Annotated in this window: 51 protein-coding genes, 1 tRNA gene and 1 pseudogene (1 of these 53 running past the window's edge); 13 read left to right on the forward strand and 40 right to left on the reverse strand. The window is 39.3% G+C overall.

Features of this window, described 5'->3' with window-relative positions; genetic code table 11:
- Positions 1 to 158 precede the first annotated feature (158 nt).
- The 3 genes from AAEU30_RS16570 to AAEU30_RS16580 form a co-directional block, all read right to left on the reverse strand.
- Positions 159 to 419, reverse strand: coding sequence for a hypothetical protein (locus AAEU30_RS16570; protein ID WP_421961461.1), 261 nt, complete (start codon positions 417 to 419; stop codon positions 159 to 161).
- Between the two features lie 462 nt (positions 420 to 881).
- Positions 882 to 1,679, reverse strand: coding sequence for a GGDEF domain-containing protein (locus AAEU30_RS16575; protein ID WP_421961462.1), 798 nt, complete (start codon positions 1,677 to 1,679; stop codon positions 882 to 884).
- 559 nt (positions 1,680 to 2,238) lie between these two features.
- The gene (locus AAEU30_RS16580; protein ID WP_421961463.1) at positions 2,239 to 2,652 is read right to left on the reverse strand and encodes a YaeQ family protein; all 414 of its coding nucleotides are present in this window, start codon (positions 2,650 to 2,652) and stop codon (positions 2,239 to 2,241) included.
- Between the two features lie 153 nt (positions 2,653 to 2,805).
- Here AAEU30_RS16580 and AAEU30_RS16585 point away from each other — a divergent pair, with 153 nt between their 5' ends.
- Positions 2,806 to 5,220, forward strand: coding sequence for a TonB-dependent receptor (locus AAEU30_RS16585; RefSeq protein WP_421961464.1), 2,415 nt, complete (start codon positions 2,806 to 2,808; stop codon positions 5,218 to 5,220).
- Positions 5,221 to 5,337: 117 nt separating this feature from the next.
- On the opposite strand, the gene bamJ is transcribed toward AAEU30_RS16585, so the two are convergent.
- The 12 genes from bamJ to dkgB form a co-directional block, all read right to left on the reverse strand.
- Positions 5,338 to 5,955, reverse strand: a complete 618-nt coding sequence (gene bamJ / locus AAEU30_RS16590; RefSeq protein WP_256826058.1) for a BamJ family beta-barrel-assembly machinery protein — start codon at positions 5,953 to 5,955, stop codon at positions 5,338 to 5,340.
- A gap of 93 nt (positions 5,956 to 6,048) precedes the next feature.
- On the reverse strand, positions 6,049 to 6,435 hold the full coding sequence (locus tag AAEU30_RS16595; protein ID WP_421961465.1) for a hypothetical protein: 387 nt from the start codon (positions 6,433 to 6,435) through the stop codon (positions 6,049 to 6,051).
- 48 nt (positions 6,436 to 6,483) lie between these two features.
- A tRNA-Ser gene (locus AAEU30_RS16600) sits at positions 6,484 to 6,574 on the reverse strand.
- A 64-nt stretch (positions 6,575 to 6,638) separates the two neighbouring features.
- Positions 6,639 to 7,016, reverse strand: a complete 378-nt coding sequence (locus AAEU30_RS16605; protein ID WP_421961466.1) for a hypothetical protein — start codon at positions 7,014 to 7,016, stop codon at positions 6,639 to 6,641.
- Positions 7,017 to 7,210: 194 nt separating this feature from the next.
- Complete coding sequence (locus tag AAEU30_RS16610; RefSeq protein ID WP_421961467.1) at positions 7,211 to 7,759, reverse strand: NAD(P)H nitroreductase; 549 nt, start codon at positions 7,757 to 7,759, stop codon at positions 7,211 to 7,213.
- A gap of 233 nt (positions 7,760 to 7,992) precedes the next feature.
- The gene (locus tag AAEU30_RS16615; protein WP_421961468.1) at positions 7,993 to 8,286 is read right to left on the reverse strand and encodes a DUF3325 domain-containing protein; all 294 of its coding nucleotides are present in this window, start codon (positions 8,284 to 8,286) and stop codon (positions 7,993 to 7,995) included.
- Between the two features lie 2 nt (positions 8,287 to 8,288).
- The gene (locus AAEU30_RS16620) at positions 8,289 to 9,836 is read right to left on the reverse strand and encodes a PepSY-associated TM helix domain-containing protein (protein ID WP_421961469.1); all 1,548 of its coding nucleotides are present in this window, start codon (positions 9,834 to 9,836) and stop codon (positions 8,289 to 8,291) included.
- Positions 9,837 to 9,861: 25 nt separating this feature from the next.
- On the reverse strand, positions 9,862 to 10,152 hold the full coding sequence (locus AAEU30_RS16625) for a hypothetical protein (protein WP_421961470.1): 291 nt from the start codon (positions 10,150 to 10,152) through the stop codon (positions 9,862 to 9,864).
- 46 nt (positions 10,153 to 10,198) lie between these two features.
- Positions 10,199 to 12,334 carry a TonB-dependent receptor gene (locus tag AAEU30_RS16630; RefSeq protein ID WP_421961471.1) on the reverse strand — a complete coding sequence of 712 codons (2,136 nt, stop codon included), beginning with the start codon at positions 12,332 to 12,334 and terminating at the stop codon, positions 10,199 to 10,201.
- A gap of 89 nt (positions 12,335 to 12,423) precedes the next feature.
- Entirely contained in the window at positions 12,424 to 13,761 is a 1,338-nt protein-coding gene (locus tag AAEU30_RS16635) for a histidine kinase sensor domain-containing protein (protein WP_421961472.1), read from the reverse strand.
- A complete protein-coding gene (locus AAEU30_RS16640) occupies positions 13,758 to 14,444 on the reverse strand; it encodes a response regulator transcription factor (protein ID WP_421961473.1) in 687 nt (228 codons plus the stop codon). Before AAEU30_RS16640 ends, AAEU30_RS16635 begins: the two co-directional genes overlap by 4 nt.
- A gap of 145 nt (positions 14,445 to 14,589) precedes the next feature.
- Complete coding sequence (dkgB, locus tag AAEU30_RS16645) at positions 14,590 to 15,405, reverse strand: 2,5-didehydrogluconate reductase DkgB (RefSeq protein ID WP_421961474.1); 816 nt, start codon at positions 15,403 to 15,405, stop codon at positions 14,590 to 14,592.
- A gap of 576 nt (positions 15,406 to 15,981) precedes the next feature.
- Here dkgB and AAEU30_RS16650 point away from each other — a divergent pair.
- A pseudogene (locus tag AAEU30_RS16650) lies at positions 15,982 to 16,076 on the forward strand (LysR family transcriptional regulator); the annotation flags it as partial.
- A gap of 2 nt (positions 16,077 to 16,078) precedes the next feature.
- On the opposite strand, the gene AAEU30_RS16655 reads toward AAEU30_RS16650, so the two are convergent.
- The gene (locus AAEU30_RS16655; RefSeq protein ID WP_421961475.1) at positions 16,079 to 16,363 is read right to left on the reverse strand and encodes a hypothetical protein; all 285 of its coding nucleotides are present in this window, start codon (positions 16,361 to 16,363) and stop codon (positions 16,079 to 16,081) included.
- Positions 16,364 to 16,571: 208 nt separating this feature from the next.
- Between AAEU30_RS16655 and AAEU30_RS16660 the strand changes: the two genes are divergently transcribed.
- Both AAEU30_RS16660 and ykgO read left to right on the forward strand, forming a co-directional pair.
- The gene (locus AAEU30_RS16660; protein ID WP_421961476.1) at positions 16,572 to 16,823 is read left to right on the forward strand and encodes a type B 50S ribosomal protein L31; all 252 of its coding nucleotides are present in this window, start codon (positions 16,572 to 16,574) and stop codon (positions 16,821 to 16,823) included.
- 2 nt (positions 16,824 to 16,825) lie between these two features.
- Positions 16,826 to 16,966 (forward strand): type B 50S ribosomal protein L36, encoded by a 141-nt coding sequence (gene ykgO / locus AAEU30_RS16665; protein ID WP_054203874.1) that lies wholly within the window; start codon positions 16,826 to 16,828, stop codon positions 16,964 to 16,966.
- Between the two features lie 56 nt (positions 16,967 to 17,022).
- On the opposite strand, the gene AAEU30_RS16670 is transcribed toward ykgO, so the two are convergent.
- A complete protein-coding gene (locus tag AAEU30_RS16670) occupies positions 17,023 to 17,412 on the reverse strand; it encodes a cytochrome b562 (RefSeq protein ID WP_421961477.1) in 390 nt (129 codons plus the stop codon).
- A 133-nt stretch (positions 17,413 to 17,545) separates the two neighbouring features.
- Between AAEU30_RS16670 and AAEU30_RS16675 the strand changes: the two genes are divergently transcribed.
- Complete coding sequence (locus AAEU30_RS16675) at positions 17,546 to 18,622, forward strand: ABC transporter substrate-binding protein (RefSeq protein WP_421961478.1); 1,077 nt, start codon at positions 17,546 to 17,548, stop codon at positions 18,620 to 18,622.
- 37 nt (positions 18,623 to 18,659) lie between these two features.
- Here the strand turns inward: AAEU30_RS16675 and AAEU30_RS16680 are convergent, their stop codons facing one another.
- The 5 genes from AAEU30_RS16680 to upp form a co-directional block, all read right to left on the reverse strand.
- Positions 18,660 to 20,432: a sugar phosphorylase gene (locus AAEU30_RS16680; protein WP_421961479.1), complete on the reverse strand. Its 1,773-nt coding sequence runs from the start codon at positions 20,430 to 20,432 to the stop codon at positions 18,660 to 18,662.
- Between the two features lie 18 nt (positions 20,433 to 20,450).
- Complete coding sequence (locus AAEU30_RS16685; protein ID WP_421961480.1) at positions 20,451 to 21,671, reverse strand: glycosyltransferase family protein; 1,221 nt, start codon at positions 21,669 to 21,671, stop codon at positions 20,451 to 20,453.
- Positions 21,664 to 23,406 carry an HAD-IIB family hydrolase gene (locus AAEU30_RS16690; protein WP_421961481.1) on the reverse strand — a complete coding sequence of 581 codons (1,743 nt, stop codon included), beginning with the start codon at positions 23,404 to 23,406 and terminating at the stop codon, positions 21,664 to 21,666. The genes AAEU30_RS16685 and AAEU30_RS16690 overlap by 8 nt, the downstream gene beginning before the upstream one ends.
- A 144-nt stretch (positions 23,407 to 23,550) precedes the next feature.
- Entirely contained in the window at positions 23,551 to 24,801 is a 1,251-nt protein-coding gene (locus tag AAEU30_RS16695) for a uracil-xanthine permease family protein (RefSeq protein WP_421961482.1), read from the reverse strand.
- A gap of 9 nt (positions 24,802 to 24,810) precedes the next feature.
- A complete protein-coding gene (gene upp, locus AAEU30_RS16700) occupies positions 24,811 to 25,440 on the reverse strand; it encodes a uracil phosphoribosyltransferase (RefSeq protein ID WP_421961483.1) in 630 nt (209 codons plus the stop codon).
- Positions 25,441 to 25,651: 211 nt separating this feature from the next.
- Here upp and AAEU30_RS16705 point away from each other — a divergent pair, with 211 nt between their 5' ends.
- A complete protein-coding gene (locus AAEU30_RS16705) occupies positions 25,652 to 26,491 on the forward strand; it encodes a hypothetical protein (RefSeq protein ID WP_421961484.1) in 840 nt (279 codons plus the stop codon).
- A 2-nt stretch (positions 26,492 to 26,493) separates the two neighbouring features.
- On the opposite strand, the gene AAEU30_RS16710 is transcribed toward AAEU30_RS16705, so the two are convergent.
- The 4 genes from AAEU30_RS16710 to ybaK form a co-directional block, all read right to left on the reverse strand.
- Positions 26,494 to 27,468: a Gfo/Idh/MocA family protein gene (locus tag AAEU30_RS16710; RefSeq protein WP_421961485.1), complete on the reverse strand. Its 975-nt coding sequence runs from the start codon at positions 27,466 to 27,468 to the stop codon at positions 26,494 to 26,496.
- A gap of 1 nt (position 27,469) precedes the next feature.
- The gene (locus AAEU30_RS16715) at positions 27,470 to 28,426 is read right to left on the reverse strand and encodes a protein kinase family protein (RefSeq protein WP_421961486.1); all 957 of its coding nucleotides are present in this window, start codon (positions 28,424 to 28,426) and stop codon (positions 27,470 to 27,472) included.
- Between the two features lie 188 nt (positions 28,427 to 28,614).
- Positions 28,615 to 30,870, reverse strand: a complete 2,256-nt coding sequence (locus AAEU30_RS16720) for an acyl-CoA dehydrogenase (RefSeq protein ID WP_421961487.1) — start codon at positions 30,868 to 30,870, stop codon at positions 28,615 to 28,617.
- 221 nt (positions 30,871 to 31,091) lie between these two features.
- Complete coding sequence (gene ybaK, locus AAEU30_RS16725) at positions 31,092 to 31,553, reverse strand: Cys-tRNA(Pro) deacylase (protein WP_421961565.1); 462 nt, start codon at positions 31,551 to 31,553, stop codon at positions 31,092 to 31,094.
- A 79-nt stretch (positions 31,554 to 31,632) separates the two neighbouring features.
- Between ybaK and AAEU30_RS16730 the strand changes: the two genes are divergently transcribed.
- Positions 31,633 to 31,863 carry a hypothetical protein gene (locus AAEU30_RS16730; RefSeq protein WP_421961488.1) on the forward strand — a complete coding sequence of 77 codons (231 nt, stop codon included), beginning with the start codon at positions 31,633 to 31,635 and terminating at the stop codon, positions 31,861 to 31,863.
- A 107-nt stretch (positions 31,864 to 31,970) separates the two neighbouring features.
- Here AAEU30_RS16730 and dnaJ read toward each other — a convergent pair whose 3' ends face one another.
- Both dnaJ and dnaK read right to left on the reverse strand, forming a co-directional pair.
- Positions 31,971 to 33,116 (reverse strand): molecular chaperone DnaJ, encoded by a 1,146-nt coding sequence (gene dnaJ, locus AAEU30_RS16735; RefSeq protein ID WP_421961489.1) that lies wholly within the window; start codon positions 33,114 to 33,116, stop codon positions 31,971 to 31,973.
- Positions 33,117 to 33,328: 212 nt separating this feature from the next.
- Complete coding sequence (gene dnaK / locus AAEU30_RS16740) at positions 33,329 to 35,248, reverse strand: molecular chaperone DnaK (RefSeq protein WP_421961490.1); 1,920 nt, start codon at positions 35,246 to 35,248, stop codon at positions 33,329 to 33,331.
- 246 nt (positions 35,249 to 35,494) lie between these two features.
- Between dnaK and AAEU30_RS16745 the strand changes: the two genes are divergently transcribed.
- Positions 35,495 to 36,310 (forward strand): acyl-CoA thioesterase, encoded by an 816-nt coding sequence (locus AAEU30_RS16745; RefSeq protein WP_421961491.1) that lies wholly within the window; start codon positions 35,495 to 35,497, stop codon positions 36,308 to 36,310.
- On the opposite strand, the gene AAEU30_RS16750 is transcribed toward AAEU30_RS16745, so the two are convergent.
- A complete protein-coding gene (locus AAEU30_RS16750; protein ID WP_421961492.1) occupies positions 36,299 to 37,075 on the reverse strand; it encodes a substrate-binding periplasmic protein in 777 nt (258 codons plus the stop codon). The genes AAEU30_RS16745 and AAEU30_RS16750 overlap by 12 nt on opposite strands.
- 153 nt (positions 37,076 to 37,228) lie before the next feature.
- Between AAEU30_RS16750 and AAEU30_RS16755 the strand changes: the two genes are divergently transcribed.
- Genes AAEU30_RS16755 through AAEU30_RS16765 form a run of 3 tightly spaced genes read left to right on the forward strand, consistent with a single transcriptional unit; the run spans position 37,229 to position 40,731 of the window.
- On the forward strand, positions 37,229 to 38,452 hold the full coding sequence (locus AAEU30_RS16755) for a PqiA/YebS family transporter subunit (RefSeq protein WP_421961493.1): 1,224 nt from the start codon (positions 37,229 to 37,231) through the stop codon (positions 38,450 to 38,452).
- A 9-nt stretch (positions 38,453 to 38,461) separates the two neighbouring features.
- Positions 38,462 to 40,117, forward strand: coding sequence for an intermembrane transport protein PqiB (pqiB, locus tag AAEU30_RS16760; RefSeq protein ID WP_421961494.1), 1,656 nt, complete (start codon positions 38,462 to 38,464; stop codon positions 40,115 to 40,117).
- Positions 40,117 to 40,731: a PqiC family protein gene (locus AAEU30_RS16765; RefSeq protein WP_421961495.1), complete on the forward strand. Its 615-nt coding sequence runs from the start codon at positions 40,117 to 40,119 to the stop codon at positions 40,729 to 40,731. Before pqiB ends, AAEU30_RS16765 begins: the two co-directional genes overlap by 1 nt.
- Positions 40,732 to 40,736: 5 nt before the next feature.
- Here the strand turns inward: AAEU30_RS16765 and AAEU30_RS16770 are convergent, their stop codons facing one another.
- From AAEU30_RS16770 to AAEU30_RS16790, 5 genes are all read right to left on the reverse strand, one after another.
- Complete coding sequence (locus AAEU30_RS16770; RefSeq protein ID WP_421961496.1) at positions 40,737 to 41,234, reverse strand: GNAT family N-acetyltransferase; 498 nt, start codon at positions 41,232 to 41,234, stop codon at positions 40,737 to 40,739.
- Between the two features lie 63 nt (positions 41,235 to 41,297).
- Positions 41,298 to 42,317 carry a zinc-binding dehydrogenase gene (locus AAEU30_RS16775; RefSeq protein ID WP_421961497.1) on the reverse strand — a complete coding sequence of 340 codons (1,020 nt, stop codon included), beginning with the start codon at positions 42,315 to 42,317 and terminating at the stop codon, positions 41,298 to 41,300.
- Positions 42,318 to 42,339: 22 nt separating this feature from the next.
- Positions 42,340 to 43,716, reverse strand: a complete 1,377-nt coding sequence (locus tag AAEU30_RS16780; RefSeq protein ID WP_421961498.1) for a TolC family protein — start codon at positions 43,714 to 43,716, stop codon at positions 42,340 to 42,342.
- Entirely contained in the window at positions 43,709 to 46,864 is a 3,156-nt protein-coding gene (locus AAEU30_RS16785; RefSeq protein ID WP_421961499.1) for an efflux RND transporter permease subunit, read from the reverse strand. Before AAEU30_RS16785 ends, AAEU30_RS16780 begins: the two co-directional genes overlap by 8 nt.
- Before the next feature lie 8 nt (positions 46,865 to 46,872).
- Positions 46,873 to 48,042: an efflux RND transporter periplasmic adaptor subunit gene (locus AAEU30_RS16790; protein ID WP_421961500.1), complete on the reverse strand. Its 1,170-nt coding sequence runs from the start codon at positions 48,040 to 48,042 to the stop codon at positions 46,873 to 46,875.
- Positions 48,043 to 48,160: 118 nt separating this feature from the next.
- On the opposite strand from AAEU30_RS16790, the gene AAEU30_RS16795 reads away from it, so the two are divergent.
- Positions 48,161 to 49,108 (forward strand): LysR family transcriptional regulator, encoded by a 948-nt coding sequence (locus AAEU30_RS16795; protein WP_421961501.1) that lies wholly within the window; start codon positions 48,161 to 48,163, stop codon positions 49,106 to 49,108.
- On the opposite strand, the gene AAEU30_RS16800 is transcribed toward AAEU30_RS16795, so the two are convergent.
- The gene (locus AAEU30_RS16800) at positions 49,105 to 50,142 is read right to left on the reverse strand and encodes a GGDEF domain-containing protein (RefSeq protein WP_421961502.1); all 1,038 of its coding nucleotides are present in this window, start codon (positions 50,140 to 50,142) and stop codon (positions 49,105 to 49,107) included. The two genes, AAEU30_RS16795 and AAEU30_RS16800, sit on opposite strands and share 4 nt — an antisense overlap.
- Positions 50,143 to 50,302: 160 nt before the next feature.
- A complete protein-coding gene (locus tag AAEU30_RS16805) occupies positions 50,303 to 51,160 on the reverse strand; it encodes a DUF6279 family lipoprotein (RefSeq protein ID WP_421961503.1) in 858 nt (285 codons plus the stop codon).
- A gap of 514 nt (positions 51,161 to 51,674) precedes the next feature.
- Here AAEU30_RS16805 and AAEU30_RS16810 point away from each other — a divergent pair.
- A complete protein-coding gene (locus AAEU30_RS16810) occupies positions 51,675 to 52,400 on the forward strand; it encodes a tetratricopeptide repeat protein (protein WP_421961504.1) in 726 nt (241 codons plus the stop codon).
- 218 nt (positions 52,401 to 52,618) lie between these two features.
- Here the strand turns inward: AAEU30_RS16810 and AAEU30_RS16815 are convergent, their stop codons facing one another.
- From AAEU30_RS16815 to AAEU30_RS16830, 4 genes are all read right to left on the reverse strand, one after another.
- Entirely contained in the window at positions 52,619 to 54,007 is a 1,389-nt protein-coding gene (locus tag AAEU30_RS16815) for a coniferyl aldehyde dehydrogenase (RefSeq protein WP_421961566.1), read from the reverse strand.
- A gap of 155 nt (positions 54,008 to 54,162) precedes the next feature.
- The gene (locus AAEU30_RS16820; protein WP_421961505.1) at positions 54,163 to 55,635 is read right to left on the reverse strand and encodes an SLC13 family permease; all 1,473 of its coding nucleotides are present in this window, start codon (positions 55,633 to 55,635) and stop codon (positions 54,163 to 54,165) included.
- A 10-nt stretch (positions 55,636 to 55,645) separates the two neighbouring features.
- Positions 55,646 to 56,611, reverse strand: a complete 966-nt coding sequence (locus AAEU30_RS16825) for a porin (RefSeq protein ID WP_421961506.1) — start codon at positions 56,609 to 56,611, stop codon at positions 55,646 to 55,648.
- A gap of 196 nt (positions 56,612 to 56,807) precedes the next feature.
- A protein-coding gene (locus tag AAEU30_RS16830; protein WP_421961507.1) for a sigma-54-dependent transcriptional regulator crosses the window boundary here: on the reverse strand, positions 56,808 to 57,671 show its 3' portion. It continues 501 nt past the right edge of the window; 864 of the gene's 1,365 nt are visible here — the last part of the coding sequence; its start codon lies beyond the right edge, outside the window — the gene reads right to left on this strand; the stop codon is at positions 56,808 to 56,810.

Below are 57,671 nucleotides of genomic sequence, written 5' to 3' on the forward strand. Positions count from 1 at the left end.
TACCATTAAGTTTTTTACCTGCTTGAAGTGCCTTAACTGCATCTTCGAAGTTGAATTGATTTGTCATGTGTCATTCCTGTTTTTATCAGTTTACTGAAATGACACAGATTTTTGAACACTACCAATTTCACTGAAAGCCCTCGAAATATTTAAACCTGTTAACTATCACTTCTACTTATGAGTTCATAACCTTGGGCTTCATACTCATTAATACATTTTTGATACTTATTTTGAAGTTTTATTTCATCAAAAAACCCGAGTGAGTACGCATCACATTTTACTTTCATTTTGTCGGAGTTTTCTAGAACTGCAACCAATTTAAGTTCTGCAAATCCAAACTTGTATGCTAATTCTGAAAATTGAGTGTAGAGCAAGAAAGAAAAAGCAATTAAAAGTATAGCCGTAAGTGTTTTTTTCATTATTTATCCTTTAGATGATTTAATTTGGTTTACTTCATTAAAGCAAAAACCGAACCACATACTCCCCTCTTTAAAAAATAGGGCCCTGAGTGAATTAAGCATAGCTTAATGTATGATTACTCACTAAAATATAGTTAATTTGACCAAATCTTGAGAAATAAGCAACTTGATATTCATTAGCAAAAAATGACGTATAGTCATATGCTCCCCTTTGTTTTGTTAAGAACAATGTGATGCCCAAATTGCGACTTAAAACAGAGCTAATAAAGGCACTTGTATCATCTACGAGTCTCTTTTACATCAAGTAATAGTGATATCTAAGAAGGTTTCATTTACCCTTTACATATTATTCGCCCTACTCCTGAGTAAAGTAATATGAATGAATTATTCAGATTTAATTGTCAAAGGTTACAGTAGTTCTGTAACATTAGAAGAGTCAAAGTTAGCCAATACTACGGCGTGTTATGCGCTATACACTTTATTTTTACCGGTACTCTTAGCTAAATACAAATTTTCATCTGCTTTTTTTATTGCCAGATCGATACTCTCTGTGCGAGTAATTTCACTTACTCCTACACTTACAAATAAATTTATCTTTTCTTGCTCGACTTGAATTGGCTGTGCAAGCAAATCTTTTTGAATTCGCTTTGCTACTACAACCGCTCCCTCGACATTCGTTTGTGGTAGTACACATAAAAACTCTTCACCACCCCAGCGACAGAAAATATCTTTTGCTCTAGAAAATTTACGAAAAGTATCCGCTAAATGTGTCAGTGCTAAATCCCCGATTTGATGCCCATATTTGTCATTAACTTTTTTAAAGTCATCTATATCAACAATCATAATTGTTAACGACGTATTTGATTTATCACTTAATAGCTTCTCATCATACAAACGCTCCATGGTGTAACGGCGGTTAGGCAATGAGGTAAGAGGATCCGTAGTCGCGAGTGTTTCATTACTTTTTGCTAGTTGTATCAACTTTCGGCTATAAGTTTCACGGAAGTACTCATAAAAGCCACTTAATAAGGCAACCACAATAAAAGATAATATTATCCGGGAAAGTAACTCTGGAGAGTTATATTGATAACCATTGAAGTTATCAGCTATCACAAAGGCAGCTATCACAGCTAAAATGAAAATAGTTATATCTATAACTCCTTTACGCAGTCCTCGCATAAAGAAAGTAACAGGAGAAACGATAAAAATCCAAATAGGGCCTGTACCATGGCTTCCCCCTGTATAAACCAAATACAGCATCAATATAAACAGGTGTATAAAACAATACAAGACGAAAGCCAGTCGTTACTTTTAATAAACCATGGAAGGATAAATAAGCTCGAAGCAATAATTAAACTTGCAAACAATGGATAATTAGCATCAATAATTGCAAAAAAAGACATTACTGCGGTTGCAATAGAGCCTGTAAAAGCAAAAGATTTTATAATTAACTTTCTTTCACTTTGATCTGAATAATTTATCATTTGCTACTTTACTATCCCTAGAGTTATACAATACATAGAGTTTACCCATAATTTGAACGTTTATGCCCCCCAGCGTAACCGAACAAATTTTCGCCTAATTATAAATCTACCTATAACAAAACACTCTACATTACAGCCTAAAAAAGGTAAATGTATCAGTTAAAGCACTCTGGGCTTTCATGCAATAATAAAGTGTAATCTTTTATAATTAACTTAAATAATTAATGCCATACGAACTATTTAGTATGGTAAAAATAATGCTCATCACTAATACTCACACTATGTTGGTCAATAGTAATATCCCAATCAAGGTTTCTTGTTAAGTGTGCTTTGAGCTAATCTATAAACTGCTTATCTATTTCTACTAAATGGCTATTAGGTAGTAATGTTAATTGGGGCTTCGCCTGATTTAACCACTCACTTTGGGCCGTTGTTAAAATAATAAATTCATCCACAACTTTTGCAGCCTTGAGCATACGCTGTAAATCAGGCTTATCAACACTTAACCATTTTGTGTAGTGTTCATCTAGCGCTCTTACAGACACATCCGGCCTATATTTATCAGACAGGTTATTTATTTGTGCTGATTTATCATATGACAAAAAACTGTAACCCAATAGTTTTAATATAAAATGCTCAAGTGTTTCATTTTTAGTCAATGAAGTAGTAAAAACTTCGCGATGATTTCGTTGCTGACGTAAATCAGCAATGGTGAATCGCGCTTTGAATATACGGCTTTTGTCAGTCATAACGATGACTCCAGAAGTATGCGTATTTTGAGTATAGTTTAGATTACATAATCTAACACTTATACCTTATAAGTTATGGTATAACATTATTGATTAATTAAGATGGTGATGTTACATTATATCACAACATCAAAATCAAATAATGTAGTAATTATGAACCGATATTCAATTCTTTCTGGTGCGATCATTACAGCGCTTAGCTCCTATTCTGCACATGCTGCAACTGTAAATGGGCACGTTGTTGATCCTAATAATCAACCAATAGCTAATGCCGTTATTCATGTACATGGCAAAACACAATCTATCAAAACAGATAACAAAGGTAACTTTAGCATTGATATTGATGCCAACAGTCAATTGCATATCAGTAAAAATAACTACCTTGATGCACGTCTTAACGTAAATGAAACCAGCGCTACTGTGAACGTGACTTTAACGCCCACATCTGTTGAAACAGTGGTTGTTTATGCATCTGCTTTACACAAAAATAGTTTAGAGATGATTTCACCTGTAAGTGTACTGTCTGGTGATGAGCTAAAAAACAAATCAAAGCCAACGCTCGGTGAAACCTTAAAAGGCTTACCTGGTGTTAATGCCAGCTACTTTGGTCCAGTATCATCAAGCCCTATTATTCGTGGCTTAGACGGTCCACGAGTCAAAATCACTCAAAATGGTTTGGATAGTAGTGATGCATCACGTATTGGTCCAGACCATGCAACATCCAATGACACCCTCTCTGCAGAACAAATTGAAGTGCTTAGAGGCCCAGCCACTTTACTTTACGGTTCAGGTGCAATCGGCGGTGTGGTGAATGTGGTTGATAACCGAATTCCTACTGACAATATTGAGCAATTTACTGGTGCTGCAGAATATAGCCACGACACAGTATCAAATGCCAATACTTATGCCGCAAAATTTGAAACAGGTCATGACAACTTTAATTTTCACTTCGATGGAACAAAGCGTACTGGTGATGATTACCAAACGCCAGAATTTGAGCTACCAGAGGATGAACACGAAGAGCATGATGACCACGATCATGAAGAAGAAGCCCACGAAACAGCGACCTCTGTAGAAAACACTTTTATTGATAGCCAAACAGTAAATTTTGGTACTAGTTATGTAGGTGAGCATTTCACCCTAGGTGTTGCTTATGGTCGTATCGATACAGATTATGGTATCCCAGCGCATGAGCATATTGGTCATGATCATGAGGAAGAAGAAGTTCATGACGAAGAAAACCATGTAGAAGAGCATGATGAAGATGAATCTGTTTATGCCAGTGTAGAGCAAGATCGTTGGCAAGGTCTTATGAGTTATGCACTGCACAATAATTGGATTGAAACTATTAACTTACGCTTAGGTTACACTGATTATAAACATAGTGAAATTGAAGACGGCGTAATTGGCACAACCTTTAAAAATCAAACAACCGAAGCACGTTTAAACATCGAGCATAAATTTGGTAACTGGCATGGTATGGCAGGCTATCACTTTAGCGATTCAGACTATGATGCCGATGGCGAAGAAGCCTTTACGCCAGCGAGTAAAACAACGAGCCATGCTGTTTTTATTTTAGAAGAGCAACAATTTGGTGATATCACGGTTGAGTTAGGTGCCCGTTTAGAAGATTACAACATTGACAGTAATATCGCAGCACACGATGACCATGACCATGAAGAAGAGCATGATGAAGCTGAAGAAGAACACGATGAAGTAATCGCCTACAGCAAAAGCTTTACTAACTTAAGTGCATCTGCTGGTGCTATTTGGCAATATACACCAGGTCAAAGTATCGCACTAAGTGTATCACATTCAGAACGTGCACCACTGTCTGCAGAGCTATTGTCAAACGGACTACATATTGCAACAGGTACGTATGAACTTGGCTTAGGTTATGTGATTGAAGATGGTGAAGCGCATTTTGAGCCACAAGACATTAAACAAGAAACGTCGACCAACCTCGATTTAAGTTTTAGACGCTTCAGCGGTGACTTTGGTTACACTGTCAATCTATTCTACAACGATATTGAAAACTTTTACTATCAACAAAATACAGGGCTCGTTTATGATGAAGAGCATGGTTTTGAACAAAGTAGTGAAGAGCACGAAGAAAGCATCGCGGTATATCAATTTGTAAGTAAAGATGCTGAGCTTTACGGTATCGAATTTGATGCTCACTACCAGGTGAACGCAAATGCAATGGTTAAAGTTTTTGGTGATTCAACAACAGCAAAACTTAAAGATGATGAAAACTTACCAAGAATCCCGGCTAATAAATTAGGCTCAAAGTTACAATATACGCTGAGTGATTGGCAATTTACACTCACAGGCACTCATTATTTTGAGCAAAATGATATTACTGATTATGAAACAACAACACAGAGCTATACCTTATTTGATGCTCAAGCAAATTATCAATTAAGTGTAGGACCTGTTGATTCAGAGTTTTATATTAACGTTGACAACATTACTGATGAACTTGGCTTTGTGCACAGCTCATTTATTAAAGAAAAGGCTCCTTTACCTGGCCGTAACTTTAAAATTGGCGTTCGCGGATATTTCTGATTATAAGTAACTCATCTATAACTTTGTAGTTGAGTTACTAGTACTTAATATAAAAAAACCACGCTTAAATAAGCGTGGTTTTTATATCATCGAGCTTTGTTAGCTCAGCGACTACTATTAAAGAATAGCGTGTAGCTCAACATCAAATACAAGTGTTGAGAAAGGTGCGATTGCAGCACCAGCACCACGTTCGCCATAAGCAAGCTCATGAGGAACATAGATACGCCATTTAGTACCAACAGGCATCATTTGTAATGCTTCTGTCCAACCTTTGATAACGCCACCAACTGGGAATTCAGCAGGCTGACCACGTTCGTAAGAGCTATCAAACACTGTACCGTTGATAAGAGTACCGTGGTAATCAACACGTACTGTAGACTCAGCTGTAGGCTTTTCGCCTTCACCTGTTGCAAGCACTTCATATTGAAGACCTGATTCAGTTACTGTGATTTCAGGACGCTTAGCATTTTCTTCTAAAAATGCGATACCTTCAGCAGAAAGTACTTTAGCTTCTTCTTCGCGACGAGCTTGAATCTCAGTGTTGATTTTTTCAAATGCAGCTTGGATTTCAGGAATTTCAACTTGGAATTCACCGCCGGCATAAGCATCTTTCATGCCTTCAAATACTGAATTTAAGTTTAGACCTTCAAAAGGGTTCGCTTTAAGTTGCTCGCCCATTTGTAAACCAATACCGTAACTTGCTTTTTCAGCATCTGTAGTAAAATTATCTGACATAATGTGTTTCACGTTTGTTTGTACCAGCCGAACCTGCACTGATACCAGTTAAAAGACGCGCCTATGCTATCATAAAAAAAAGCCCTTTTGGGCTTAGTTTTTATGGAGTTTTTGCTTAACTATACCCATTATTAGGGTAAATATCGGTAAGCTGATTAAAATACCTGCAAGCAACTCCCGACTGAGTAATGCATGAGCTCCTACAAATATAATTGGCACTAAGATTAGCCCCACTACGCCAATCACACATGCCCCAATTACCGGCCAATATTTATCGTATTTGGTTATTAAATGCGCAGTTAAAACATTAAAGCCTAAGCAGTATAATAATGAAGTAACAAGTACAGCATCAGGTTGCGCATCAATAGCCATTTTAACGAGTAAATTTATGGCACTGTGATAACAATATGCAAATACAACCCACAATAAACTGTGTTTTAGTAAACGTTGTAATATATTTAATTGACGAGGCTCAGACATATAAACTCCAGATAGCAAAAAGCCGCCCATAAGGCGGCTTTTTAAATATGGTGGAGAGATAGGGATTTGAACCCTAGATGGGCTACAAACCCATGCCGGTTTTCAAGACCGGTGCATTCGACCACTCTGCCATCTCTCCGTACGGCGCGCATAATAGGTGTTACGGAGTTGATTGTAAAGCCCTATTAATGAAAAAGAGCAAATTAGTAATATTGCTTTGGACGCTTAGCAATCCACGAGCAAACTAAACATACTAATAAACTTAAAATGGCAAAACTTAAACATTGAAATATTAGGTCAAATTTATTCAAATTATCACTTGGCATGATCACTAATACAAATGCAGGCAAAATACTCAACATTAATACATAAAAACACACTTTAAATGCGCGGCCAAAATCAAAACGGCGTGTACGCTGCATCCACCAAGTTAGTACAACTAAAATTGAAATTGAAGAAATAGCCACTAAATGAGGAGTTTGCGTACTAAAAGCGGTATAAAGAGTCAGCACGGCACCGACTAACCCCCATAATGACCAGGTTAACCATTTTTCTTTTTCACGTAAAAATAAATTTCCCATTGTTCTCGTCTTCTTTATTGTTATTGTTAAGACATTCCATACAGTAACAAAAAATAACAGATTAAAAAACAAACTGAAGAAGAATATAAACAATTGCCTCCTAGCACTCTTCACAGTCTGCAGCTAATATCACCATATCAGCTGCTAGCTTAATAGAGTATGACTGATTAAAAAGTATTAAGTTCCTTTGTCTACTATAAATTTGTGAAAAAGTGTTCTGGTTTATGTTTTGCTGCTTTTTTACAATCAACTTCAGGGGTACCTAAATATAAATACCCCACTATCTCATCTAACTCATTTAAGCTTAACTGTGCTTTCACTTGCTCACTTTGAGCAAAATAACCCGTTCGCCAAACGCCTCCTAAGCCTTGTGCAAATGCGGCTTGTTGCATTGCTAAAACAGCACATCCAGCACTTTGTACTTGCTCTATTCGCGGTACTTTTGGGTGTTGTTGGTATTTGGCAATAGCAATAATGATCATCGGTGCACGCAGAGGTAGCTCCCTTGCCCGTGAAATCACTTTCTCATCTTGTTGTTCTGTCACTGCGCTTTGATAATATATTTCACCTAAGCGGTCACGTCCTTCACCTTGTACAACGATGAATTGCCACGGAGCGATACAGCCATGATCAGGCACACGCAGTGCAGCTTGTTTAATAATGGCTAATTGTTCATCATTAGGAGCGGGCTGTGTTAAACGAGGGTCGGATTGTCGGGTCAATAAAAGCTCAATAGCATCCATAATCATTCTCAAAAGTAAAAAATGTAGCATACCATTGATGATTTATTGAAGTATAGGTGCGAGTAAGTCAGTAAATAATTTAACAACAGTTTAAAGTTTAGAGCCAGAATACAAAAAAGCCTCACATGAGGCTTTTTAGATAATTATTAACGACGACGAGGCTGTGGTCGAGGTCTTGAATGAACGGGAGGTCTTACGACAGTCACACTATTGTCGTGCGGGTAACCGATTAGTTACTCAAGCATTGCCTTTAATCTAGTAATGTAAGCTAATAAGATAGCTAATGTAGTTGCTACTAGTGTTGCAGTCGCAAAAACATACACTAAGCCGAGTGCTGTGCCCCATGTATAAATTGCATTAGCGGTTGCAACGATAAGCAATGCTATACCTAGACATCGAAACAATAGATAGGTGCTTTTTTTTAAGCGCCGGGCTTGACCAATAACATCATTGTAATGACGTTGCAGTGATAAACTCAGCAGTGTAAAGCCCAGTAATTGCAGTATTATTTGCAGTAATATCAACATATTTAAATACCTTTTACTGTTTGCTTTATATGTGAGTTTGAAGATGTAATTACACTTCGCTTTTGCAGCACAACCGCCGCAAAAGCAAACCCCCCTGCAAAAACGAGCATACTTAAATCAAATCCCAACATTAACCAATCGTTATTTTGTAAGCTTGCTAACATACTGTGCTTAGTTGTAAGCATATTAACCAGTGGTATCAAGGCATAGGCCGCAGCTGCTAGCCACAGCATATTTTGCCAGGCTTTTTCTGGAGCTCGCACCAGGCAAAAACAACAACACAGCGCAAATACAATAAATAAACTATGCATTTCCCACTGGGCACGACTAACCATTTCAACAGGTAATATACGGTTTGCCCAAAAGTAAGCGGCTATGGCAATGGGTAAGCCAACAACCACAGAAGCGTTGAGCTTGTCTATAACATTGATAAACCTCGTTTGCTGCTTTTTACGTTTTTGCACCCAAATAATCATTCCACTAGCAATCATACCCGCCCCGAGTAAGCCTGATAAAAAGTACAACCATCTTAAGTAAATGTCAGCAAACACGCCTTCATGAAGATGCTCCAGCACATCATATACCTCTGCTGCACTATACTTTTTACCTGTGGCTTGCTCTATTTGTACTTTGTTTTCAACGACTCGATAGGTGATCAACGTCGCAAACTCGATGCCCTGATCGGCATCAAGCCATACTTCAAATCCTGGTTGCTCAGCATTACGCTCTACCACCCCTAAATAACTAACCGACTGATCCTTAAAACGTGATTTGCTATCAATTAATGCGGTTTCAAGTGATAAACTCTCAGCAGGTAACGCTATAAATTGCGTTGTTGTGTTTTCTGCTTGTGTTTCATCATATAACTGGCGATGCATTTTTTGGCCTTCGCCATAGGTTGCATCGACCACTGGCGCAAATGAAATACCCATTAATAAAATAAGCCCGCTGTAGGTGATCATTAAATGAAAAGGCAATGGCAACACACTAAAAATATTATGAATATCAAGCCAGCTTCGCAGGCCTTTGTTGGCACGAAAAGTAAAAAATTCGATGAATATTTTTTTATGAATAATCACCCCAGTGACTAAACCTATAAGCATCAACATCGTTGCTAAACTAGTGACCAAATACCCAACAACAATCGGCACATAATGTAAGTTATAGTGCAATCGGTATAACGTTTCGCCACCACTGGTTTCCCTGGTTGTTATTAGCTCACCAGTATTAGGGGCAAGGTTTTTTTCATACCATTGCCGTCGCGTTCCAGTCTCTTTATTTGCAGGCTGCAACCATGAAATATCAATATAAGGATTACGTGCTGATGGGTAACTAATGTACCACTGAGTTGCATCATCTGCTTTGGCTGTGAGTTGTTGCTGCGCAGTATTGAGTATCGTTAAATCATCAATTGGCTCATTGACAATGGCTATTTCTGGTTTCATCCAGCGGTCTATTTCATTTTCAAAATAGCCAACAGTGCCCGTTACAAAAATAAAAAACAGTAACCAAGCAAATGCAAAGCCCGACCACGTGTGTAGCCAGCTCATGGATTGTCTAAATCGAGGTTTCATACTACTGCGGCCCCTGCAAATAGTAATTAAATAAGTGAAGTAAAATACATAAACCACCTACAACGGTAAAAGCGCGTATTGTTGTTTTAGTGGCAAATACAAATAACACGGTGATAAGGTAAAAAATAAAGCTAAGCAGTAACCCTGTGATAATACTGTTTGTTTTATCGTTCAATAGATGATTACCAATCAATATTGCGCCAAGCATTGCTACAAAATACCCGCCGATTAACGCTATAAGCACACGAATAGTTACATCGATTGCAGTGAGGTGTTTTTTTGTCAGATTCATTGATTAGCGGTAGGTGCTTTATTAAAGCACCTACCTCATTCAGGAGTTAAAATTTATATGACACGCTCAGGCGGATATCACGCCCAGGCTCTTTAATTCCTACAACACTTTCATAGCCTGGTATGTGACCATAGTCAGCAACGCTGCCGTGGCTTAAGTAAGTCTCGTCAAGTAAGTTTTGTACTGATAAGTCAAACCTTAAATTTGTAAGCGGCTCGTAGGTTACATAGACATCAAATAAATCGTACCCTGGCTTATTAATTGTTTCGAGTTCGCTCATCCACCCCAGCTCAATTGAACGGTGGAATACTTCAATATCATTGAGGCTCGCAACATGGTTATAGTTTAAACCAAACTTAATTTGCTCATTCACATGGTAGTTAAAGTTAACATTAATAGAGTCGCCAATTGCGTTACCTAAACCCCCGTACTCGTAAGCAGCCATTTGAATGCCGTCGAAATTAACAGTGCTGTAAGTAGAAGCGTCATTGGCATCCGGCCACACAAATGAGGCGTTATTTAATTCAACATCGTTATGACTATAACTTACGATAACATCGAAGTTATAACCTTGATAACCCGACACAAGCTCAATACCTTTGGTTTCTAAATCACCTATGTTTTCGTAAAATACACCTTCACTGCCTTTAAACTTATCAAACACTACGTCGTTAATAACACTTAAATACACTGATGCCTCAAACAACCATGTGCCGTCGTTATACACTAAGCCAAGCTCTGTATTATCTACCTCTTCAGGTGATAAGTTTTGATTTGGTTTAAGCTCGCCAACAGTAAAGGCATCCGCAACTTGTCGGCCTCTGAGTGCTTGCGCATAACCAGCAGATAGCTTTAATGATTCTGTTAAACTGTACTCAAAGCCAAGATTGCCACTAATACCATCTTGTTTTTCAGTCGAGAATTCATCTGAGGTTGTCACAAGCGCACCATTGGCATCCATTTCAACAAGCCACGCACCATCAACTTGTACCCAGCTTACTTCAACACCTCTGTGATCAAGTTCATAAGCGTCATAACGCGCACCAAAGCTAAGTAACAAAGCATCCGTTAATTGCCAATGATCTTGAACATAAACACCGGTTACAGTGCCTTCTTCATCAAAAATGCCGCCAAAATCTTCATACGATTGCGAGTGCACTTTATCGACTTTCTGCTCTATACCGTAAGTTAAAGTATGCTTACCTAAATCGCTAGTATTACGAATATCAAAACCCGTGGTTTCGATTGCGGCATCCCAGGTATAAAGTTCACGTTTAAATGAAGACTCTGTACGGTAAATAGTCGTTTCAAGATTTACTAAACTATTTAAGTACCACGCATGATTTAATACAAGGGTTTCGCGCTCTCCCCACGACATAAATAGTGGATCACTTTCAAGTGGTGCCCAGTTGGTTTGTTTACCAAACTCCCCCTCTTCTTTACGGTTTTCGTAACTAAGGGTAAGGTTTTGGTTTTCTGTCAGCTCGGCGTTTACTTTTATAAATGCAAGGGTTTGATCGGCTGCTGTGCCAGGTATTTCTTCACCATCTCCGTCATCCATATTCTCGCGGTTAACGTTTACATAGGATGCTAAAACACCCACTTTATCTGTGAGTTTTCCATATAGAGAGAGGCTTTCTTTATGACCGTCATTGCTAAAATAGCTCGCCTTGGCAATACCACCAAATTGCTCATTATCACTGAGTAAGTTATCAGCACTTTTTGTTTTAAAGCGAATAGCGCCGCCAACAGCACCTGTACCGGATGTTGCTTCACCGGCACCGGCTTGTACTTCAACACTTTGTAATAGTTCAGGTTCAATCGCAACACGACCAATATGATGAAACAATGTACTGGTTTGCGGTGCACCATCAACGGTTACATTGACCATGGAGTCTTCCATACCACGTACAAATATTTTTTGTGCAATGCCTAACGAGCCACCAACAGTGACTGATGGGGTATGACGGAAAATATCTTCTAAATCGTTTGCTTGGTAGTTTTCAAGCTCAAGAGGTGTAATTTCTGAATTTGTTGTAGCACCCACAACTGTGATTTTTTCTAGTTTATTTTCTTTTTTAGACTCTTGTTGATCAGCCGCATTGGCATTGAAGCAAAGCGCTACCACAGCGCTGGCAATACTGGTTTTTACAAACGTTTTATTTATTAATACAGATGGCATGAATTGGGTCTCAAATAAGTGTTAAATACTTAATTAAGAATTATTACTATTTAAGTTCACTGATGATACAACTTTTACAATTGTTACATTTAAGAAATAGGAATCATTATCACCACAACCAAACCGCCATTTGGCGCATTCTCTGCGTGGATCTTTGCCCTGACACTGGCTAAGTGGCGCTTAGCCAGTGCTAGACCTAAGCCAAAACTATCCCCTTCACTTATTCGTGCATCATCGACTCTAAAAAATGGCTCAAATACTTTTTCTAAAAATTGCTCAGGAATGCCAGGACCTTGATCGCTTATCTGTAATTTGTAACAACCTGCCTCTAACGACATACAAATAGTAACTTGCTCACTGGCCGGTGTATAACGCAGTGCATTTCTAATTACGTTTTCAATAGCTGGGCATAAGGCACGGTGACAGCTATTTTCAATCATTGCGCTAGTTGGTGCATGAACAACCAGCTGTCGATCAGGAAATTCATATCGGGCGTCATCAATTAATACATCGAGTAAATCCACAAGGTCGACAGGCTCCTGCTTAATTATCGGTTTTTCATTTTCAAGCCATGCAAGGGTTAAGCTATCTTCAACGAGTTTACGAATATGTTTCGATTCACGAGTGATTCGCTCAAGGTGTTGCTTACTTTCGTGCTCATCAAAGTTTTCAACGGCAATATCTAAGCGCGTAAGTGGTGTTCTTAATTCGTGGGATAAATCTGAAATTAATTGTCTTTGATTATTAATTAGCTCGCCAATGCGACTGGCCATTTTATCAAAGGTGAATGCAAGTTGAGCAAGCTCATCTTTACGCCCCCCTAGATATTTCGCCACCCTAACTGAAAAGTTACCACGGCTAAACTCTGTAGTCGCTTTTTCAAGTTGCTGTAAAGGCGTAATAATATGACGATATAAAATAATCGATAACACCACTAAAACAAGCATTGGCATTATTATTTGCAATATAAACTTCGTTGTTGTCCAGTGATTACCAGGGCGCATACGCTCAGGTAACTTTATTAATAAGCTGCCATTAATGTGAGTGAACGGGATTTCCATAATGGGATTTTGCTCAAAATACAGATGAATTTTCCATTCAATACTGCGTCCAAAGTGATAGCCACCTACAATATTTTTATCAAAGGGTTCACCTGCAATGTGGTTTACCTTAAAGCCAGCTATGGATATCCAGGTGTTTTCTTGTATTTTTAGCTCTGCCAACCAAGCATTTAATTGATTTGTTTGTCCTGTGGTATAGAGCTTTTCTGCATGTGCTCCCCATGCTTGTAATTGCTTGCGGTCTTGCTCAGCAATAAAGCTCATGCTCTCTTCTGTTTTTAACGTAAATAAGTGTAATAAATAAAAAAATGAAACTAAACCAGTTGCTAATATCAGGCATAACTTCCAAAGTAATTTTCGCTTCATTTAAAGCAATATCCTTTACCATGCACTGTTTGTAGGCGTTCCCCTAACCAATTAGCATCTGTCAGCTTTCTTCTTACTCGGCTAAGATGCATATCGATACTACGGTCATAAGCCCCCAACTTTTTATTAAGCACAGCTTGATATAAATCGGCTTTGCTGACAATTTGATTTTGCTGTGATACTAATTCCCAAAGTAATTTAAACTGAATAGGCGTGAACTCAAGCTCCTCACCATTTACATAAATAACCTGTTGTGCAGCATTGAGCATTAAGCCATCAATATTTATTTCCACATGGCTACTCGGTTTTACGTTTGCTTGGCTTCGCCTGAGTAGGCTTTCAATTCTGAGTAATAGCTCTTGGGTATTAAATGGTTTAGCAACATAATCATCAGCACCATGGCTTAAACCTAAAATACGTTCTTCTTCAGCACCTTTCGCTGAAACCATAATAACAGGCTGCTGGCTAGTTTCTCGCAGTGTTTTTAAAAGCGAGACACCGTCTAATTTGGGGAGCATTTTATCAAGTAAAATAAGGTGATGCTGTTGACGCTGTGCAATATTTAATCCAGTTATGCCATCAAAACACTGCTCGACACAATAACCTGATTTAACTAATAAATCTCTGAGATAATTATTTAACGTATTATCGTCTTCGATTAATAAAACTTTTATTTTTGACACTCACACACCCAGGTTAATACAAACGATAATTGCTATTGTTTTCATAATAATCATTAGGGCTTAAAATGTAAATAAAGATATAGGCAGGTAATAAAAAGCGCGGCTTGAGCCGCGCTATATCGTCATCATTTAATCCGTTGAAAAACTATTCATCCCACTGAGGTGAAAAATCGGGGGTCGCTTGCCTGTCGCCACAATCGAGGGCATTAATGCGGTCGATATCATCGCTATCCAATTTTACTGAATCATCAAAGTTATCGGCAAGGTTTTCACGCTTAGTCGATGACGGGATAGTTGTCATACCGTTTGCATTTATCCAGGCAAGTACAACTTGCGCAGCTGATGCTTTATGTTTTTTAGCAATATCGAGTACCGTATCATCTTTAAGTACTTTACCAACTACAAACGGCATATAAGCTGTCACATGAATATCATGTTGCTGACAAAAAGCGCGTAGCTTAGTATTCGTTAAATACGGGTGAACTTCGATCTGATTTGTGAATATTTCTCGGCTATCAAGAGTTTGCATTGCCTCCTTTAAATTAGCGATAGTAAAATTAGAAACACCTATATGCTTAGTTAAACCGAGATCTTTCGCTTTTTTAAGCTCAGTTAAATATTCACTCATTGATTCACCATTTGACGGTGATGGCCAGTGAATCAGTAATAAATCAACGTGGTCTACTTGAAGCTTTGCTAGGCTTTCTTTAACACTGTCAATGAAGCTCGTTTTACTTAACTTATCATTCCACACTTTAGTGGTTATAAATAATTCACTGCGCGGTACATTACTGTCCTTAATTGCTTGGCCGACTTGAGATTCATTGCCATATATTTGCGCAGTATCTATGTGCCTAAAGCCAACTTCAAGCGCCATACTAACTGAATTATATGCTGTTTTACCTTCTAGACGAAACGTACCTACACCTAAGTCAGGCATTTCAATTACGTGCTGAGTCATAACATCTCCTTATAACATTAAATACAAATATCATTTATTTAACTATGTGACTGTGGTCGTAAACTTTATTTTCAAGTCATGATGACAAAGAGTCACTGAATGTGCACTTAAGTCGAGATTCTGGATTTATTTATATGCCCCGCCCAACATGTGGCAATTAAAGCATTCACACCTGCTCCATAAGTTTAGTGATGTGAACTATTGCAAACATGTTTAAGCTACGCTCATAAAATCAATACTAGGATAAAGTTGCTGTTATGAAAGCAGAAGCTGAAGATTGATAAGCGCTTGTAAATTTTGGAAGCTCTAATACCGCTTGTAGGACATTAGGGACATTAAGCAGCGACTGTAAACCTTCTAGTTAAATAAAAGCTAATCAGCTTGATAATAAAGCATTTAACTGAGGGCTGTCAGCTACGATGCCTGAACTCCCCTTTAGTATTACAGCACAGAGGTAAAATAATAAGCCAGCTGTGTTTAACACATTAAATCAATCGCTTATATTAAATATATGGTCAATAATAAATTACCATAAGTCAGTTAGATACGCTCTGATAAATGTTCCCCACAACCCAGCGAGAAAACATCAATGCTGTTTATTACAAAACAGTGCGGTGTCATCACGTATAACTGCCTTTTTAGATTTTATTCAACCCCAGTTAAACCTATAAATTTATTCTTGGTGTTCAAATTGACCACGATAAACTTCAAACACTTTTAATACTGTATGTTGTGCTTTATTAAGACCATCAAACCATGCATCAAATAAATCATCATCATCTTGCTCACTCAATGCTAAATAGTGCGCCAGTAACTCTACAATGTCGTTATGGGTGCAACTCAGAGGATCGATCTGCTGGGCAAGTAATGAGTTATCTTTGCTTCGCAATGTATCCATCACGCCTTGATCTATTTGCTGGCTTTGCTCATCGGTAGTGTCTGGTATTTGTTCGCTCATTCTAAAGCTTGCCTCCTTTTGCTCTGTTACATCTTATTTATAACAGGCTAAAGCCCAATAGCCAGTTTTTTTGTACTGACTGCTTAACTTTTGAATTATTTGTATAAATTACCAACAACACCGTTAAATATTGAGCAAAAACTTGTTGCAAAGGATTCTTATTTGCGATAACTTTAATGGTATATTATCACATAACAAAGAGTTCACCATGAAACCAAATATTCATCCTGATTATCAAACAGTCGCTTTTCACGATACTGCAGCTGACAGTTATTTCATTATTGGTTCTACAATCAAAACGAATCGCACTATTGAGCTAGATGGTAAAACCTACCCTTATGTGCCTATTGATGTATCTAGTGATTCTCACCCGTTTTATACAGGTAAGCAGAAGACAGTTGCCAGTGATGGCCGTGTTGCGGCATTTAACCGTCGCTTTAAAAACCTAGGCAGTAAGTAATAATGAAAGTACTAAGTTCACTTAAGAGCGCGAAAAACCGCCCTGGTTGCCAAATAGTAAAGCGTAAAGGCCGTGTGTTTGTGATCTGTAAAGATAATCCACGTTTTAAAGCAGTACAAGGTATGAAGAAAAAAGGCAAATAGTCGAGTTGCCACGAGCAGTTGCGCGCTACTACTTAGCGTACAACTGCTCATATAAATTATTTACCAAATAAAAGTTCCCAAAACCCAGGTGGCTCATGTAACTCATGATACTCTTTGCGTAATTCGTCAATCTCCTTTAATGGCTTTTTAGCAGCAGTTAATCCAGTATTATTTGCAAGCTGCTTTGCTAGCTTTGCTTTAACTAATACCTTATCGAGACCTTGTACAGATTTTTTGGCTTCTTTATTAAATTTAGCAAGTTTACTTTTTTCAACCAATTTAATTAGTTCATCAATCGCCACATTAAATTCTGTTAACTGGGTTGCTTGAACACTTTGTTTATAAGCAAGGCCCATGTTCTTCATAGTCGTTTCTAAACTGTTTTGTTCAACCGCGAAGGTACTTTGACTCACAATAAGTACAATTACACATAAGATTGCTTTCATTTATAAACCCTAAAAATATGCTAAGATTGTAATTATAAATATTGTAAAGCCAAATAGATACCTTACGGGTGTCTACTTTGCTGTTAGTTTTTTCAACAAGGATTTGTTCTTTTTGCGTTTTTTGTGAGTACAAATGCCGTTTTTTCGACTTTATAATTATATTTTTTTCGCTTTACTTGCCTTGCTTTCAAGCAACAGCTATGCAATCGATGTCACATTTATTAACCCAGGTTTTCCTGACTCAGCCCACCAAGAAAATAATACTGGCAACTTTTGGTTTAAAGTTTCCAAAATTATGCACAATGCAGCAACGGACTTAGACATAAATTTAAAGGTAGAATATGCTAATCGTAACCATATTCTGATGAAAGAGCTTATACGCCAAGCGATTCAAGACAACCCTGATTATTTAATTTTAGTCGATGAAAAAAGCGTAGCAAGTGGCTATTTGACTAAATTAAACACTAAAGATGTGCCAATTTATTTTTTACTTAACCGCCCAGCAGAACAACAGTTAAATTTTTTAAAACGAGACGGCTTAAATATTATTGGAAGTATTATTCCTGATAACCAAAATGCAGGTAAAGAGCTTGCGCACAAGTTGTATAACAAACACACTCTAAGCTCGAACCAAACTGTGAATATGCTCGCTTTGTTAGGTGACTATACAACTGCAGCATCAATCGAACGCACTGCAGGGCTTAATGAGTTTATTGAGCAAAAGAAAGGTATAACACTGACAGGCCAAGATGTTGCAAATTGGTCTGAGCATGAAAGCTACATTAAAACTATGGCTTTTATGCAACTTGCACCAGAAATTAATACAATCTGGTGTGCCAATGATGCCATCGCTTTTGGTGCACAACGGGCTTTAATAAAATTAAATAAGCAGAATCACGTATTATTAGGTGGCATAAATTGGGATTCACCTCCAAAAGGTTTAAAGCCTCTTGATGTCACTCTTGGTGGTCATGTATTACTTGGTGCTTTCGCACTAACAAGTATTTTTGATCACAATTTAAAAATAGATAAGCAAACACAAAAGCACATTACTCTGCCGATTTTTAATAATTTAACCACTCGAAATCAACCTCTAGTGGAGTTAATAAATCACGGAGGGCTAGATATTATAGATTTTAAAAAATTCAGTAAAACATCGCCAGAACAGCTCCCTTTCACTGTAGAGAACCTGTTAAAGCAATTGCATTAAAACAAGCAAAGGGAGTAATACTCCCTTTATAAACTCTTTATGCTCTATTTGATAACCAAAGTGCTTGATAAGGTTCAAGTTCAATACTTTGTTGTCCATCATTGAGAGGATGGGCAGATATCAACTCAAACCATTGCTCTGTATCAATTAAATTTAAATCTGCTAACAATAAAGTTTGCGGCTCATCACTAATGTTATACACACAGAATATGCTTTGCCTACGGTCTATACTTTGGCGCCAAAAGCCAAATAAAGCTCCTGTTAAGTGCAGAGTAAATTGCGTTGCATTAGGATGGAAAGCATCTTGTTGCTTACGAATTGCTAATAAATTATTGATGCGGCTAAACACATGGTAATGATGGCTACCTACATCGGATAACTTTTCAAGTAATGCTTTTTCTTGCCAACGATGACGATTAATACAACGATTATGCTGACTATTTTCAAACCTTTCATAATCATTCGTTGTACCAAGTAAGCTATGAATATAAAGCCCAGGGATCCCCTCTAGAGCAAACATAATTGCATGCGCACAGGTAAAACGCTGTAAACCCCATTTATCAATGCCTTTATGCGTGCCTTGTAAAGCATCAAATAATGCAATATTGAGTTCATATGGCGAACTAGTGCCATTGTTTGCTGTTCGCATTGATACTTTGGCACCAAAGCGACTGACTGTATTTACCATTTGTCCAAGCTCGGCTTCATCAAGTAAGCCTTCTGCTGGACGCAAACCAATCCCATCATGTGAGGCAATAAAATTAAAGTATGCAGTACCATTTTGTGCCGGTGGCATACTCATCATCCAATGTTTTAATGCTTTGCTGTCGCCACTGAGTAAAGTATGTAATAGAAGTGGCGGTAATGAGAAGTTATAAATACAGTGTGCTTCGTTTGCATTACCAAAGTAAGATAGATTTTCACGGTTTGGAATATTGGTTTCGGTGATAATAATAGCGCTGGGTTCAACATGCTCTATTAAGGTTCGTAATAGACGAATTACTTCGTGTGTTTGCGGTAAATTAATACAGGAAGTGTTCAACTCTTTCCATAAAAACGCCACTGCATCTAAGCGAAATATCTTCACCCCATTATCTAAATAATGACGAATAATGCCAACAAACTCATTCAACACAAGTGGATTTGCAAAGTCTAAATCAACCTGATCCGGACTGAAGGTACACCAAACATGCCTCTCACCTATGGCTGTTTGTACGGTATTTAATAAAGGGGTCGTTCTTGGGCGCACCACTTTAGATACATCATCGGTTAAATTAGCCGTTTTGAAATAACTCAGCCCTGGCTCTTTTCCTTGCATAAAGTTTTCAAACCAGCGGCTTCGACTCGAACAATGATTAATGACCAAATCCGCCATTAACTTTACATCTTTTGCAATGCCTTGAATATCATCCCAACTTCCCAATGATTCGTTTACCTGAACATAATTCATCACCGAAAAACCTTCATCTGAACTATAGGGGTAAAAAGGCAGTATATGTAAAGCATTGATAGTGCCAGCACATTGGTTTTTCATAAAGCGATGTAACGTATGTAAAGGCGGCTCACTGGGAACTGGTACTGCTTGTTCATCAGCTTGATAACGCATTATTGAATCGCCATAAGCAATTAAAATTACGTCTTGCTGATCCCAACGGTTTTTATGGGGTGTAGGGTCACGAACTGGATCATCTTTTAACATAGTGGTGATCAACATACTCGCTAAAGCATCAATACTCATACATAAATCAACACCTTCGTATATGCTTGCTAAATGCTGTTCAACCCGTTGTTCAAATAATGCTTTACTCATTTCCCTACCCCATTCTTATTATGAAAACTCTTTATTATCAAGCTCTACGGCTTCTTCTAAACGTGAAAACACATCTGGCATGGCAGAGGCAACACGGTTCCAACTCGGCACAAATGGCGCTTCCATCGGGTGCTGTAAAAAGTGTTCGCCTGCATTCATAATATTTTGTGCAAACATTTCTACAGCTTTTTCTTCTTGGTGAATATCAAGCGTTAGACCATTCATCATGGCATCGTTGTGATAGGTTTCAATGAAATCTAACGCAATGCGGTAATAAGTAGCTTTAAGAGAACGTATCGTTTCAGTGGTAAAGGTCACACCTTGTGTCGCTAGCTTTCTAAACAGTGCTTTGGTGATATCAATCGACATTTTAGATAACCCAGCAGCTTGATTATCCAGTGAAAGCACCTGATGTTTATGATCGTAATTATCGGCAATATCAACTTGGCATAAACGGTTGTGAGAATAGTTACGGTACATTTCTGATAGCACACCAATTTCTAAGCCCCAGTCACTTGGAATGCGAATATCATTAAGTACGTCTCGACGGAACGAAAATTCACCCGCTAATGGATAGCGAAATGAATCCATGTATTCCAAATAATCAGTGCTACCCAGAATTGTTTTAAATGAACGTAACAGCGGCGTGACCAGTAAACGAGACACCCGGCCATTTATTTTACCATCGGCAGTACGAGGGTAAAATCCTTTACAAAATTCATAGTTAAAGTGTGGGTGCGCAACTGGATAAATTAGACGTGCTAAGAGACCTCGATCATAAGTTAAAATATCGCAATCATGTAATGCTATTGATTCAACCTTTGAGGTAGCCAGTTTATAGCCCATGCAATACCAAACATTACGTCCTTTACCTAACTCTCTTGGCGCTACACCAAGTTGTTGTAATTCTTTATCGAGCGCTTGTAAACGTGGACCTTCATTCCATAGCACGCGGTGCGGTTGGTCGAGCTCTGAAAAAAACTGTAATGCGCTGCGATATTGACTTTCATCAGCTCTATCTAAGCCGATTGTGATCTGCGATAAATAAGGTACTTGCTTGAGTTCTTTTACTATATTTTGTAGCGCGGGCCCTTCAAGCTCACTGTATAATGACGGTAAGATGAGCCCCATTGGACGTTGCTTAGAGAAGTCTAAAAGCTCTGCCTCTAACTCTTCTACCGGACGATCTGCGATGTTATGCAATGTAGTAATTATGCCATTTTGGTAAAAATCAGCCATGTGACTGCTCCTTTCTTGGCGCTAATTGCGCTTTAATAATCTGTAAGTCGGCCACTTCATCGATCCAACCTAAAGGGGCTGGTCGTTCGCTAACATGCCACGGTTTATGTGCCAATTTTGCTTTAGCCTTACTGTTTGGGTTCGTAATTAAAATTGCGATATCGGCTTCATCAAGCATTGCCATATCATTTTGGCTATCACCTAAGGCAATAGTGGTAAATGGGTGACGGTAATGTGTTTTAAATTGGTTTAATAACCAGTTTTGTGCCTGTCCTTTATTGGTTTGTTTATTTAAGTGAATAAAACGTCCACCAACTAATACTTCATAATCAAGTGGTTCCAACAAAGTTAGAAACTCAGACAGCTGCTCATCGCTGCCTTGCCAATATATTGGGTCTGAATACTCTCGTGTTAAAGCGAGTTTACTCTGTTCAACACTCAAACCTGTCAGTTCAGAGACTTCTTGTGCACTCAGTTCACTAAATAAGCGATAGCAGTTTTTAAACTCACTCGCATAATTTATTAAATCTTCATGAAGCTTTGCGCAAGTCGGTGCCAAAGCATAGCGCCAATACTCGTCAAGCTCTTCGCAGCCTATAGGTTTAAGGGGAAAGTAAAACTTAGGGATATAAACTGCCGAGCCGTTCTCTGTGATAAACGGTTGGCGATGATTTAACATAGCCTGCAAATCAGTAACTTCAGCAAATGTTTTACTGGTGTTAAAAACCACAGTCACATCTGCTGCCGTCAGTTGTGCTAGAAATGGTTTGATGGCAGCACAATCGTAATCATCGTGATTAAGTAAAGTGCCGTCTAAATCAGTAAAAACTAACGGAGCGGTCACTGAGTCAGCTTTTAGCGTCATTGCAGTAATATCACGCGCATTATCGAGTGTCAGTAGTGCATCCATCTTTTCTGGTAAGGCATGAAGATTTTCACGTGTAATACGTTCAAAATGAGAGATAAACCGTATCAGACTAGCTTCATCAAAAGTGCCAAACCCTGTGCCTTTTTTGGCTAGTAACTTTTGTTCTTGCTCTAACCGCCAACCATACACATCCTCAAACGAGGGGGCTTGCAACATAACAGTGTAATCAATTAAATCAAATACACTTTGATACTCATTGGCTAAGCAGCTGTTTACACAGCGACGCCAAATACCCGCTTCATCTTCACTTTCTTCAAGCTGATTGATTGGCTGCTCTAGCTGATAAGGTTGCTGAGCTGTACTTGCAACACACCAGCCTTCAAATAAAATAATATCAATAGGTTTTTTGTTTTTATGCCATTGCTCTTTTGGTAACGGATCATCTGTTTTTTTATCAAACCGGGGCAATGCTATATCTATTTTATTTGCGAGTAATTCGCTAATAGTTAGTTGCATTAATTCAGTATCATGCGTACCAGGTACCCCGCGTGTCGCAAACAATGGGTGTACATCTTTGGCTAAATTTGCCCGTTGTTCACGACTTAAATAAAAGTCATCAATTGATATACTAATACTATTAAACTCAGTGTTACTGTTTATCCAAGTAACTAAAAAGTCGGCTAAGGTAGTTTTACCTGACCCCTGACAACCGTTGACGGCGACAAGCATAGGACGGTTCGAAGGCTTTGCTGCAATAATATCTTCAGCTAAAGGAATGAAGAATTGCTCACTTAAATACTGGTATTTAAGGGGTAACTGATGCTTTGCTAAAAACGGAGTAATGTCCACTATATTGGCCTCTTGCATAAAAACTCTTGTCTCAGTATGACATAAAATTAGAAATGCAGATTGTAGACCAATATTTAAAATGTATAATTTTTAATAAGTTAAAAAAATAGCGCATATGAAATGCGCTATTTTGGTGCAATTAATTAACGTTATGTTCGATTACTATGCGCTGTTTTCAGCCTTCGGTAATACTAGGTTTAGCACTATACCTAAGATTGCGCATAAACTTACGCCCTGCAAGCTAAATTCACTACCACCAATATGCATGCCGCCAATACCACACACTAAAATAAGTGCAACTATCGATAGGTTTCGAGGTGCGGTGAGATCTTCACCCGATTTAACTAACGAGTTAAGGCCGACAACCGCTATTGAGCCAAACAATAAAATCATAATGCCGCCCATTACAGGCACAGGAATAGTCTGTAAACCCGCGCCCATTTTTGCCACGAAGGCTAAAATGATCGCTATGACTGCCGTCCACATCATCACTTTAGGGTTAAAGTTACGCGTAAGCATAACCGCCCCTGTCACCTCAGAATAAGTCGTATTAGGTGGTCCACCAAAAATAGACGCTGCAGTAGTGGCAAGCCCATCACCAAACAAGGTGCGATGCAAACCGGGCTTTTTAAGATAATCTTTATTGGTCACTTGACTTATTGCCATCATATCGCCGATGTGTTCAATTGCTGGAGCAATAGCAACCGGAACCATAAATAAAACCGCTTGCCATTTAAACTCCGGCCATGTAAATGCGGGCATAGCAATCCACTGTGCATTACTTACTGCATCAAATTGTACAATGCCAAGGACTAACGACAAGCTATAACCTGCAACAACACCCGCTAAGATAGGAATAAGTTTAAAAACACCTTTCCCCCACACAGCAAAGATTAAAGTTACTAACAGTGAAAAAGCAGCCACCCAAATAGCTTGTTCATAAGCAATCAACTGGATTGAGCCATCACCACTTTTACCCATAGCCATGTTGACTGCAACAGGTGCCAACGCTAAACCAATCACCATAATCACTGGGCCTACAACCACAGGAGGCAATATTTTATGTAATGTAGCAACGCCTTTTAGTTTCACTAAAATGCTTAATAGCATATATGCGCCACCTGCGGCCATTAATCCCCCCATGGTGGCAGGCACGCCCCACATTTGTACACACGCAATAATTGGTGCAATAAAGGCAAATGAAGATGCTAAGAAGATAGGCACTTGCCCTTTCGTCACAACATGAAATAGTAAAGTACCTACCCCTGCTGTAAATAGCGCCACATTCGGATCAAGACCCGTTAACAGCGGCACTAAGACAAGCGCGCCAAAGGCGACAAATAACATTTGCGCCCCAGTTAAAATCGTTTTTAATGAAAAGGCTGATTCTTGATTCACAATATTTTTAGTCACACTAATAGCCTAAACTGTACCAAAGATTTTATCACCCGCATCACCTAAGCCCGGAATAATGTAGCCTTTATCATTTAAGTGAGAATCTAGCGATGCGGTGAAAATTTCTATATCTGGATGTGCTGCTAATGTTTTTTCAACCCCTTCAGGAGCAGCCACTAACACAATCACTTTAATTTCTTTACAGCCTGCTTTTTTAAGCATATCAATGGTGGCTATCATAGAGCCGCCAGTTGCAAGCATTGGGTCAATCACTAGACTTAAACGTTCATCAATTTTACCAACCAGCTTTTCAAAATATGGGATTGGCTCAAGTGTTTCTTCGTTACGCTGCAGGCCAACAACGCTAACTTTAGCCGCTGGCAGTAACTGCATAACGCCATCCATCATACCAAGGCCTGCTCGTAAAATTGGCACAACCGTAATTTTTTTACCTTTGATATGTTCTACTTCAAGCTTATTACCATCCCAACTTTGAATTTCTACTTTTTCAAGTGGCAGGTTTTTAGTCGCTTCATATGTTAGCAAAGTACCTACTTCAGACGAGAGTTCTCGAAAGCTTTTCGTGCTAATACCGTATTCACGCATTAAACCTAATTTATGTTGAACAAGGGGATGATTAATTACATGGATTGTCATTTTTGTGCCCGATAGAAAATAAACTTGCCTTATTTTAGCGTAAAAATACTAAAGTGACTTTTAAAAAATGCGCACTCATACAAATTTAATTAAGAATGGTATAGATAGTTGTCTTAAATACGCAATTTATATCATTATACGCAACAATCTATTATCAAATAGAGCTTAAACAGGTATAGTTTATTATCTTTTATTAAATGTGGCGCATGGTATGAAAAGCTCTTTATTTTTCGCTTTGAGTTTCTGTGTATTATTTGCTTCTTCGATTAGTGCTGAGCAAAAACAGTTAACTAAGATACAAATAGTGAGTGATTTCATTCCTGAAAATAATAAAGCAGATAGAAATATTGCAAATAAAATTATGCTAGCTATTGGCGAACAATTATCACCCTCTACGTTATTAGAGTTTATACCTGCAAGCCGATTACGCGAATGGAAGCAGATACAAACAATGCCTGATGTGTGTTTATTTAATAAAGTTAAAAATGGTGAACGCCTACAAAGTGCCTTTTTCAATCAATACCCAATCATGGCCTTTCCGGCTAATAGATTAGTAATTTACAATCATCCAGAATTATCTCAAGATATAACGTTAGAGGAAGTTATTCAAAAACATAAATTTTTAATCGGTATTTCTGCTGGTCGCTCTTATGGCAAGCACATCGACCAATTTATTGCCTCTCACCCGGATAACTTTGTAGACATCGCCGGTGACAAAAGCTCACGACGTTTACATGAAATGTTATTTCAAAATAAGCTAGACGCCATATTAGAGTACACTACGGTACTTAAAGATCGTTTTAAAAACGACCCTCGAATCAAAAAAACTCGTTTTTTATCAATAGATGAAGAAAGCCACGCGGTATTTGGTTATCTTGCCTGCTCTCGCTCAGAGCAAGGCAAATTAAACATTGCAACGTTTGATAAAGTTCTAAGCCAAAATAAAATGCAAGATCAAATCATAAAACTCCATCAACAAGTTTTCAGTGACCCCGAAAGAAGCTTATTAATTTCTGCATTAAAGGCAAAGTTTAATTTGCCACTAAATTAATCTCATTTACTTATTAATATTTGCTCCATCACCCAGCTAGTATGCGTGGCAGAATGGCCTGTAGATGGGTGAGTTGTATTATCAAGTAATGCCGATGCCATATTTTCAACATGATACTGCTGAACATGTATTGGGTTCTCTATAGTGAATGCTTGTTGTCCTTGAGCATTGACAACTTTAATTGCTTGCTCATCGAACACACTAAAAGTTATTTCGCCTTTTTCACCATACACAGTAACAATATCAAAACGTGAAAAGCCGCCAAAATTCCAACTGCCTGAGCCGGTAATGCCACTTTTATGTTGCCAGCAGGCACTAATGGCATCAAACGCGCCATATAGATTTTGTTGGTTTGTAGCAAGTCCTTTGACTGACTGATATTCACCAAATAAATAACCGAATAGATCAAGCCCATGACTTGCTAAATCGTCAAAATAGCCACCTGGCGCAATGGTTTCATCCGTGCGCCAATTATAATCACCTGATTTATCACGTTCGCTGGCAGCCTTGCTCAAGTGCCAATTAATATGACGAATCTGACCAATTTCACCGTCATCAATTAAGCTTTTTACTTTATTAAAACGCGGCAAAGAGCGACGATAATAAGCTACAAATAAAGGAATGTTTTTAACAGTAAAAGCAGCAAGAATTGCCTCACTTTGCGCTAAAGTTGGCGCTAGTGGTTTTTCAATACAGCAAGGCTTACCTGCTGCAGCTACTTTTAATGCTAACTCAAGGTGACTATCAGGTGGGGTGGCAATATATACTGCATCTATTTCACTGCTGGTGATCAACTCATCCACAGTTTTAAAAACCAAAGGCACGTTATGACGTTTTGCATAATCTTCAGCAAGAGCGGTATCTCTGCGGGTAACCCCTTTAACTGCAAAGCCCTCGGTGTGCTGATAAGCAGGGCCACTTTTCACCTCAGTCACCGCACCACAACCAATCATGCCCCAACGAATCTGTTTTGTCATGCTACCTTGCTCCAAAGTTTATTTTTGTAATTTGATATTGTTTACGCATATAGGCATTTATCTTTGTATGTTCTGGGCTCCACCCCGCTAAAAACCGATAAAAATCAGCCCACGCAACTGCCCAGAGTGCTTTCCAAGCATTAATAACATCGGGAGTATATTTAGTATAACCGAACGTTTGCATAGCATTGCTAAAGTGCTGAAAGTAATTGGCTAAATAATCATCGGCTGTATCATTTAACTGCTTTTCATTCAAACAACTACCCAAAAAGTACATGACATCAACAACACCAACGCCGCCACCCACATATTGAAAGTCATAACCTAAAACTTCCATCGTAGAACAATTAACAGCAAAGTTTGCAAGCTTTGCGTCACCATGAATAAGCGTTTTATATTCGCATTCACGCAATATTTTATCTATATTTTTTGCCTGTCGTTTAAGTGCACTATCAGGCATTGTTTCATATTCGTCTGGTCGAGTTGCTAAGTGCCAGTAACTACCTTGCTGCCAAAGCCCTGTGGGGGTAACTTCAAAATGAAACGCATGAAAGTAAGCTAACCACTTGAGAATAGCCTCTATATGCTGGTGGTGTGGTTGTGCATTAGTAAACCCACCTGCTTCAAAATCAGCAAATATCATCACTTTTATCTGCTGTTGCTCTAAATTTTCATAACAACTTAGCGCGCGGGCTTGAGTTGGTAGATTGATGGCGTACTGCTGATACCAGTGAAATTCTACTTCATAGGAACGGCGTTTACGGTTTCTTGAAAATTCAGTTTGAGTAATACGAGGATGATTAATCTGATCAGGCACACTAACCGCTTTGATCACACACGCTTTATTATCTAAACGACAACGTACGATTTCACCACAACCACTCCATAGTGCCGTGATTGATTCTGTGATTTCAACGTTTTTATAATGAAGACTAATTAAAGGTAGATAAAAAGACATACACACCAACATTTACATAATTAACCCTAGTATGGCATAACTAACTGTAGATTAAAGACTTTAGTATACAAGCCGGTTAATTATAACCGTAACAACAAAAAGCCCACACTAATTTGTATGGGCTTTTGAATATAAAAGCGCCCTTACTGCTGGGCGCTTACATTGTTGAATTAAGTTAACTCAATATATTACTGATTAACAACACTCTTCAGTGGATTTACTGGCTGTGCGTTTTCGTCAAGTAAGTTCATATCAAAATCGAACTCATCAACGCGAATAGCGCGTTCACGCTTGATATTGTAATCAATTAGTTTTGCGTACTCTTCTTCTGTGATAACACTTGCTACAAGTGCGTTATCTAACGTAAGTGCAAAACGTACACCTGGTTTTATAGTTTTACTGCGTAGTGCTTTTTTCACCTTGGCAAGTAAGTCAAGGCAACCCATTTTTGCTTTATATGCTTGTTCATTAATATAATGGCCATCACCTTCAATTGGTTTAACCAAATGCGTGATTTGCTTTTTAAACGCAGTATCTAATTGCGCTTGCTTCGCTAATTCACGAATTAAATCATCACTAATTTTTGGCATTTTAGTTGAGTAGTTCATGGTAATAAAACGCATAAACTTACGTGTGCCACTTGCTGGGAAGTTGTCTAAAAACTTATGCAATGCTTCTTCTGCGCTTTGTAGAGCAAAACGTGTAGCATAATGGAAGTAAGGGGCTGCTTGCTCACGCTCACTGCTTGATACTTTTTGCTCGTAGTACTTGATAGATGCCATAGCCGCATATAAGAAGCTCATTACATCGCCTAAACGAGCTGATAACATTTCCGCTTGCTTAAGCTTACCGCCAAGCACCAATAATGAAAAATCTGCGTATACAGCCAGTTTAGCTGATAGCTTTTGTGCTGCTTTTTCATACTCACGTACTTCAGGCAATTCAGACTCGGCACCTGCAGTGAATGGTAATACACCTAAACGAAATGCACGTAAGCTGTTTGCAACGCTGTAGCCGACTGTTTTACGTAAAATGCTATTAAATTCTTTATCTGCATTTTTATCTTCGCTGTGGATAGACTCAACCATAGATTGTAAATATGGGTGACAGCGCATTACACCCTGACCAAAGATCATCAGGTTCCGAGTAAGAATGTTCGCACCTTCTACCGTGATGGCAATTGGTTGTGCCACATAACCACTTGCTAGTGTATTTTGCGGACCGTTTTGAATCGCTTTACCCGCTTGAATATCCATTGCTGAATCAAGTACGTCGCGGCCAATTTCAGTCATGTGATATTTAGCTATCGCAGTAACCACTGATGGTTTTAAGCCCATGCCTAAACCTTCGGTCGTTAGTACACGCATTGCTTCTTGCAGGTATGTTTTACCCGCAATATCAGCCAGTTTTTCTTGAATACCTTCGAATTGACCAATTGATAAGCCAAATTGCTCACGTACAGCAGCGTATTCAGACGCGCCTTTAAATGCCACTTGTGATGAACTTACACCCAATGCAGGTAATGATATACCACGGCCAGCACCTAAACAGCTAACCAGCATCTGCCAACCGCGCCCGATGTTCTTTTGTCCACCAATAATGAAGTCCATTGGTACAAATACTTTATTACCACGCGTTGTGCCGTTGTAAAAACGAATACCCATAGGGTCGTGACGATTGCCAAGCTCAACACCTGGATGCTCTTTAGGAATTAGCGCACACGTAATACCTAGGTTTTCTTTACCACCAAGTAAACCATTTGGATCAACAACTTTGAATGCTAAACCAAGTACTGTCGCAATCGGTGCTAACGTGATGTAACGTTTATCCCAAGTGATCTCAAGACCAAGTACTTCTTCACCATTGTGCATGCCTTTAGTTACTACACCGATATCAGGGATACCGCCAGCATCAGAGCCAGCCTCAGGACTTGTAAGTGCAAAACAAGGAATATCACGACCGTTTGCTAAACGTGGTAAATAATGTGCTTGCTGCTCTTGTGTGCCAAAGTGTAACAACAACTCACCTGGACCTAATGAATTAGGTACCATAACTGTTACAGCAACAGCTGAGCTCTTAGTCGCAATGGTTGCTACAATAGTTGAGTTTGCATAAGGGCTAAACTCTAAACCACCAAATGACTTAGGAATAATTAACGAGAAAAAACGTTCTTTTTTTAGAAACTCTAAAATGTAGTCAGGTAAATGAACACCACTTTGTATCTCGGTGTCATCAATCATGCCTAGTAGTTCTTGTAGTGGGCCGTCAATAAAGGCTTGTTCATCAGCACTCAACGTTGCCGCAGGCACTGCTCGTAATGCACTGAAATCAGGTTTACCTTGATAAATAGACCCCTCTAACCATACATCACCCGCATCAAGTGCTTCTTGCTCTGTAATTGAAATACTTGGTAAAACTTTTTTTAATTTTGTACGTAAGCTCATTTTGGACTCATCCGACCAGATAGTAATACCTACATTACGTCATAAATTGAGCTAGAGATCAATTGGTCCAACCAGTTTTTTTAACATTTTTTTCAATTAAATTTTAATAGCACACCTAAGCCATTGAATAAAAACAGCTTACACATGTACGCTGAACTTTTGATATTTCGGTTTTTTGTAGCCTGACTGATAGATAAAAAGTTGAATGAGTGATTTAAAGATTAAAAATCAGCAAGCTGAGCATTACACTGTGAAATTAGATCATGTGGGCTGAGTGCAATTTCCAGTCCCCGCTTGCCAGCACTGACATAGATTACATCAAATTGTATTGCACTTGTATTTACAAAAGTAGGCAAACGTTTTTTTTGTGCCAGCGGACTTACGCCACCCAAGATATAACCTGTGCTGTTTTTTACTTTATGCGGCTCAGCCATGTGTATTTTTTTAGTGCGGCACACTTGAGCTAATTGTTTTAAATTAACTTGTTGCCCCACAGGGGTAATTGCCACTACAAGTGCGTTGTCTGCAGTTTCTAGCACGAGTGTTTTGAACACTTGGGCTGAATTTAAATCAAGTTTTTCAACCGCTTCATTACCAAACTGGGTGTTTGTTGTATCATGCTCATAACTTAAAACAGTAAATGGAATGTTTAATTTTTCGAGCAATAAAATAGCTGGCGTCATACTCTGTTCCTTTTGGTTACTCATTTAATACAAACTTCGACTAAAATTACATATCAATACACTGATTAAGGAGTGAACAATGAAGAATATCTCTTTCACAACTTTATTTAAATACGCAAGTATTGCTGTGTGTGGTTTTATTGTCATTAATTTTATGTGTCAAGAATATAGTCATTGGGTAAAGAGTTTATCCTGCCAGCAAAAATGCCAAACTCTTGGTTTTCAAAGTAATCGCACTCAGGAGAGTGTTTTTTTAAGGGAATCAACTCTATGTCAGTGCTTGGATTATCTTGTTGTGTTAGATAATTAACCATTCGCACCATTATAAAACAGGGCACTGAACGTACTCAGAACAATAAATCTTACTTAGTAAAAAATGGCGCCAATTGGCGCCATTTTTATTTAATCCGTTGATAACTATTTAGTTAAATCATCGAAGAATTTTTTCACACCATCAAAGAAGCCTTTCTCTTTAGGGCGATTTTTAGAACCATCTTTACCCATGCTTTGCTCTAACTCTTCAAGCAATTCACGTTGACGTTCATTTAAATTAACTGGAGTTTCGATGACAACTTTACAAATTAAATCACCAACCGCACCACTGCGTACAGATTTTACACCTTTACCACGCATACGGAACATTTTTCCAGTTTGGCTCTCTGGAGGTATTTTTAGCTTTGCACGACCATCAAGTGTGGGTACTTCAATCTCGCCACCTAGGGCGGCAGTTGTAAAGCCGATTGGCACTTCACAGTATAAGTTATTCGCTTCACGAACAAAGATTGGATGTTCACGTACAGATACTTGCACATATAAATCACCAGCTGGTGCTCCATGAGCCCCCGCTTCACCTTCGCCAGATAAACGAATACGGTCACCTGTATCAACACCGGCTGGTATTTTTACAGATAACGTTTTTGTTTTCTCAACCCGGCCTTGGCCATGACAGCTATTACATGGATCAGAAATAATCTGGCCTGTACCATGACAAGTAGGACAAGTTTGTTGCACTGCAAAGAAACCTTGGCGCATTTGTACTTGGCCTGCACCGTGACAGGTTGTACATGTTTTAGGCTTAGAACCCGCTTTAGCACCGCTACCATCGCATGGCGAACAACTAACCCATGTAGGCACTTTAATTTCAACTTCTTTACCACGGACAGCTTCTTCTAAGCTTAAGTCCATGTTGTAACGTAGATCGGAGCCTCGTTGTTGGCGAGATTGACGACGTCCACCGCCACCTCCACCAAAGATGTCGCCGAACACATCACCAAAAATATCACCGAAGTCACCCTGACCACCGCCGCCAAAGCCACCGTGTCCACTACCGCCACCTTGTTCAAATGCCGCATGACCATATTGATCATACATTTGGCGCTTTTGATCATCGGTTAAAATTTCATAAGCTTCTTTTACTTCTTTAAATTTGCTCTCAAGCTCTTTATCACCGGCGGTACGATCGGGATGATATTTCATCGCTAAGCGTTTATACGCTTTTTTGATGTCTCTTTCGCTGGCATCTTTAGCCACACCAAGAACTTCATAATAATCGCGTTTTGACATATCTATCACACTACTCTTTTGCTACTGCAGCTATGCTGCTGATAAATCGATAAATCATATCGATTTACCATTGAATTATTTTAATTTTTTATGCACGTTTTAACATGCAAAAGGCGCGTTAAGCTTTAGCCTACGCGCCTCAATCGTTCATCCTAACTTAAACACTGCATTTAGTCATGGTGTTTTAAGCCAGTGAGAAGCGTTAGCAACAATTACTTGTCGTCTTTAACTTCTTCGAACTCTGCATCTACAACATCGTCATCTTGCTTAGCTGACTGTTGTGGTTGCTCACCAGCGTCACCGCCAGCTTGTTGTGCTTTAGCTTGAGCGATCTCCATCAATTTTTGTGACTTTTCAGCAAGAGCTTGAGTTTTAGCTTCAATCTCTTCTTTGTTATCACTCTTGATTGCTGCTTCTAGGTCAACAACAGCGGCTTCAATCGCCTCTTTGTCTTCACTAGGTAGTGCATCACCAGCTTCTTCAACTTGCTTACGCGTGCCGTGAACCATTGCATCAGCTTGGTTACGAGTCGCTACAAGTTCTTCGAACTTTTTATCTTCTTCAGCGTTAGCTTCAGCGTCACGAACCATTTTTTCAACTTCTTCATCACTTAGACCTGAAGATGCTTGAATCGTGATTTTTTGCTCTTTACCTGTATCCTTATCTTTTGCAGATACATGTAAGATACCATCCGCATCTACGTCGAAAGTAACTTCGATTTGTGGTGTACCACGTTGTGCAGGACGAATACCTTCTAGATTAAATTGACCTAGAGATTTATTGTCGCTTGCACGTTTACGCTCACCTTGTAGTACGTGAATCGTAACCGCTGATTGGTTATCTTCTGCTGTAGAGAATGTTTGCGATTTCTTAGTAGGAATCGTCGTGTTTTTCTCGATTAACGCCGTCATTACAGAACCCATTGTCTCAATACCAAGAGATAAAGGAGAAACATCTAGTAATAATACGTCTTTTACGTCACCAGCTAAAACACCACCTTGAATCGCTGCGCCTACGGCTACTGCTTCATCAGGGTTAACATCTTTACGTGGCTCTTTACCGAAAAACTCTGATACAGTTTTCTGTACAAGTGGCATACGTGTTTGACCACCAACCAGAATAATATCGTTGATATCACTTACAGATAAATCAGCATCAGCTAGTGCACGCTTAAGCGGTTCAATTGACTTAATAACTAAGTCTTCAACAAGTGATTCAAGCTTAGCACGTGTCAATTTCACGTTCATGTGCTTAGGACCTGATGCATCAGCAGTTACGTACGGAAGATTAACTTCTGTAGATTGTGCAGATGACAGTTCAATTTTCGCTTTTTCAGCTGCTTCTTTAACACGTTGCATAGCAAGTGGATCATTTTGTAAATCTATGCCTTGGTCTTTCTTGAATTCAGCTACAAGGTAGTTGATAACGCGGTTATCGAAATCTTCACCACCTAGATGAGTGTCACCGTTAGTAGCAAGTACTTCAAATGTGTGCTCGCCTTCAACTTCATCAATCTCAATGATTGATAAATCGAAAGTACCACCACCTAAGTCATATACTGCAACAACGTTCTCACCTTTGTTTTTGTCCATGCCGTATGCAAGTGCAGCGGCTGTTGGCTCATTGATGATACGCTTAACTTCAAGACCCGCAATACGACCTGCATCTTTTGTGGCTTGGCGTTGTGAATCGTTAAAATATGCTGGTACTGTGATAACGGCTTCAGTTACTTCTTCACCTAAGAAGTCTTCAGCTGTTTTCTTCATTTTTTTCAGTACTTCAGCTGAAATTTGTGGTGCAGCACGTTTTTCACCGCCCGCTTCAACCCATGCATCACCATTATCAGCTTTGATAATTTGAAAAGGCATGATGCCGATATCACGTTGCACTTCTTCGTCTTCAAAACGACGACCGATTAAACGCTTAATCGCAAATAATGTGTTAGTTGGGTTTGTCACTGCTTGACGTTTTGCAGGCTGACCAACTAAAGTTTCACCATCTTGCGTGTACGCAATAATCGATGGTGTTGTGCGATCGCCTTCCGCATTTTCAATTACGCGTGCTTTATCGCCATCTAGTACTGCAACACAAGAGTTAGTAGTACCTAAATCGATTCCAATAATTTTACCCATGAATCATCTCCAACTTCAAAAATTCGTTAATACGTTCGATGACTAGTTAATAGGGATGCCCCAAACTGAATTCAACTGTAAAAATAAAAAAAAAGTGATTTTTTGTCATTTATTTTGCAAATAACCCTATTAAAAGTGTGGATTGGTGTTTTTTAAAACAAAAACGTTGTTTTCCGCAAGTGGTCTGATGAGTGTTAGTGTGCTATAAATCTACAAAACACATATATATTTACAAAAGGAATGACAATGCATTTTGATGAATTACTAAATAGCGCTGCTGCAATTGGAAAAATGTCGTCCGAACAGCAAAAAACGGCAACCATGCAGTTTCCTGCAAATTGGTGCCAAGGTCGTACTGCATTTGGTGGGTTATCCGCCTCTTTACTGTATCAGGCCATGCGACAACAAATTGAACCTTCACGTCGCTTACTTTCATTAAGCACGAACTTTGTTGGCCCGTTATTAGCTGATACCGATTTTTCTTTGCACATTGAAATACTCCGTGAAGGTAAAAACAGTACTCAAGTATTGGCAAAAGCAGTACAAAATGGACAAGTAAGCGTCATTGTACAAGCCTGCTTTGCTAAGTCTCGTGATTCAGGTATTCATGTTCCAGTCAGTAAAGAAATGACCTTAAAACCCGTTGACCCTCGTTATACATTGCCTTTTCAATCTGGTGCGATGCCTGAATTTTTCCAGCATGTAGATTTGTGCCCGCAACAAGGAGAGATGCCATTTGTTGGTGCCGATACATCACATTTGGGTGGTTGGATGAAATTAAAACAAGTACCCCGTGAGTTTAACGAAGCTCTGATTATTGCGTTAACGGATGCATGGCCGCCTACGCTTTTACAAATGTTCAAACAACCTGCTCCAGCTAGCAGCATGTCTTGGTATTTGGAATTTGTACAACAGCCGCAAGTCTCACCTGAGCAATGGCTGGGCTTTGAAGCAATTACTCATCACTGTAAAGACGGTTATGGTTTGGAAGATGGTTGTATTTGGTCACAATCTGGTGAATTAATTGCCCTTACGCGACAAACCGTTGCTTTATTCGATTAAACTTGGCTTGGTTATTTTAGCGTAATCACTACCGTCAAACGCCATAATCGCATTATATTCCCCGCTTTGAATGATATGGGTCAGGCCCATATCAAACTTTTCCTGCAACACTTTATTATTAAAATAAGCTGGTCGAGGAGATTTGGCGAACACTGGATGAATCGTCACTTTTTTAACTTTATGAGATTTCTGATATTGCTGCAAATAATATAAGAAGATCCGTTTTTCTAATACAACAACGTCAACCCACTCTTTCATTAAGTGATCAACTTGTGCTTCTTGATTAGCGACTTCTTCATAATGATTTAGTTTCGCAGTTATAGTCTCATAGGGAGGTGATATGAATGCAGTAGCGTTTTGAAAAGCGAGCACACTTTTTCCTAATAAATCATAAACCGAGTTAATTTTGAAATCACTAGCCGCTAAACTAACCGCAACATTTTGATAAAATAGCAGGTTCTGGCTAGGGTAAATACCATTTACTCGCGAGCCAGCATAATTCACTGCTACATCCACTTCTAGTTGCTCTAGTGAGTATTCTGCACGTTTGTTCGTCATATATATAATATCCAAGTCAGTGATACCTTGGCTTTTAAACGCAGACTTGATTATTTCCAACTGTAGCCCCGTATCATCATGGCTGAAAACATAAGGTGGTAAAGATGGGCTAACTGCCACTGTTATACGGTTATCAGGTTGCGGTGTAGACAAACCAAAAGCGTTTAGACTTATTACTGTTATAAAAATAAAAATTAAGTACTTCAAAATGAGCCCTTGGATTATATGATGTTATCTATATAGCGCCTGTACAATTATTTTATATCTTAACTTAGAAAAGTAATAAAAAATCATATAATTGTATTTCGCCATTAATTGATGCAAACTTTGATAACTTTATTACTTTATTAGGTTATTGATTTGCAAACAGCTTGCCCTAACTGTGATCTAATTATCGACATCCCTGAAATTGGTGCAAAGCAAATGGCCGTGTGTCCACATTGCCATAGTAAGCTCGGTGCCGCAAATGTGAACTACGATGCACGAATTGTTGCACTAAGCCTAAGTGCTCTATTAATGCTTTTAAGTAGCATGTTCTATCCCTTTATTTCATTTAGCAGCAGCGGCATAACTCAAACAATTACTTTACCTGATGCTGCCAGGATTTTATTCAATTACGATAGCGATTTACTTGGCCTATTTATAGATATCAGTATCATCGGGTTACCTATGACACTACTCGCTCTGCTAATACCATTGCATTTAGGTATTTTAAAGGTCTTACCTTATAGTATAGCAAAACGATTACTTAAATTTACGTTAGCGCTTGAGCCTTGGATCATGTCAGAGATATTTTTAATTGGTGTGCTCGTGAGTATGGTCAAAATAATGTCTATGGCAGATATAAATTTTGGTGTTAGCTTTTGGGCTTATATTGCCTTCGTAATTTTTTATATTGCTGCTCTTGCCCATTTAAATCGTGCCCGTTTATGGGATCAAGTAAAGCCAGTGTCACCTATCGAAGAAGCAGAGCATAGCCATAGGGCTATCGATAATAACATCAGCGCCTGCCATGTTTGCCACCAGCTATGTAACGATAAGTATTGCTCGCGTTGCCATACTAAAACCCATGTACGTAACCCCCATAGCATTCAAAAAGCTACGGCATGGCTTATCACTTCTGTCGTTTGTTATATACCCGCCAATTTATTTCCAATTATGTATACAACGAGCTTAGGCGACCAATCTCCATCTACTCTTATTGGCGGCGTCATTGTGCTATGGAAAGCTGGTTCATACCCTATTGCTATGATTATATTTCTAGCAAGTGTCGTCGTACCTTTAGCAAAAGCATTAGTGTTGAGCTTTCTGTGCTATATAGTCAGGCACCCGGTAAATAGTCAAACTAAAAGGTATACTAAGGTTTACCAATTAACTGAATTTATTGGTAAATGGTCTATGATTGATGTATTTGTTGTTGCTATTTTAGTAGCCTTAGTACAACTTGGTAATCTGATGTCAGTGACCCCTGGTGTAGGCACCATATTTTTTACCGCTATGGTACTTAGCCAAATGATGGCTGCCCATGCGTTTGACCCACGACTTTTGTGGGACTCACCTAACAACGAACAAAATAGTAATTAGAGATTACCCATGAGTGAAACTGCAACAGTAGAAAAAGAACCTACAATATCCGCTATCTGGATAATACCTGTGATCGCGTTACTTGTTGGTGCTTGGATGCTTTATCAATATCAAGCAAATAAAGGGGCAACCATTTTTATTTCAATGCCCCATGCCGAGGGCATTATTGCGGGTAAGACCGAAATTAAAGTACGCAGTGTGAAAATTGGTCAGGTTGATCATGTTCGTCTTTCTGATGATAAAAACAGTGTTATTGCACGCGCACAAATTGATAAGCACTACGATAATTTACTAACCGAAGATGCTAATATTTGGGTTGTTAAACCGCGGATTGACGAAACAGGTATTAGTGGCATGAGTACACTTCTATCCGGAGTCTATTTAGAATTTTCCCCAGGCGAAAGTAAGCAAACCAAACAACGCTTTACGCTCCAAGATGAGCCTGCACTGATAGGTAAAGACGTCAAAGGTGGACGCTTTACTTTACTTAGTTATAACGCTGAAGTACTTGATGTAAGTACCAGTATCTACTTTAAAAACTACAAGATAGGTCAAGTTGAGACTGCAACGTTTGATTGGAAAAATCAAGCTATGAAATACGGGGTTTTCATCAATGAGCCATATCAAAACCTTATCACAGTCAACTCTATTTTTTGGGTCAATGCAGGTGTTGAAATAGACTTATCTGCCGATGGTATTAACGTTAATACAGGGTCTTTGAGTAAATTGCTTAAAGGAGGGATTTCTGTTGGTTTACCAGAACAACAAGCACCGGGTGATGTTGCCGAAGATGGTCATGGTTTCTCTTTAAGTAAAAGCTATAAACATGCTTTAGAAGAACGATTTTATGATTTTGATTATTATTTAATAGAATTTGAACAATCTATTCGCGGTTTACGCCCAGGCGCGCCAGTAGAGTACAGAGGCATGCGAGTCGGAACAGTTGTTGAAGCACCCTCAAATGTAATGATTGACGGCGTTCCTGCTCATTTTAAAACAGATAATACCGCGGTTCCTGTACTGGTTAAAATAGAATATGGCAGGATTTACCATAACAGTGATCAAGCTCGTGAATTTTGGCAAAAAAGCGTTGATGGTTGGATAAAAAACGGATTACGCGCATCACTTAAGCCTGGTAATTTACTAACTGGTGCTGTGTACGTAGATTTTGATATCTATCAGGATGCGCCTGAAGCGCAACTCACAATGGTGTCGCAATACCAAGTATTCCCGAGTATTTCCAGTGGTATTACGGTCCTTGCAGATCAGGTTTCAGATGTACTGAATAAGGTTAACAATTTAAAAATTGAGGATAGTCTTGCTCAAATAGAATCAACTTTCAATGATTATCAAGCGCTAGCGAATGAAATGCGTGAATTATTGAATAAAAAAGATACACAAGATTTACCAGGCGATATAAACCGTAATTTTGCTGAAATGACTAAAAGTATGCAGCAGTTTGATGTCACCATGAAACAGTTTGAAAAAACCATGGCAAGCTATCAACAAGGTTCTCAATTTCATCATCAGTTACAACAAACGTTATCTGAATTTAAACGCTTAAGCGAAGAGTTACAGCCTCTTACTCGTGGCCTTAACGAGCAGCCTAATATGTTTATTTTTGATAAATCATTACCTGCTGATCCAACACCGAGGAAACAATAATGCAAATTTCATTTTTAGCAAAAGCACTTAGTATTGCAGGGTTTGCATTAGTAACAGGTTGTAGCCAATCGTTAAATGCGCCCGTTGAGTACTATCAATTTGAACAAACTATTCAACCAATGGCACGTACCAGCACAAATACTCAAGCACAGCTACGTATAAATACTGTCACTTTGCGTGGTGCACTTAATAACCGTGGTATAGCAATGAAGCTAGACAATAACCAAATCTCTGCGGCTAATTATCATTTGTGGAGTGAGGCACCAGATATCATGTTAACGGCCAGCGCACATCAAACCTTATTTACTGAGCTGACAAACTGGATGGTAGTAAAGGGCTTACCCGTGATCACCGATACAGATCAACAAAGTTTTTATGAAATCGAATATGAAATTCATCACTTTAATGGCGATGAATATGGTAATGCTGATATCTCAGGGCTATGGCGTTTGTACCACACTGAGTTTGAGACAGGTAGGGCTTTAAAAGAAATACATTATTTTAGTGAAATCACACCGTTAATTGATGATGATTATGAAGGGCTTGTAGCTACCCTTGAGCAAGCGTGGCAAACCGTTAACTCTCAAGTAGCTAAAAAATTAAGGGCTATGTAGCCCCCTTAATTGTTAAAATAGATGCAAACTGGTTGTTTATTTTGGCTAGTGAGTACATCGCCTCGTTTAATAAATGCCAGTTTGTTTAATACTTGTTGAGATGCTTTATTATCATGGGTTGTGATTGCCGCAAGAGACGGGAAACGGTTACTCATTAGTTTTATTAAATTTGAACAGGCCTCAGTAGCATAACCATTACCAGTGAATTGTGCTAAAAATGCATAACCTATATCTGGAACTTGTAAGTAGTCACGTTGGAATAAACCGACCATACCAATGGCAGTACCATCTGCAAGCATTACCACATAAGGCCCGAACCCTTGTTTTTGTTGAGCATCAATGAATTCAGTTTGAATGTAGTTCGCAGCTTGAGGATGTGTTTTTATACCTTTATTACCGATATTTTCGTAAAAGCTAGGCTGATTAAGAAGCGTTAAAATAAATTCAGCATCCGTTCGCTGCCCTGAGCCAATTATTAAACGTTGAGATTTCGTAATAATCATAATGTCACTTTTTAGAACAAAAAAAACCTCGACGTTGCGAGGTTTATTTAAGCACTTGGAGGGTTAGCTAATTTGTACTATTTGCTTACCTGTAAAGCCACCTTGAAGTTGCTTATTAAGTGCCGCCGAAACACTCTTCGCATCAAAATCAACAGCAATAATCTCTGGAATAACCAAAGAATTATTAGCCAAGTTTTCAAGCAATAAATTACCCATAAAGCTCATTCTTTGTTGTGCACATAAACTATTAGCCAACCATGCACCGCCAAGTGAGACAATGCCAATATTAGGTGCGCGACGATACATTAACTCTTGCTCAAACTTTGGTAGTGGATTTAAACAGGCAATGCGACCACAAAAACGCATTAATTCGACGTTGCGAATAGTGGTATCACCACCAATTGAATCAAGCACCGCATCAAAGCCTTGCGGCCCCAGCTCTCGACGTATTTTATCAACCAGCTTTTTATCGCTGTAATCAAAGACCATGTCTGCGCCAAGCTGCTTAACCAGTTTGTGATTACGCTTGCTTGCTGTTGTAAACACAGTAGCCCCTCGCTGCTTTGCAAATTGGATGGCGAACTGTCCAACTGCACCGCCGCCCGCTTCAATTAAAATCGAATCACCTTCACTAAGCTGTAACTTATCAAGTGCCACTAACGCAGACATACCAGCACAAGGGAGTGTGGCTGCATGACTGGATTTAACATCATCAGGAATAACCGACACTGCAAAGTTAGGGACTTTCACATACTCTGATAAAACCCCCTGCTCTCCCACGTTGCCATGAAACATGACCCGAGCACCCACACAGGGAAATACACCTTTTTCAGCTTTTACGACTACACCCACTGCATCTAAACCTAAAGTATGTGGATATTGCCATTTGCAAAAGCCTTGTTTTGCAAACTGTGCATCAACAGGGTTTAACCCCACATACTCTACTTTTATAAGCAGCTCATTTCCCATAACCTCAGGCACTGGTAATTCAAGCTCAGACAAGGTGATCTGCTCATTAGGTTCTGGTAGTACAATTGCCCGCATAAAAGCTGGGATTGTTGATAAAATATCAGTATGTGGCATTAAAAACTCAACTTAACTTAACTTAATTAACTAACGCATAGCTCCAACGACCATTAAAGACTTGATAAGTATCAACCTTAGCAAGTAATGATGAAATTGTTGAATCCACCGCGTTTTCTTGCGCTATTAAAACATCCTGCCGCGCATCTAACAACTCTAAGTAAGGTATTTGCCCTTCTTGATACATAGCTTGCGCTTGTAAAAATGCATTATTTGCATAGCTAAAGCGTTCTTTCGCATAGCTGCTTTGCTCATTTTGTTTGACCAAAAGTTGCAGTGATAGTTCACTTTCACTCATCGCATTTAATACCACTTGTTGGTATTGACTATAAGCCGCTTGCGTTAAATATTGCTGGGCATCACGCTGGGCTAATAATGCTGGATAGCTCAATAATGACCACTGTATTTGGGGTGAAATCTGCCATTGCTGCTGTGTATTAGAGAGCTGATTATTACCCAAGCTTATGACGCCAGCAAAAGCCGTGAGGCTTATATCAGGCAGTAACGCTTTACTGGCCGCAACACTAAATGAGTTCGCTTGACTAAATTCAAACAGAGCACGGCTAATATCTGGGCGTAACGCAATTGCATCGCTTGGGCTTGTTAAACTCACCGTAAAATCGCGCGAAAATAAACCGCTCTCATCATCTAGCAATAAATCACCGGGTAATTCGCCTGTTAATAACGCCAATGTAGCTAAATCGCGAAACCGAGCATATTCAATCTCAGGGATCAAAGATTGTTGTTGCTTTAATTGAGCTAAAGTACGATTCAAATCAAGTTCACTCGCAACTCCCTCTTCAACTCTCGCCTTAAGTACATCAATACTTTGCGTTAGCGCCTCTATTTGCAAATTAATGATTTGCTGCTTTTGTAAATTGCCTTGGTAACTGACAAAGCCTTTAACAACAGATGACACAACTTCAATTTGTAATGCTCTAACTTGTTCAGCTTGGCTCATAGCGCCTGCATTAGCGCCATCAACCAATGCAGTCACTTTACCAAATAAGTCAAGCTGCCAGTCAAGGTTAACACCGGCCTGTGATTGACGTGATTGCACGTTGCCTAGGCTCGTACGTGATGCATCAATACTCACATCTCCTTGGGGTAAATACGCAGCCCGTTGCGCCCCCAAACGCTCTAACGCACTTTGTAACTGTAGTTTGCTAGTTTTTAAGTTATGATTGCTAGCACGCGCTTTAACAACTAATTCATTTAATTGCGCTGACTCTAATTGCTGCCACCACGTAAGCTCATCAGTGCCTTGTAATTGCGTTGCAATTTGCGTTTGCGCTACAAATGATTGCAAGTCTGCTTGGTATTGTTGCTCATCAATCTTACTGGCGCAACCGCTTAACAAACCCGCGATTACAACAGCGGTTAACGTTAATTTACTCATTAATTTGCTCCTGTGGTTGAGCTTTACGGGTTTTAGTCACCAAAATATAAAATACAGGTGTAAATAATAAGCCAAATACCGTCACCCCTATCATTCCTGAGAAAACAGCATTACCCATAGCATGGCGCATTTCAGCTCCCGCTCCTGTGGCTAACACTAATGGGATAACCCCAGCGGTAAAAGCAATTGAAGTCATTAATATTGGGCGCAACCGCATACGGCATGCCTCTAATATGGCATCAAAATGACTCATATTTTGCTTTGTTTTGTCTCTTGCGAACTCAACCATTAAGATAGCGTTTTTCGATGCAAGAGCGACCAATACAATCAATGCTATTTGAGTGAAAATATTATTATCATCACCCACTAACCACACTCCCATTAATGCTGAAAAAATCGTCATTGGCACTATTAAAATAATTGCTAGCGGTAAACGTAAACTCTCATAAGTTGCAGCAAGAACCATAAATACTAATAATACGACTAGAGGAAAAACATACACCATAGTATTACCCGCTAAAATCTGCTGGAATGTTACCTCAGTCCATTCATATTCTATTCCTGTCGGTAAGGTGTCGGCTAAAATAGCTTCAATAGCGTATTGTGCTTGATCAGAGCTATAGCCTGGTGCAGGACTGCCGTTAAGTTCGGCGCTTGGGTAACCATTGTAATGCATTACTCTGTCTGGCCCAGTTGTAGGTGTAGCAGTTAATACAGAGCCAAGCGGTACCATTTTCCCTAAGTTATTACGTACTTTAAGGTTTAAAATCTGTTCAGGGTCTAATCTATAATCAGCATCGGCTTGTGCATTTACCTGATAAGTTCGACCAAATAGATTAAAATCATTTACATACATAGAACCTAAATAAACTTGTAGTGCGTTAAATACCTCGTCTAATGGAATACCTTGTATAAGCGCTTGCTCACGGTCGATATCAATATCCATTTGTGGTACTTGAATTCTAAAACTTGAGTACAAACCCATTAACGCAGGATCTTGTTGCGCTTTTGAAATTACAGCTTGCAGGCTATTAAATAATGCTTCAAACCCTTTATTTCCACGATCCTCTATTTGCAGCTTAAACCCACCGGTAGTGCCGAGTCCTTGAATGGGTGGCGGCGGGAATACAGCAACAAAAGCTTCATCTATAGCTGTAAATCGCTGGTTTAGCTGCGCTGCTATAGCCATCGCTGATTGACTTGGATCAGTACGTTCACTAAATGCTTCAAGGGGTGTGAATACAATTGCGCTATTCGGGCTGTTAGTAAAACCATTAACCGAAAGCCCCGGAAATGCAACAGTGTTCGCAACGCCTGGTACTTGCAATGCAATTTCTTGCATTTGCTTTACTACCTCTTGAGTACGATCAAGACTCGCTGCATCAGGTAGCTGAGCAATCGCCACAAGGTACTGTTTGTCTTGCGCTGGTATGAAACCACCTGGTACGGCATCAAACAACTTAACCGTCCCGCCTAATAGGGCAACATATGCAACCATGACGATAATGCTCATACGCATTAACTTTTGTACTAATTTTTGATAGCCATTAGCACCTTTATCAAATACGCGGTTAAATGGCTTAAATAACCAGCGACCAAATAAACGGTTTAATAAACGCGTTAATGCATCAGGCTTTGCATCATGACTTTTTAGAAGTAATGCCGATAAAGCCGGAGACAGCGTTAATGAGTTAAAAGCTGATATCACGGTTGAAATAGTTATCGTTAACGCAAACTGTTTATAAAATTGACCCGATAAGCCACTAATAAACGCAGTTGGAATAAACACAGCACATAATACCAATGCAATAGCAATAATTGGCCCGGTTACTTCTGTCATTGCAACACGTGTCGCCTCGAGCGGAGATAAGCCTTGCTCAATGTTACGCTCAACATTTTCAACCACAACTATGGCATCATCAACCACAATACCTATAGCCAATACCAAACCAAATAAAGACAAGGTATTGATAGACACGCCAAGCCATTGCATCACCGCAAACGTACCAATTAAAGACACTGGCACCGCAATTAACGGGATTATTGAAGCACGCCAAGTTTGTAAAAACAGCACCACGACAATAACAACTAACGCAACCGCTTCAAGTAAAGTCGTAATAACTGCATCAATGGAACCACGCACAAACACGGTAGGATCGTAAACGATGTCGTATTCTACCCCTGATGGAAAATCTTTAGACAAGCGAGCCATGGTCTCACGCACTTGGTCTGAAAGCTCAATCGCGTTCGAACCAGGACGTTGAAATATTGGCATAGCTAATGCCGGTTGGTTATCAAGCTCTGCACGCAATGAATAGGTGTTTTGGCCTAAATCCAAGCGCGCGACATCACTTAAACGGGTTAACTGCCCCTGCTCACCCACTTTAATAATGACTTGTTCAAACTCTTCAATACTATTTAAACGGCCTTTAACGTTCAGCAATACTTGAAATTGGCTATCTGTAGATGCAGGTTGTGCGCCTAAACTCCCCGCTGCGACCTGCTGGTTTTGTGAGCGCAGTGCTGTAACTACATCCATTGCAGTCAATTCTCGTGCGGCTAATGCATCAGGGTTTAACCACACACGCATAGAGTATTGACCACCCCCAAACAGTTTAACATCACCAACGCCTGCTAGACGGGCAATTTGGTCTTTAATATATAGATCAGCATAGTTAGATAAATACGCTGTGTCGTGTGTTTTCTCAGGTGAATATAAGTGAACAACCATGGTCAGATCGGGCGATGATTTTTCAGCCACCACACCTAAACGTTGTACTTCTTCCGGTAAACGAGGCAGTGCACTGTTTACACGGTTTTGTACTTGTACTTGCGCGCGGTCTAAATCTGTACCCAGTGCAAAAGTAACCGTAAGCGTCATTCGGCCATCACTGGTGGCTTGAGAAAACATATACAACATGTTTTCTGTCCCATTGATCTCTTGCTCAAGCGGCGTTGCGACAGTTTGTGCAATTACCGTTGGATTTGCCCCAGGGTAATTCGCCGTTACTACGACAGTCGGTGGCACTACCTCTGGGTACTCGCTGACCGGTAATTGGAATAAAGAAATTGCCCCTGCAATTAAAATCACAAGCGACAACATGGCTGCAAATATAGGCCGCTGAATAAAAAAATGTGAAAATTTCATTGTTTACCCTACTTCTTAGCCATAAATAGATGCGAAGGAACTGGTTTTAATGTAAACGCAATACCTGATGTATCCAGTTCGACATTATTTGGGGCAATTGGCATGCCAGGGCCTACTCGAGCAGGTCCATTCACAGCGATGACATCAGCGCCAGATAATCCTGAGGTGATAACTCTAAAGCGACCATAACGCTCACCAACAGTGACTAGCTTATACTCTAAAATATCATTCTCGCCGACAGTTAATACAAAACGATTTTTCAAATCAGTACCAATTGCTCTATCTGGAACAATGATTTGTTCTTTGACTTCATTTGCAGCCAATTTAATACGTGCAAACGAGCCTGCACGAAGTGGTAATTTCTGCTCATCAAAACGCGCTCTAACACGAAGTGTGCCGGTCGCAACATTGATTTGGTTATCAATAAAATCAATGTATCCCGTGTGTTCAAATGCCTTTTGACCAACCCTTTGCATTACAACCTGCTGCTTATCAGAGCTCGTTACATCACTGAATGAGCTATTCCATGTACGTTCATCTACATCAAAATACGCGTACATTGTTTTATTCGATACGATTGAGGTTAAGATTGATTGGCCTGCAAGTACGTTATTCCCTTTGGTAATATTGGCACGAGAAACAATACCGTCAATAGGTGAGCGTATTTGGGTAAACTCTAAATCTAATTTAGCGGACGTTAATTGTGCTTCATAAGCCGCGAGCTGTGCTTCACGCTGATGCAAAGTCGAAGTACGTGACTCAGCTTGCTCTGTAGAAATCGCTTTACGCTGTGTTAATCGCTCAGCTCTTTTTGCTTCACTCTGCGCTTGCTCTAAGGCAGCCTGAGCACTGGCCACTTGCGCCTCTAAGCTTGCAACTACCGCTGCAAACGGGCGTGCGTCCAATTCAAATAATAAATCACCCTGCTTTACTGTATCCCCTTCATTGAAAGTGATTTTTTCGATAACACCAGCAACCCGAGGCATTAATGAGACCTCTTCAGGGGCTTCTAGACGAGTGGTATATGTGTGCCAATTCTGCACAGGCTTAGTAATAACATTGGCTACATCAATAGGTTGTAGGTGTTGTTGCGATGCTTGCTGAGCAGGCTCCTCTGCACAACCAACCAGAGTGGCTGATGCTGCTAAAATTGCAGTGGCGATTAAGTGTTTGTTCATGTCGACGCTCCTTTTGTATATATTCTTAATACTACGGAAGTAACATGCGGACAAAAACCATAGATTTTTAAATTCATTAATGCCAATATGGCATCAATTGAATTTAATTGAGCAAATTATGGATACCACGAGTCGTTTATTAATGTTGTTAGAGGTTGTCGAGCGAGGCTCGTTTGCCAAAGCGGCAGAAACCCGCAATATAGACCGTTCAGTTATTTCAAAACAAATAAGCCGTTTAGAAGATGATTTGGGAGTACGATTACTGAACCGAACAACACGTTCATTCTCGTTAACGGCAGCGGGTGCCGAAATGATAAAAAAAGCAGCCGATCTCAGAGAACTGTTAGCAGAGACAATACGCTTGGCAGAAAACTACCACCAAGAGCCACGTGGTGTGCTTAAAGTAACCTCATCAACTATTATTGGTCGGCGGTATTTACAGCCAGTAATTAATGATTTTCAAAAGCGCTTCCCACAAGTCGAAGTAGAGCTCAGACTCGATGACAAATTAGTTGATTTAGTTTCCGAAGGGTTTGACTTGGCTTTTCGTGTTGGCGAGCCAAAAGACTCATCGCTCATAGCACGTAAAATTGCTCGTAACAGGCTCTTACTATTAGCTGCACCGGAGTTTATCAATACCTACGGCATGCCAAAAACTATTGAAGATTTAGCCGATTTGCCTGCTGCAAGCTATTATAGTTCATCATTGCGAGTAGATGGAATACGCTATATTGACCATAAAGGTGAAACCCAAGAGCAAAAAATAAAAAGTGTCTTTAGAGCAAACGATGCTGAAGTGTTAGTTGAAAAAACGCTGTCAGGCACAGCATATGTACTTGCCCCCGCGTTTATTATTGGTGATGAGATCAAGTCTGGCCGTTTAATACCTATGCTAACAGATGTAAATCTCGCTCATTACAGTGCTATGTATGCGGTTTATCCGCACCGTGATTTACCAGTAAGAACGCGGCTTTTTTTTGATGCTATAAAAGAATATATTGGTAAGGATACGCCTCTTTGGGAAAAAAACATTCCAAACTTTGATAAAATGTATTCAGGCCGTTAGCACACACTTTCTAATTGTGTTTCACCGTCTAGGGTATCCACCATAACTTGATTTCTGCCATTGTGCTTTGCTTGATATAGCTGTTTATCCGCGGCTTTTATTGTCTGCTTTAGCGAATCACCCGGTTGATATTTTACTACACCAATACTGACTGTGATAGAAATAGAATACCCTTCGATTATAAATTCGTGAGCTTCTAAGCTACGACGTATTTGCTGTGCGTAGTTTTGTGCATACTCCCTCGTTGTCGATGGAGAAAAAATAGCAAATTCTTCTCCACCAATTCGAAACACTTTTCCCTGCGGCAAATTATCATTAAGCAGTTGTGTAACGGCAACTAATACTCTATCACCCACTGCATGACCGTATTTATCATTAACTTGTTTAAAAAAATCCAGATCAAGGATCATTGTAAATAAGCCAAGTTTATTTTGTAATTCGATTTCAAAATATTGGTTCATTGCAAGGCGATTACCAACACCCGTTAAGGGATCTAGTAATGCTAAATTCTGTAATCGTTTGTAAGAGCTTTCTCGGCTATTTTCAAATACATGTGCAACAACCCAAATAGCAACATAACTGAAAGAAAGGTTTAAAAATAAATTGAGTGTTAAAAAAGGCGAAATATCATTTTTAGCCCAAAGGGCGATACCTTCTGATAACAATAAAGAGGCAGATAAAACAACCCCCCAGAAAGTGCCTAGTAATAAATAATATAAAACAGGCAATGCAAGCATCCAAACAAATAATGCATGGTTCATCTTCGAAAGATAACTGCCTAGCACCACAAGTATACTAACGCATGCGCAAATACTGAGTGGTTGCCATAATTTAAGTTTAGTTCTTGAAATAAGCACAAACACACTAAAACAATACACAGAAAATGCGGCTTCAAGTACGCCTAGTACAATGAAATCATTAATAAATATATTAAAATAGGTAAATACAGCAGACAAACTAGCTAAACACAAGCACATCCACTTTAAAACTTTTGTTCTAAGTACCTGAGTACTGTTTAAAGCTGTAATATCCATCAAAAAGCTTAATATTCTAATCTCTAACCTTAAGTGTAAACTGAATTAACCATATCTCAAGGGTAAATTTCTGCATAGACCAATAAAAATAAGGATCTAACAATACTTTTCAGCTCACTCTGTTAGCGCAAACCCAATTAACATTTAATAGGTGTTGCAGTTAACCCGCAATTAAGTCATCCATTTGTTCTATCATTTCATTAAACTTCTTATTTGCCTTTTCAATTTGCTTTGCGGTTAACGTAGCTCTCAAGTCAACCAGTAATGTGGCATAAAGTGCTAAATTTTGTTTATCGGCTTGCTTCAACGCATCGCTCATAAAAGCGTGACGCTGAGTAATAATATGCCTCATATTTTCGACAAACTGTTTATCTGAAAATGAAGGATCAGAAAATGTGTCTGCTAATACATTTAGACGCGTTTTTTTATATTCTTGCCAAAGTTCAAAGGTAGATAAATGTTGCTCATTAGCTGCTGTAATTAAACTAACTTGCCTAGATGATAACTTACCTAACCAGTCGTTATATCTTTGTAGTTGCTCCTCTAATCGTTCGGTTTTTCTTTCTTTAACACTTTGCTTAGCAAACTCGTGTTGCTCTTCATGCATTTGCTCTTTAATAGCCTCAATAAAGTACTGGCGTTGCTCGGAATTGAGTGTCATTGCCACATCAATCAGTGGTTGTGCAATTTTGTTAACTAATGTCTGCCAATGAGTTTTTGAGTTGGTAAAATGCGTGATTAGCTCAGCTTGTGAGGGTGACTCAGCTAATAATTGCTGCAAGTGAACAAGGTCAGTCTTATACAAAGGTAATTGCGTTTTTCGGTGCCAGTCACGAGTCTGCTTTACTAATTGCTTTACCGTTTTAGCTTGTTGTTTATCTAGGTCGACATAGTCGTCAATCCAAAACCCTGACAGCCAGCCTATATTGTTATAAGTAAAATTTGCCGAACAACCACCCAGTAATAGGATGAAAGCTAACAATAGCCCTGTTTTTAAATTTACTATTTTTTTCAACATGTATAATCAGCCTAAAGTATCTTTTACCTTACGTTAATCAACTTATTATGAACTGTAAACGATTGATTTCGACCCTACTGCAAATAATTATCATTTAAGTGTTGACCAGTCAATTAAACTAAGTAATAATCGTTCGCATTAACACAGAATGACCCAACACATTAAGTATAAAGCTTGATGTAATTAATGGGCAGTACCGACCTCAGTGCCTAGGGAAGAATAACCAGTAAGGATGCTGGACCTTTATTAACGTGTTGATGAAGATCGTGCCTCTTCAATAAAGCGGTTTACTCGACCCAAACCGCTGCATTAAAAACACACTTACTTGCTACATTGCTCATATCGGTGACGGTTGATATGAATCCAAAAAGCCCCTCAGGGGCTTTTTTTATTACTTTAAATTTTCTGTAAAATCTGTATCTTATCTGCATAATTCTGATTATCAGCCATAGTTTGGGGTTTTCCCTCACTTAGAGCTAAAATTAAATAGTTAAAATTGATTGGAGGTCTTGTCATGTGGCAGCCTAAATTAAAAGTATGGTTAATGGTTGGAGCTTTGAGTTTATCGTGTGTAACTCATGCAGGCTTAGATGAAGGTATTAAAGCAGCTAATGAAGGTCAATTCGAAGAAGCGTTAAAAGAGTTTAATTATTTAGCTGATAAAGGCTACGCTCCGGGCATGTATGAACTTGGCAAACTTTATGAAGGCGGACACGGCGTCACTAAAAACTATCGCAAAGCCGCTGACTTATATCAGCAAGCTGTAAAGAAACGTCACGTAGATTCTATGTTTGCCCTTGCAGTGCTTTATGATGAAGGCAAAGGTGTTAAGCTCGATAAACAAATGGCTGTGTCATTATTTAAACAAGCAGCAGAAAAAAATATGCCCGCTGCCCAATTTAACCTAGGTGTTATGTACTCAAACGGTGATGGTGTAGAGCAAGATTACAAACAAGCTATGAGATGGTACGAAAAAGCAGCTGGCAACAACTACTCTTTAGCACAATTTAATATGGCACTTATGTATTTTGAAGGGTTAGGTGTTGATAAAAGTGTTGAAAAGTCTTACATCTGGAACACAGTGGCAGAATTCAATGGTAATTTAAATGCCAGTCACAGTAGGAAGTTAGACGAGAGAAAGATGCTACCCGCAGAAATAATTGAAGCAAAAGAAAAAGCCAATGAGCTATACGAGCGCATACAAGCTGGCCTATACGCAGGTGAAGGCCGGATGTACTAACTTTCCTTTTGGGTATTGTTATACCAATTATATTTAATTGCTGATCTAATTAAATATAATTGGTAACTTGCATAACACTCGGGTTTAAATACAAAAAAAACGGGCGGATTGCAGATCCTCTATTCTCATTGCCACCAATATAAATTTAAAAACAGTATGGCGTATAGCTCTTTAAGCAAAGCGCCTCTTATCCTCTTTGTGAAATTCCTATTATTTTCTTAAGCGCGTAAATACATCCATTTAAGTAGTTTAGTTAAAAAGCTACTTTGCGACACCAATAAGTTTAAGCGAGGGTTAAATTTACCTGTTTGTAACTTATTTCTCGCGTGACTAAAAGTAATGAACCCCTCTTTGCCATGATAATTCCCCATCCCCGACTCGCCAAGACCGCCAAAGGGTGCATCATCAGCGGTCACTTGCAATAAAGCATCATTAACTGCAAACGTACCACTTTGCGTTTGTAGTTCAATTGCTTGAATTAGCTGTGTGTCAAAGCCCATCACATACAAAGCTAATGGGTGTGGACGTGAATTAATGAAAGACAGAGCATCTGATAAATTTTCATATTCTATAATAGGTAAAATAGGACCGAAAATTTCTTCTTGCATCACCGCCATGCCATCATTTACATGCGTAACAATATGAAGACCCATACGGTGTTTTTGCTCATCAGCCATATTTTCATCAAGTGGCTTAATTACTTGGGCCCCATTACTCTTAGCGCCTTCAAGTAATCCACTTAATCTTTTAAAATGTTGATGACTGAGCACTGAGGTTAAGTTTTTTCCTTCAACCCCTTGTGGGTAATAGTTCTTATATAAAGTACATAAACGATGTACTAATTGGTGCTGTAATTTTTTTGGAACAAGCACATAATCGGGAGCTACGCATATCTGCCCAGCATTTGCCATCTTGGCAAACAAAATCGTTTTTGCTGCTTTGGTAATGTCTGCATCACTGGTGATAATAACTGGTGATTTACCACCTAGCTCTAAGGTTACCGGCGTTAGGTTTTTACTCGCTGCGGCCATAATATGGCGTCCAACATTCGTCGAGCCAGTAAAAAATAAATGCGCAAATGGCAAATTTGAAAACTCTTGGCTTAACTGGGCATCCCCTTCAATTAGCAGACAATGCTCATCTAACCCTTCAATGAATAATCGTTTTAATATTTGATTAGTATGCGGGGTAAACTCACTGACTTTTAATAAAACTCGATTACCAGCAGCCAATGCTGTGATCACAGGCACTAAAGCTAATTGAATTGGGTAATTCCAAGGAGAAATAACGCCTATCACGCCTTTGGGCTGATAGCTAACCGATACCTTAGACGGAGCCAAACTCAACCCTGCATGACGTGGTGAATCCTTAACCCATTTTGGTAAGTGTTTAATAGTATGGGTTATAGCCTTAACACTGGGGAGTAAATCCCCCATGACGGTATCAAAGGTAGTACGGTAACCAAAGTCTTTTGAAATAGCAGCAACCAATTCGTTCTCAAGTGATATGAGTTGACGCTTTAACTGTTTAAGTAAACGTATTCGTTCTGCAATTGCTAAATATGGAGCTTCATTAAAACGATGCTGCATCTGTTCAAAATGCGGCATTAAATCACCCGTTAGTGACGTATCCGTTGCAGTTTCAGTCAAGCGTGTACCTATCTATAAGATCAATATACATTTACTATAACTGTGTTTAAAGGCAGGAGCAATAAAGAGTGCTTGGCATAAGCTAGGCACTCTTGGTTGGGTAACTATCTGATTTAGAATTTAAATACCGACGCGGCGAGCGTCATTGTAACTAGGGTAATAAGTACAATAGCAATAATATTCAAAACAAAACCAGAGCGAATCATATCACGTATCTGTATTTGCCCTGAGCCAAATACAATCGCATTGGGAGGGGTTGCAACCGGCATCATAAACGCGCAACTACAGGCAATAGCCGCTGGTATAACCCACACCAATGGAGTCCCTGTTACAGACTCAGCGACAGGGCCAAGTAAAGGTAAAAAACCTGCGGCAGTGGCTGTGTTGCTGGTTATTTCGGTTAGAAAAGTGATCAGTGTAGCAATAACCAATATACTCATGACCAGCGGAACTGTACTCACCCCTTCAATCATGTGTGCGATGTATTCTGCCAAACCAGAGGATTTTATTTGCGAAGCCAAAGTGAGGCCGCCACCAAATAAAAGTAAAACGCCCCACGGCACACCCGCAGCACTTTGCCAATCTAAAATTCGTTCATCACTGCCTTTATTGGCTGGCAACACAAATAGCAATAATGCTGCGGCAATAGCGATACCTGTATCTGATATCTTTAAGCCTGTAAAATCAGCCAATAAAGGTCTAAAAATCCAAAATAGTGCAGCCAGCGTAAATACACATAGCACACCTTTCTCAGCACGTTGAATTCGACCAAGTTCTACTAACTGCTTGCTAAATAAAAATTTAGTATCAACTTTACCTGCACCAAGTTTGGTCTTATCCACTTTATAAGCAAATTTGGTTAACCAAACCCAGCAAATTAATAACATGGTGATTGATAACGGTACGCCTATTTTCATCCACTGAGCAAAACCAATCTCTATTTGATAACTGTCGGATAAATATGCTGCCATTAAAGCATTCGGTGGAGTGCCTATTAGCGTTGCAATTCCTCCGATACTCGCACCATAGGCAATCGACAATAGTAACGCTTTGCCAAAGCCATTATTATTAGGGTTTGATTTTTGTACTAAATGCGTAATTGATAACGCTATAGGTAGCATCATCACTGCCGTGGCCGTATTAGACATCCACATCGATAAAAATGCAGTTACAAGCATCATGGCAAGAATTTGTAAACTGGGTTTACTGCCTGCATACATCATTGTCTTAAGCGCAATACGCTTATGAAGACCCCACCGTTCCATCGCAATGGAAATTAAAAAACCACCTAAAAATAAAAATATTAATGGGTGAGCATAGGGTGCAGCGACACTTTTAATTGCTGCTATGTCAGCAAGCGGCGAGAACACGAGTGGTAACAATGCTGTTGCAGGTATTGGCACAACCTCACTGACCCACCATGAAGCCATCCAAAAAGCCAATCCTGCGACTCTAAAAGCAGCAACACTTAATCCTGCTGGAGGATCTACCAAACAGGTAATTAACATAACACACGGTCCTAGCAATAGCATAAAGTATTGCATGAGGGGTGATTTCTTTTGATTATTACTGGTTAATACACTCATCACTTATCCTCTAAAATTTATACTTAAGGCCTAATGCAAGGCTGCTATCACTTTGTTGATCGAGGTCTAAATTTGTATAAAGCAAGTAAGCGGTTGTTTGCTTATCAAATACATAATCTACACCGCCAGTCCACTGACTACCATCAGTAGCATGGCGCAACTGCGAGTCATCACTAGCAAACTGTACTTTTGGTGCCCATTGACCCATTTTGTAACTAGCACTGAGTACATAGCCATTACCCGACTTACTGCCATCCAGTGATTCACTGCGCTGATAGATTGCGCCAAACTGCCACTGCACTTGTTTGATGACACCCGCTATACGCGTAGCATTAATATTATTGAGCGAATCAACATGACTGATAGCCACATAGTAATTTTTATTTTTTAAACCACGATCACCATAAATTAATGTAGCTGCATACCCAGCTTCGTTATTTGTACTGTCATCTTTAGGTGCATAAGTGAAGGATAGTTGTGCACCCGAAAAAGATTTAGATGTGTAAGTTAGCGTGTCACCTAGTCTATCTTGCCCTGGTAAGAGCTGGGCAATATCAGCTTGAGTCTCATTAAAGTTATCTACTTTACCTTCAGAATACTTAAATCGCGTATCATTACGGCCAAAAACCACTTGACCAAAACTCCCCTTCAAACCCAAGTATGTATTACGCGCGCTGAAAGGTTCGCTAGTATTATCGTGTTCAAACCCCTTTACCTGCACCTCGTATTTAAAAATTGCACTGAGTGATTCACTCAGCTTGTGACTTCCTTTAACACCAATACGAGAAAAAGGTGCATCAATCTGTGTGCCTTCTTGCGCATAGCGCATAGTACCTGTATCTGTTTTAGCTATTTGCACTTCAGCTTTGCCATAGATATCGTAGTCTGCGCCGTACGCTTGATAAGTAGCTGTTGCAGTAGTCAGCGCTGTAAAAATAGTCAGCGCTGTTTTATGGGGTTTATATTTTGTTATCATTGTGTGCCCTATTGTTAGGAGAATATGTTGTTCCTAATCAATAAAAGCAACTTTACTGCCAATGTGCACCAATTAAAATAACCAGCTAATTATCAATAACTTAATAATGAAAACAAAATAAAAGATAAATTAACGGGTGGATTTATACCTATTTTTTTATAGCGTCTGTCACTAAAACCACCCATTTATAAGCTTATTAATCTTTAAACATTTCTTTATTGAGTCCGTATTTATTCATCTTGTCATAGAGGGTTTTTCTCGCGAGCTGTAATGTTTGCATTGTATCTTTTATGCTGCCTTGGTGGCGTTCAAGGGCTTCTTCTACTAAAGATTGCTCATAAAAACTAACTTTTTCAGCCAAACTCAGATCAGTAGGCAAGGCATTGTGATGTCTATTGGTTTTTGCAAATGCAAGCTCGGCACCAAGTAATACTGCTCGCTCGGCTTGGTTTCTCAGCTCACGAACATTCCCAGGCCAATCATATTGCATTAAGTATTGTTGTGCTTCGCTATTAAGAGGTGCTGGCGCTTTATGAAAACGCGTCGCAGCGATTGAGCTAAAATGTTTAAATAATAATGGAATGTCGGCTTTTCTATCTCGAAGGGCTGGAATACTCACTTTAACGAGATTCAAACGATAATATAAATCAGCCCTAAACTCGCCTTGCTCAACCAAATGTAATAGGTCAACCTTAGTAGCAGCGACTATTCTCACATCTAAATTAATCGGTTTGTTTTCTCCTACAGGCGTTACTTTACGTTCCTCCAGAACCCTTAGTAACTTAATTTGCAAGGGCATTGGTGTACTTTCTATTTCGTCTAAAAATACGGTGCCACCTTGGGCAAATTCAAATTTACCTTGACGACTTTGGGTAGCGCCTGTGTAAGCGCCACTAACTGCACCAAACAACTCACTCTCAATAAGTTGCTCAGGCACAGCCCCACAGTTTATTGCAACAAAATTACAATTAGAGCGTGTGCTCTGATCGTGTAGATACCGCGCTACAAGTTCTTTACCAGTCCCGGTTTCACCTTCGATCATTACATCTGCTGGGGTATC

It is taken from the genome of Pseudoalteromonas mucoides (genome assembly GCF_049257175.1).
GTDB lineage: Bacteria > Pseudomonadota > Gammaproteobacteria > Enterobacterales > Alteromonadaceae > Pseudoalteromonas.

What these genes read in the sequence shown, in the direction of transcription:
- AAEU30_RS16570 (WP_421961461.1), bottom strand. Translation starts at nt 419, where the DNA reads ATGAAAAAAACACTTACGGCTATACTTTTAATTGCTTTTTCTTTCTTG.
- AAEU30_RS16575 (WP_421961462.1), bottom strand. Translation starts at nt 1,679, where the DNA reads ATGCTGTATTTGGTTTATACAGGGGGAAGCCATGGTACAGGCCCTATT.
- AAEU30_RS16580 (WP_421961463.1), bottom strand. Translation starts at nt 2,652, where the DNA reads ATGACTGACAAAAGCCGTATATTCAAAGCGCGATTCACCATTGCTGAT.
- AAEU30_RS16585 (WP_421961464.1), top strand. Translation starts at nt 2,806, where the DNA reads ATGAACCGATATTCAATTCTTTCTGGTGCGATCATTACAGCGCTTAGC.
- bamJ (WP_256826058.1), bottom strand. Translation starts at nt 5,955, where the DNA reads ATGTCAGATAATTTTACTACAGATGCTGAAAAAGCAAGTTACGGTATT.
- AAEU30_RS16595 (WP_421961465.1), bottom strand. Translation starts at nt 6,435, where the DNA reads ATGTCTGAGCCTCGTCAATTAAATATATTACAACGTTTACTAAAACAC.
- AAEU30_RS16605 (WP_421961466.1), bottom strand. Translation starts at nt 7,016, where the DNA reads ATGGGAAATTTATTTTTACGTGAAAAAGAAAAATGGTTAACCTGGTCA.
- AAEU30_RS16610 (WP_421961467.1), bottom strand. Translation starts at nt 7,759, where the DNA reads ATGGATGCTATTGAGCTTTTATTGACCCGACAATCCGACCCTCGTTTA.
- AAEU30_RS16615 (WP_421961468.1), bottom strand. Translation starts at nt 8,286, where the DNA reads ATGTTGATATTACTGCAAATAATACTGCAATTACTGGGCTTTACACTG.
- AAEU30_RS16620 (WP_421961469.1), bottom strand. Translation starts at nt 9,836, where the DNA reads ATGAGCTGGCTACACACGTGGTCGGGCTTTGCATTTGCTTGGTTACTG.
- AAEU30_RS16625 (WP_421961470.1), bottom strand. Translation starts at nt 10,152, where the DNA reads ATGAATCTGACAAAAAAACACCTCACTGCAATCGATGTAACTATTCGT.
- AAEU30_RS16630 (WP_421961471.1), bottom strand. Translation starts at nt 12,334, where the DNA reads ATGCCATCTGTATTAATAAATAAAACGTTTGTAAAAACCAGTATTGCC.
- AAEU30_RS16635 (WP_421961472.1), bottom strand. Translation starts at nt 13,761, where the DNA reads ATGAAGCGAAAATTACTTTGGAAGTTATGCCTGATATTAGCAACTGGT.
- dkgB (WP_421961474.1), bottom strand. Translation starts at nt 15,405, where the DNA reads ATGACTCAGCACGTAATTGAAATGCCTGACTTAGGTGTAGGTACGTTT.
- AAEU30_RS16655 (WP_421961475.1), bottom strand. Translation starts at nt 16,363, where the DNA reads ATGAGCGAACAAATACCAGACACTACCGATGAGCAAAGCCAGCAAATA.
- AAEU30_RS16660 (WP_421961476.1), top strand. Translation starts at nt 16,572, where the DNA reads ATGAAACCAAATATTCATCCTGATTATCAAACAGTCGCTTTTCACGAT.
- ykgO (WP_054203874.1), top strand. Translation starts at nt 16,826, where the DNA reads ATGAAAGTACTAAGTTCACTTAAGAGCGCGAAAAACCGCCCTGGTTGC.
- AAEU30_RS16670 (WP_421961477.1), bottom strand. Translation starts at nt 17,412, where the DNA reads ATGAAAGCAATCTTATGTGTAATTGTACTTATTGTGAGTCAAAGTACC.
- AAEU30_RS16675 (WP_421961478.1), top strand. Translation starts at nt 17,546, where the DNA reads ATGCCGTTTTTTCGACTTTATAATTATATTTTTTTCGCTTTACTTGCC.
- AAEU30_RS16680 (WP_421961479.1), bottom strand. Translation starts at nt 20,432, where the DNA reads ATGAGTAAAGCATTATTTGAACAACGGGTTGAACAGCATTTAGCAAGC.
- AAEU30_RS16685 (WP_421961480.1), bottom strand. Translation starts at nt 21,671, where the DNA reads ATGGCTGATTTTTACCAAAATGGCATAATTACTACATTGCATAACATC.
- AAEU30_RS16690 (WP_421961481.1), bottom strand. Translation starts at nt 23,406, where the DNA reads ATGCAAGAGGCCAATATAGTGGACATTACTCCGTTTTTAGCAAAGCAT.
- upp (WP_421961483.1), bottom strand. Translation starts at nt 25,440, where the DNA reads ATGACAATCCATGTAATTAATCATCCCCTTGTTCAACATAAATTAGGT.
- AAEU30_RS16705 (WP_421961484.1), top strand. Translation starts at nt 25,652, where the DNA reads ATGAAAAGCTCTTTATTTTTCGCTTTGAGTTTCTGTGTATTATTTGCT.
- AAEU30_RS16710 (WP_421961485.1), bottom strand. Translation starts at nt 27,468, where the DNA reads ATGACAAAACAGATTCGTTGGGGCATGATTGGTTGTGGTGCGGTGACT.
- AAEU30_RS16715 (WP_421961486.1), bottom strand. Translation starts at nt 28,426, where the DNA reads ATGTCTTTTTATCTACCTTTAATTAGTCTTCATTATAAAAACGTTGAA.
- AAEU30_RS16720 (WP_421961487.1), bottom strand. Translation starts at nt 30,870, where the DNA reads ATGAGCTTACGTACAAAATTAAAAAAAGTTTTACCAAGTATTTCAATT.
- ybaK (WP_421961565.1), bottom strand. Translation starts at nt 31,553, where the DNA reads ATGACGCCAGCTATTTTATTGCTCGAAAAATTAAACATTCCATTTACT.
- AAEU30_RS16730 (WP_421961488.1), top strand. Translation starts at nt 31,633, where the DNA reads ATGAAGAATATCTCTTTCACAACTTTATTTAAATACGCAAGTATTGCT.
- dnaJ (WP_421961489.1), bottom strand. Translation starts at nt 33,116, where the DNA reads ATGTCAAAACGCGATTATTATGAAGTTCTTGGTGTGGCTAAAGATGCC.
- dnaK (WP_421961490.1), bottom strand. Translation starts at nt 35,248, where the DNA reads ATGGGTAAAATTATTGGAATCGATTTAGGTACTACTAACTCTTGTGTT.
- AAEU30_RS16745 (WP_421961491.1), top strand. Translation starts at nt 35,495, where the DNA reads ATGCATTTTGATGAATTACTAAATAGCGCTGCTGCAATTGGAAAAATG.
- pqiB (WP_421961494.1), top strand. Translation starts at nt 38,462, where the DNA reads ATGAGTGAAACTGCAACAGTAGAAAAAGAACCTACAATATCCGCTATC.
- AAEU30_RS16765 (WP_421961495.1), top strand. Translation starts at nt 40,117, where the DNA reads ATGCAAATTTCATTTTTAGCAAAAGCACTTAGTATTGCAGGGTTTGCA.
- AAEU30_RS16770 (WP_421961496.1), bottom strand. Translation starts at nt 41,234, where the DNA reads ATGATTATTACGAAATCTCAACGTTTAATAATTGGCTCAGGGCAGCGA.
- AAEU30_RS16775 (WP_421961497.1), bottom strand. Translation starts at nt 42,317, where the DNA reads ATGCCACATACTGATATTTTATCAACAATCCCAGCTTTTATGCGGGCA.
- AAEU30_RS16780 (WP_421961498.1), bottom strand. Translation starts at nt 43,716, where the DNA reads ATGAGTAAATTAACGTTAACCGCTGTTGTAATCGCGGGTTTGTTAAGC.
- AAEU30_RS16785 (WP_421961499.1), bottom strand. Translation starts at nt 46,864, where the DNA reads ATGAAATTTTCACATTTTTTTATTCAGCGGCCTATATTTGCAGCCATG.
- AAEU30_RS16790 (WP_421961500.1), bottom strand. Translation starts at nt 48,042, where the DNA reads ATGAACAAACACTTAATCGCCACTGCAATTTTAGCAGCATCAGCCACT.
- AAEU30_RS16795 (WP_421961501.1), top strand. Translation starts at nt 48,161, where the DNA reads ATGGATACCACGAGTCGTTTATTAATGTTGTTAGAGGTTGTCGAGCGA.
- AAEU30_RS16800 (WP_421961502.1), bottom strand. Translation starts at nt 50,142, where the DNA reads ATGGATATTACAGCTTTAAACAGTACTCAGGTACTTAGAACAAAAGTT.
- AAEU30_RS16805 (WP_421961503.1), bottom strand. Translation starts at nt 51,160, where the DNA reads ATGTTGAAAAAAATAGTAAATTTAAAAACAGGGCTATTGTTAGCTTTC.
- AAEU30_RS16810 (WP_421961504.1), top strand. Translation starts at nt 51,675, where the DNA reads ATGTGGCAGCCTAAATTAAAAGTATGGTTAATGGTTGGAGCTTTGAGT.
- AAEU30_RS16815 (WP_421961566.1), bottom strand. Translation starts at nt 54,007, where the DNA reads ATGCCGCATTTTGAACAGATGCAGCATCGTTTTAATGAAGCTCCATAT.
- AAEU30_RS16820 (WP_421961505.1), bottom strand. Translation starts at nt 55,635, where the DNA reads ATGAGTGTATTAACCAGTAATAATCAAAAGAAATCACCCCTCATGCAA.
- AAEU30_RS16825 (WP_421961506.1), bottom strand. Translation starts at nt 56,611, where the DNA reads ATGATAACAAAATATAAACCCCATAAAACAGCGCTGACTATTTTTACA.